The 41834-nt window shown below is 71.2% G+C and carries 38 protein-coding genes, 1 tRNA gene, 1 pseudogene and 1 riboswitch; of the genes and pseudogenes, 19 read left to right on the top strand and 21 right to left on the bottom strand.

The window, feature by feature from the left end:
* Positions 1–56 precede the first annotated feature (56 nt).
* The 4 genes from groL to thrC all read right to left on the bottom strand — a co-directional run bounded on the left by groL (position 57) and on the right by thrC (position 4367).
* Positions 57–1679, bottom strand: coding sequence for a chaperonin GroEL (gene groL / locus ACFU5F_RS34155; RefSeq protein ID WP_275457710.1), 1623 nt, complete (start codon positions 1677–1679; stop codon positions 57–59).
* Between the two features lie 357 nt (positions 1680–2036).
* A complete protein-coding gene (locus tag ACFU5F_RS34150) occupies positions 2037–2243 on the bottom strand; it encodes a cold-shock protein (protein WP_005486335.1) in 207 nt (68 codons plus the stop codon).
* A gap of 462 nt (positions 2244–2705) precedes the next feature.
* On the bottom strand, positions 2706–2981 hold the full coding sequence (locus tag ACFU5F_RS34145) for a MoaD/ThiS family protein (protein ID WP_383895890.1): 276 nt from the start codon (positions 2979–2981) through the stop codon (positions 2706–2708).
* Positions 2982–3074: 93 nt separating this feature from the next.
* Positions 3075–4367 (bottom strand): threonine synthase, encoded by a 1293-nt coding sequence (thrC, locus tag ACFU5F_RS34140; protein ID WP_383895887.1) that lies wholly within the window; start codon positions 4365–4367, stop codon positions 3075–3077.
* A 17-nt stretch (positions 4368–4384) separates the two neighbouring features.
* A riboswitch (SAM riboswitch) is annotated at positions 4385–4531 on the bottom strand.
* A 131-nt stretch (positions 4532–4662) separates the two neighbouring features.
* Between thrC and ACFU5F_RS34135 the strand changes: the two genes are divergently transcribed.
* Both ACFU5F_RS34135 and ACFU5F_RS34130 read left to right on the top strand, forming a co-directional pair.
* Positions 4663–5607 carry a glucosyl-3-phosphoglycerate synthase gene (locus tag ACFU5F_RS34135; RefSeq protein WP_383895885.1) on the top strand — a complete coding sequence of 315 codons (945 nt, stop codon included), beginning with the start codon at positions 4663–4665 and terminating at the stop codon, positions 5605–5607.
* 203 nt (positions 5608–5810) lie between these two features.
* Positions 5811–7229: a trehalose-6-phosphate synthase gene (locus ACFU5F_RS34130; RefSeq protein ID WP_383895882.1), complete on the top strand. Its 1419-nt coding sequence runs from the start codon at positions 5811–5813 to the stop codon at positions 7227–7229.
* Between the two features lie 27 nt (positions 7230–7256).
* Here the strand turns inward: ACFU5F_RS34130 and otsB are convergent, their stop codons facing one another.
* The 3 genes from otsB to ACFU5F_RS34115 all read right to left on the bottom strand — a co-directional run bounded on the left by otsB (position 7257) and on the right by ACFU5F_RS34115 (position 9754).
* Positions 7257–8117, bottom strand: a complete 861-nt coding sequence (gene otsB / locus ACFU5F_RS34125) for a trehalose-phosphatase (RefSeq protein ID WP_383895879.1) — start codon at positions 8115–8117, stop codon at positions 7257–7259.
* 17 nt (positions 8118–8134) lie between these two features.
* Positions 8135–8362: a DUF3263 domain-containing protein gene (locus ACFU5F_RS34120; protein ID WP_383895876.1), complete on the bottom strand. Its 228-nt coding sequence runs from the start codon at positions 8360–8362 to the stop codon at positions 8135–8137.
* Between the two features lie 144 nt (positions 8363–8506).
* Entirely contained in the window at positions 8507–9754 is a 1248-nt protein-coding gene (locus ACFU5F_RS34115; RefSeq protein WP_383895873.1) for an ABC transporter substrate-binding protein, read from the bottom strand.
* Positions 9755–9984: 230 nt separating this feature from the next.
* Here ACFU5F_RS34115 and ACFU5F_RS34110 point away from each other — a divergent pair, with 230 nt between their 5' ends.
* The 5 genes and pseudogenes from ACFU5F_RS34110 to ACFU5F_RS34090 form a co-directional block, all read left to right on the top strand.
* A complete protein-coding gene (locus tag ACFU5F_RS34110) occupies positions 9985–10965 on the top strand; it encodes an ROK family protein (protein ID WP_383895871.1) in 981 nt (326 codons plus the stop codon).
* Positions 10965–12227 carry an N-acetylglucosamine-6-phosphate deacetylase gene (nagA, locus tag ACFU5F_RS34105; RefSeq protein ID WP_383895868.1) on the top strand — a complete coding sequence of 421 codons (1263 nt, stop codon included), beginning with the start codon at positions 10965–10967 and terminating at the stop codon, positions 12225–12227. The genes ACFU5F_RS34110 and nagA overlap by 1 nt, the downstream gene beginning before the upstream one ends.
* A 117-nt stretch (positions 12228–12344) precedes the next feature.
* The gene (locus ACFU5F_RS34100) at positions 12345–13271 is read left to right on the top strand and encodes a 1-phosphofructokinase family hexose kinase (protein ID WP_383895865.1); all 927 of its coding nucleotides are present in this window, start codon (positions 12345–12347) and stop codon (positions 13269–13271) included.
* A gap of 120 nt (positions 13272–13391) precedes the next feature.
* Positions 13392–13796: a hypothetical protein gene (locus ACFU5F_RS34095; RefSeq protein WP_383895862.1), complete on the top strand. Its 405-nt coding sequence runs from the start codon at positions 13392–13394 to the stop codon at positions 13794–13796.
* A 495-nt stretch (positions 13797–14291) separates the two neighbouring features.
* Positions 14292–14538 (top strand): annotated as a pseudogene (locus tag ACFU5F_RS34090) (ISAzo13 family transposase); the annotation flags it as partial.
* A 178-nt stretch (positions 14539–14716) separates the two neighbouring features.
* Here the strand turns inward: ACFU5F_RS34090 and ACFU5F_RS34085 are convergent.
* Entirely contained in the window at positions 14717–15691 is a 975-nt protein-coding gene (locus ACFU5F_RS34085) for a carbohydrate-binding protein (protein ID WP_383895859.1), read from the bottom strand.
* A gap of 213 nt (positions 15692–15904) precedes the next feature.
* On the bottom strand, positions 15905–17668 hold the full coding sequence (gene cdgB, locus ACFU5F_RS34080; RefSeq protein WP_383895856.1) for a diguanylate cyclase CdgB: 1764 nt from the start codon (positions 17666–17668) through the stop codon (positions 15905–15907).
* A gap of 328 nt (positions 17669–17996) precedes the next feature.
* Between cdgB and ACFU5F_RS34075 the strand changes: the two genes are divergently transcribed.
* Positions 17997–18491 (top strand): DUF1877 family protein, encoded by a 495-nt coding sequence (locus ACFU5F_RS34075; RefSeq protein WP_383895853.1) that lies wholly within the window; start codon positions 17997–17999, stop codon positions 18489–18491.
* 264 nt (positions 18492–18755) lie between these two features.
* A complete protein-coding gene (locus tag ACFU5F_RS34070; protein WP_383895850.1) occupies positions 18756–19268 on the top strand; it encodes a flavin reductase family protein in 513 nt (170 codons plus the stop codon).
* Between the two features lie 23 nt (positions 19269–19291).
* Here the strand turns inward: ACFU5F_RS34070 and arfB are convergent, their stop codons facing one another.
* Complete coding sequence (arfB, locus tag ACFU5F_RS34065; RefSeq protein ID WP_059080336.1) at positions 19292–19720, bottom strand: alternative ribosome rescue aminoacyl-tRNA hydrolase ArfB; 429 nt, start codon at positions 19718–19720, stop codon at positions 19292–19294.
* A gap of 201 nt (positions 19721–19921) precedes the next feature.
* Here arfB and ACFU5F_RS34060 point away from each other — a divergent pair, with 201 nt between their 5' ends.
* Positions 19922–20497 (top strand): TerD family protein, encoded by a 576-nt coding sequence (locus ACFU5F_RS34060; RefSeq protein ID WP_005486352.1) that lies wholly within the window; start codon positions 19922–19924, stop codon positions 20495–20497.
* A gap of 174 nt (positions 20498–20671) precedes the next feature.
* On the opposite strand, the gene ACFU5F_RS34055 is transcribed toward ACFU5F_RS34060, so the two are convergent.
* Positions 20672–21352 carry a hypothetical protein gene (locus ACFU5F_RS34055; RefSeq protein ID WP_383895846.1) on the bottom strand — a complete coding sequence of 227 codons (681 nt, stop codon included), beginning with the start codon at positions 21350–21352 and terminating at the stop codon, positions 20672–20674.
* Positions 21353–21454: 102 nt separating this feature from the next.
* Here ACFU5F_RS34055 and ACFU5F_RS34050 point away from each other — a divergent pair, with 102 nt between their 5' ends.
* On the top strand, positions 21455–22441 hold the full coding sequence (locus tag ACFU5F_RS34050) for a GNAT family N-acetyltransferase (protein WP_383895896.1): 987 nt from the start codon (positions 21455–21457) through the stop codon (positions 22439–22441).
* A gap of 20 nt (positions 22442–22461) precedes the next feature.
* Here the strand turns inward: ACFU5F_RS34050 and ACFU5F_RS34045 are convergent, their stop codons facing one another.
* A complete protein-coding gene (locus tag ACFU5F_RS34045; RefSeq protein ID WP_383895843.1) occupies positions 22462–23985 on the bottom strand; it encodes a M1 family metallopeptidase in 1524 nt (507 codons plus the stop codon).
* A 7-nt stretch (positions 23986–23992) separates the two neighbouring features.
* Between ACFU5F_RS34045 and ACFU5F_RS34040 the strand changes: the two genes are divergently transcribed.
* The gene (locus ACFU5F_RS34040) at positions 23993–24493 is read left to right on the top strand and encodes a hypothetical protein (protein WP_383895840.1); all 501 of its coding nucleotides are present in this window, start codon (positions 23993–23995) and stop codon (positions 24491–24493) included.
* A 118-nt stretch (positions 24494–24611) separates the two neighbouring features.
* Here the strand turns inward: ACFU5F_RS34040 and ACFU5F_RS34035 are convergent, their stop codons facing one another.
* Positions 24612–25280, bottom strand: a complete 669-nt coding sequence (locus ACFU5F_RS34035) for a pentapeptide repeat-containing protein (protein WP_383895837.1) — start codon at positions 25278–25280, stop codon at positions 24612–24614.
* Between the two features lie 169 nt (positions 25281–25449).
* Between ACFU5F_RS34035 and ACFU5F_RS34030 the strand changes: the two genes are divergently transcribed.
* The gene (locus ACFU5F_RS34030; protein ID WP_383895834.1) at positions 25450–26658 is read left to right on the top strand and encodes an FAD-dependent oxidoreductase; all 1209 of its coding nucleotides are present in this window, start codon (positions 25450–25452) and stop codon (positions 26656–26658) included.
* Positions 26659–26694: 36 nt separating this feature from the next.
* On the opposite strand, the gene ACFU5F_RS34025 is transcribed toward ACFU5F_RS34030, so the two are convergent.
* Positions 26695–28107, bottom strand: a complete 1413-nt coding sequence (locus ACFU5F_RS34025) for an NAD(P)/FAD-dependent oxidoreductase (protein ID WP_383895831.1) — start codon at positions 28105–28107, stop codon at positions 26695–26697.
* Positions 28108–28225: 118 nt separating this feature from the next.
* Between ACFU5F_RS34025 and ACFU5F_RS34020 the strand changes: the two genes are divergently transcribed.
* Together ACFU5F_RS34020 and ACFU5F_RS34015 are read left to right on the top strand one after the other, a co-directional pair.
* The gene (locus ACFU5F_RS34020; RefSeq protein WP_383895828.1) at positions 28226–29113 is read left to right on the top strand and encodes an aminoglycoside phosphotransferase family protein; all 888 of its coding nucleotides are present in this window, start codon (positions 28226–28228) and stop codon (positions 29111–29113) included.
* A 103-nt stretch (positions 29114–29216) separates the two neighbouring features.
* Entirely contained in the window at positions 29217–30509 is a 1293-nt protein-coding gene (locus ACFU5F_RS34015) for a helix-turn-helix domain-containing protein (protein WP_383895825.1), read from the top strand.
* A 51-nt stretch (positions 30510–30560) separates the two neighbouring features.
* Here the strand turns inward: ACFU5F_RS34015 and ACFU5F_RS34010 are convergent.
* Positions 30561–30634, bottom strand: a tRNA-Thr gene (locus ACFU5F_RS34010).
* A 233-nt stretch (positions 30635–30867) separates the two neighbouring features.
* Between ACFU5F_RS34010 and ACFU5F_RS34005 the strand changes: the two genes are divergently transcribed.
* The 3 genes from ACFU5F_RS34005 to ACFU5F_RS33995 all read left to right on the top strand — a co-directional run bounded on the left by ACFU5F_RS34005 (position 30868) and on the right by ACFU5F_RS33995 (position 33645).
* Entirely contained in the window at positions 30868–32004 is a 1137-nt protein-coding gene (locus ACFU5F_RS34005; RefSeq protein ID WP_383895822.1) for an ABC transporter ATP-binding protein, read from the top strand.
* Between the two features lie 242 nt (positions 32005–32246).
* Positions 32247–32696, top strand: a complete 450-nt coding sequence (locus ACFU5F_RS34000) for a hypothetical protein (protein ID WP_383895819.1) — start codon at positions 32247–32249, stop codon at positions 32694–32696.
* Between the two features lie 217 nt (positions 32697–32913).
* Positions 32914–33645: an NDP-sugar synthase gene (locus ACFU5F_RS33995; RefSeq protein ID WP_383895817.1), complete on the top strand. Its 732-nt coding sequence runs from the start codon at positions 32914–32916 to the stop codon at positions 33643–33645.
* A 106-nt stretch (positions 33646–33751) separates the two neighbouring features.
* Here the strand turns inward: ACFU5F_RS33995 and ACFU5F_RS33990 are convergent, their stop codons facing one another.
* The 6 genes from ACFU5F_RS33990 to ACFU5F_RS33965 form a co-directional block, all read right to left on the bottom strand.
* A complete protein-coding gene (locus tag ACFU5F_RS33990; RefSeq protein WP_383895893.1) occupies positions 33752–35476 on the bottom strand; it encodes a DoxX family membrane protein in 1725 nt (574 codons plus the stop codon).
* 134 nt (positions 35477–35610) lie between these two features.
* On the bottom strand, positions 35611–36552 hold the full coding sequence (rlmB, locus tag ACFU5F_RS33985; RefSeq protein ID WP_383895814.1) for a 23S rRNA (guanosine(2251)-2'-O)-methyltransferase RlmB: 942 nt from the start codon (positions 36550–36552) through the stop codon (positions 35611–35613).
* Between the two features lie 124 nt (positions 36553–36676).
* Positions 36677–38080, bottom strand: coding sequence for a cysteine--tRNA ligase (gene cysS / locus ACFU5F_RS33980; protein WP_383895811.1), 1404 nt, complete (start codon positions 38078–38080; stop codon positions 36677–36679).
* A gap of 133 nt (positions 38081–38213) precedes the next feature.
* Complete coding sequence (gene ispF / locus ACFU5F_RS33975; RefSeq protein ID WP_383895809.1) at positions 38214–38741, bottom strand: 2-C-methyl-D-erythritol 2,4-cyclodiphosphate synthase; 528 nt, start codon at positions 38739–38741, stop codon at positions 38214–38216.
* Entirely contained in the window at positions 38731–39507 is a 777-nt protein-coding gene (gene ispD / locus ACFU5F_RS33970; protein ID WP_383895806.1) for a 2-C-methyl-D-erythritol 4-phosphate cytidylyltransferase, read from the bottom strand. The genes ispF and ispD overlap by 11 nt, the downstream gene beginning before the upstream one ends.
* Before the next feature lie 351 nt (positions 39508–39858).
* Positions 39859–40341: a CarD family transcriptional regulator gene (locus ACFU5F_RS33965; RefSeq protein ID WP_003953493.1), complete on the bottom strand. Its 483-nt coding sequence runs from the start codon at positions 40339–40341 to the stop codon at positions 39859–39861.
* A gap of 748 nt (positions 40342–41089) precedes the next feature.
* On the opposite strand from ACFU5F_RS33965, the gene ACFU5F_RS33960 reads away from it, so the two are divergent.
* Complete coding sequence (locus ACFU5F_RS33960) at positions 41090–41782, top strand: copper chaperone PCu(A)C (protein WP_383895804.1); 693 nt, start codon at positions 41090–41092, stop codon at positions 41780–41782.
* The last annotated feature ends 52 nt before the right edge of the window (positions 41783–41834 follow it).

Here is a 41834-nt window from a genome sequence, read left to right as displayed (position 1 = left end):
CTGTCTCCAGGGGGTGCCGCCCTCGGTACTGAAGGACGGAGATCGACCGGGGTCGATCAGAAGTCCATGTCACCGCCCGGCATGCCGCCGCCGGCGGGCGCGGCGGCCTTCTCCGGCTTGTCGGCGATGACGGCCTCGGTGGTGAGGAAGAGCGCGGCGATGGAGGCCGCGTTCTGCAGCGCGGAGCGCGTGACCTTCGCCGGGTCGATGATGCCCTCGGCGATCATGTCGACGTACTCACCGGTCGCGGCGTTCAGGCCGTGACCGACGGGCAGGTTGCGCACCTTCTCGACGATGACACCGCCCTCCAGGCCACCGTTGACGGCGATCTGCTTGAGCGGGGCCTCCAGGGCGAGCTTCACGGCGTTGGCGCCGGTCGCCTCGTCACCCGACAGCTCCAGCTTCTCGAAGACCGAGGAGGCCTGCAGCAGGGCCACGCCACCACCGGCGACGATGCCCTCCTCGACGGCCGCCTTCGCGTTGCGAACGGCGTCCTCGATGCGGTGCTTGCGCTCCTTGAGCTCGACCTCGGTCGCGGCACCGGCCTTGATGACGGCCACGCCGCCCGCGAGCTTCGCCAGGCGCTCCTGGAGCTTCTCGCGGTCGTAGTCCGAGTCGCTGTTCTCGATCTCGGCACGGATCTGGTTGACCCGGCCCTGGACCTGCTCCGAGGAGCCGGACCCGTCGACGATCGTGGTCTCGTCCTTGGTGATGACGACCTTGCGGGCACGGCCCAGGAGGTCGATCGTGGTGTTCTCCAGCTTGAGGCCGACCTCCTCGGAGATCACCTCGCCGCCGGTGAGGATGGCGATGTCGTTCAGCATCGCCTTGCGGCGGTCACCGAAGCCCGGGGCCTTGACGGCGACGGACTTGAAGGTGCCACGGATCTTGTTGACGACCAGGGTCGACAGGGCCTCGCCCTCGACGTCCTCGGCGATGATCAGCAGCGGCTTGCCCGACTGCATGACCTTCTCCAGGAGCGGGAGCAGGTCCTTGACGTTCGCGATCTTGGAGTTCGCGATCAGGATGTACGGGTCGTCGAGGACGGCCTCCATACGCTCCATGTCGGTGGCGAAGTACGCCGAGATGTAGCCCTTGTCGAAGCGCATACCCTCGGTGAGCTCCAGCTCCAGACCGAAGGTCTGGGACTCCTCGACGGTGATGACGCCTTCCTTGCCGACCTTGTCCATCGCCTCGGCGATGAGCTCGCCGATCTGGGTGTCGGCGGCGGAGATGGAGGCCGTGGAAGCGATCTGCTCCTTGGTCTCGACATCCTTCGCCTGCTCCAGCAGGGCGCCGGAGACGGCCTCGACGGCCTTCTCGATGCCGCGCTTCAGAGCCATCGGGTTGGCGCCGGCGGCCACGTTGCGCAGACCCTCGCGCACCAGGGCCTGGGCCAGGACGGTCGCGGTCGTCGTGCCGTCACCGGCTACGTCGTCCGTCTTCTTCGCGACTTCCTTGACCAGCTCGGCGCCGATCTTCTCGTACGGGTCCTCGAGCTCGATCTCCTTGGCGATGGAGACACCATCGTTGGTGATCGTGGGGGCGCCCCACTTCTTCTCGAGGACGACGTTGCGGCCCTTGGGGCCGAGCGTCACCTTGACGGCGTCCGCGAGCTGGTTCATGCCGCGCTCGAGGCCGCGCCGTGCCTCCTCGTCGAACGCGATGATCTTGGCCATGTGAAGTGGTCCTCCCGGACAGGGGGTGGATTGCTCCGGACCGCGCTGGCGCCCGCGACGGACGGCCTGCCTGCCTCGTGGTTCCTTGCCCCACCCGGCCTGCGGGCCTCGCCGACCCGGTCCTCGTTGTCACTCTCACCTTCAGAGTGCTAACGCCAATGATTAGCACTCGCCCCCTGCGAGTGCAAGCGCCTCTCGATGATCCGCAGGTGAACGCGCCCCTCGCGCCCCGGGCGCGCACCCCTCCGGGGCCGGTTCGAGGGACTGCGCACACGAGAGGGCCCGCACCCCGAAACGGGGTGCGAGCCCTCCCATGAAGAACGAAGAACGTCGCTGCGTTGAAACCCGGCGCGTACTTCAGCCGGCCGCGAGCCGGACCATGTCCGCCTGCGGCCCCTTCTGACCCTGCGAGATCTCGAACTCGACCCGCTGGCCCTCTTCCAGGGTGCGGTAACCGTCCATCTGAATCGCGCTGTAGTGGACGAATACATCCGCACCACCGTCGACCGCGATGAAGCCGTACCCCTTCTCCGCGTTGAACCACTTGACGGTGCCCTGAGCCATGCCTAACTCCCCTATTACTGGCCCTTGCACAGATCCACACTTCGCGGATCCGGGTCAGACCTCACCCCCCAACGGTTGGGGGTGTGCGCCGGAACGCGTCGACCGCGGCCGAATGTATCTGTCCAACTGCCCTCTGCAACAGGTCAATCGGACGAGAAATCTGGACACGACCGGTCGGGAATGTACGAACAATTCGCCCGAATTCAGGGCAAGTCGGGCCCCACAAAAGGAGCGAAATACACAAAAGGCCTGCACACTTTGGCTACTTCATATAGGGCGTGCGGCGGGATCACATATGCATCCGGCATGGAATCACTACGGTGATCGGACCGGGTTCCCCAACTCTACAGTGCTCAACCATAGAGAATTGCCCCCTCCGCTTCTCTCGCGGTGGGGGCAATTCGATGAACGCTCGGTAATCAATATTACCGACGGTTACTACCGGCCGGTACGGACCGGCGGTCAGCCACCCGCGACGGCGGGAATGATCGACACGCCGGCGCCGTCCGGCGTCGCCGTCTCCAGCCCCTGCTCGAACCGGACGTCGTCGTCGTTCACGTACACGTTCACGAACCGCCGCAGCTTGCCCTGGTCGTCCAGCACCCGGGCGGCGATCCCGTTGTGGTTCTTCTCCAGATCGGCGATGACCTCGGCAAGGGTGCCGCCCTCGGCACTGACCTCGGCCTGACCGCCGGTGTAGGTGCGAAGGATGGTGGGGATGCGGACGGAAACGCTCACGATGGGACCTCCGGTCAGATGTGTTTTCAGGGGCGTGGGGAACTGCGCGACCAGCCCCCACCGGCCCGCAGACGAACGACTGGCCAACGGGCCCTACGCGAGACCGGCCTCACGGAACGAATCCAGGCTGGGCCGGATGGTCGCGGTCAGGCCGGTCCCGGCCACCGCGTCCAGCGTCTTGAGGCCGTCACCGGTGTTGAGGACGACCGTGGTCAGCGTCGGGTCCAGCAGCCCGTCCTCGATCAGCTTCTTCGTGACGCCGACGGTCACCCCGCCGGCGGTCTCCGCGAAGATCCCCTCGGTCCGCGCGAGCAGCTTGATCGCCTCGACGACCTGCTCGTCCGTCACGTCCTCCACGGCCCCGCCGGTCCGCCGCGCGATGTCGAGCACGTACGGCCCGTCCGCCGGGTTGCCGATCGCGAGCGACTTCGCGATGGTGTTCGGCTTCTGCGGCCGCACCACGTCGTGCCCGGCCTTGAAGGCCACCGACACCGGCGAGCACCCCTCCGCCTGCGCACCGAAGATCTTGTACGGCTTGTCCTCGACGAGCCCGAGCTTGATCAGCTCCTGCAGCCCCTTGTCGATCTTCGTGAGCTGCGACCCGGAGGCGATCGGCACGACGAGCTGGTCCGGGAGCTGCCAGCCGAGCTGCTCACAGATCTCGTACGCGAGCGTCTTGGAGCCCTCCGCGTAGTACGGCCGCAGGTTGACGTTCACGAAGCCCCAGCCCTCACCGGCCGGGTCGCCGATCAGCTCGGAGCAGAAGCGGTTCACATCGTCGTAGTTGCCCTCGATGCCGACCAGCTCGCCGCCGTAGACCGCGGCCATGACGACCTTGCCCTGCTCCAGGTCGTGCGGGATGAACACGCAGGACCGGAAGCCGGCGCGGGCGGCGGCGGCGCCGACGGCACCGGCCAGGTTGCCCGTGGAGGAGCAGGACAGGGTGGTGAAGCCGAAGGCGCGGGCCGCCTCCAGCGCCTGGGCGACGACGCGGTCCTTGAAGGAGTGCGTCGGGTTGCCGGAGTCGTCCTTGACGAACAGCTTGCCTGCGTCGACGCCGAGCGCGGCGGCCAGGTTGTCGGCCTTCACGAGCTGGGTCCAGCCGGGGTTGATGTTCGGCTTGGTGGCCACGTCCGCCGGGACGGGCAGCAGGGGGGCGTACCGCCAGATGTTCGCGGGTCCGGACTCGATCCGCTTGCGCAGCTCCTCCGTGGAGTAGGCGGAGTAGTCGTACGCGATCTCCAGCGGCCCGAAACACTCCTCACAGGCGAAGACCGGCCCCAGGGGGACGCGGTGACCGCACTCACGACAGCTCAGTGCGGCGGCGGGGCCGAGGTCTACGGTGGAGAGGGAGTCGGTGGTGCTTGCAACAGTCTGCGCAGCCATGGAGGCGAGGCCCTTTCTCCTCATCTTCCTCACGGCGCACTTCGCCGCGAGACGGATTTGGCACCTTCCCGAGCCGGGAGCCTCACCACGACGACGTGGTCAGACCGGCTGGAGGGTTGCCGGGGCTTCATCGGGCCGTATCCCTCTGCCCCTCTGGATGAGCGGTATTTGGTTGTATACGCCGACGGGCACCGACATGCGATGGTCACCAGCGTTGTCCAAGACTGTAACCGAAGGCCAGGACAGTTGAGAGAGCCGTCCGAACCGCGAGATGAACGCAGAGGAGCCGCGCACTGTGCTGAAGGAAGTCGAGCACTGGCTGAGTACCCGCTCCTGGTCCATGACCGACCGCCCGCTCCACCGGATCATGGCCGCGAAACGGGCCACGGGGCAGACCGTCAGCGTCGTCCTGCCCGCGCTGAACGAGGAGGAGACCGTCGGCGACATCGTCGCGATCATCCGCCACGACCTGATGCGGCAGGTCCCGCTCGTCGACGAGATCGTGGTCGTCGACTCCGGCTCCACCGACCGGACGTCCCAGGTCGCGGCGGCGGCCGGCGCGCGGGTCGTCCACCGCGACGACATCCTGCCCCGCGTCCCGGCCGTGCCCGGCAAGGGTGAGGTCCTGTGGCGCTCCCTGCTCGTCACCCGGGGCGACATCGTCTGCTTCATCGACGCGGACCTCAGAGAGTTCTCCTCCGACTTCGTCTCCGGCATCGTGGGCCCGCTGCTCACGGACCCCGGCGTCGACCTCGTCAAGGCGATGTACGACCGCCCCCTCGGCTCCGCCGCCGGCCAGGGCGGCCGTGTGACGGAACTCATGGCCCGCCCCCTGCTGAACATGCACTGGCCCCAGCTGGCCGGCTTCGTCCAGCCGCTCGGCGGCGAGTACGCGGCGCGACGCTCGCTGCTTGAGCGGCTGCCGTTCCCGGTGGGCTACGGCATCGAGCTGGGCATGCTCGTCGACGCGCTGCACCTGGCCGGCCTCGACGCCCTCGCCCAGGTCGACGTGGGCGTCCGCAAGCACCGGCACCAGGACGGGGCGGCGCTGGGCCGCATGTCCGCGGCGATCTACCGCACGGCCCAGCTCCGGCTGGCCCGCGGCCACCTGATCCGTCCCGTCCTGACGCAGTTCGAACGGGGCCGGGAGGGGTTCGAGCCGCGGACGTATGCCGTGGATCTGGACGAGCGGCCGCCGATGGTGGAGATCACGGAGTACGCGGAGCGGAAGGCGGCGTAGGGGTGCGTTGTCGGGCGCGGGTGCGTGGGGGCGGTCGCGCAGTTCCCTGCGGACCTGGGTTTTCAGGGGCGCGGGGAGCTGCGCGAGAAGCCCCACCGGGCCCGCACCCGCCGACGCACCCGCACCCGCCACCCCCACAGGCACTCCTGTATACGGCCGAACCGCACGTTTGACCGCCGAACCCCCGGGCTAGGTTGAGCCGTATGGCATCAACGCACGGCGCGGCCCACGTACTCGTCGCGTCCAACCGGGGACCCGTCACCTACACGCTGGACGAGGAGACCGACACGCTGAGCGCGAAGCGCGGGGGCGGCGGTCTCGTCTCGGGCCTCTCCGCGATCGATCCGTCCTCCGGGGCCGTCTGGGTGTGCTCCGCCCTGGGCGACGGCGACCGTGAGGCCGTACGCCGCGGTGTCGCCGAACCGGGCGTGCGCATGCTCGACATCCCCGCCGACGTGCACCACGACGCGTACAACGGCGTGGCCAACTCCACGCTGTGGTTCGTGCACCACATGCTCTACCAGACCCCCCTGGAACCCGCCTTCGACGCGGAGTTCCGGCGGCAGTGGGCGGCGTACGAGACGTACAACCGCGCCTTCGCCGAGGCGCTCGCCCAGGAGGCGGCGGACGGCGCGGCCGTGCTGGTCCAGGACTACCACCTGGTCCTGGTCCCCCGGATGCTGCGCGAACTCCGCCCGGACCTGCGGATCGGCCACTTCTCGCACACCCCGTGGGCGCCCGTCGACTACTTCCGGATGCTTCCCGACGACATCGCCGCGCAGCTGCTCGACGGCATCCTCGGCGCCGACCGGGCCGCGTTCCTCACCCAGCGGTGGGCGGACGCGTTCACCGCGTGCTGCCGGGCCGTCCTGGGCCCGGACAGCCTGTCCGGCACCCGGATCGGCGTGCACGGCCTGGGCGCCGACGCGGACTTCCTGCGCTCCCGCGCCCACCAGGCGGACGTCGACGACCGCATCGCCCTGCTGCGGGAGCAGATCGGTACGGCACCGGAGGGCACCCCGCGCCGCACGATCGTCCGCGTCGACCGCACGGAGCTGTCGAAGAACATCGTGCGCGGCCTGCACGCCTACCGACAGCTCCTCGACGACCGGCCGACGTGGCGCGAACGCGTCGTGCACGTCGCCTTCGCGTACCCGTCGCGGCAGGACCTCGCGGTGTACCGGGACTACATGACCGAGGTCGAGCGGGTCGCGGACGACATCAACGAGCGGTACGGGACACCGGACTGGACCCCGGTCGTCCTCCACCTCAAGGACGACTTCGCCCGGTCCCTGGCGGCGTACCGCCTCGCGGACGTGGCCCTGGTGAACCCCATCCGCGACGGCATGAACCTCGTCGCCAAGGAGGTCCCGGTCGTCTCCGACGAGGGGTGCGTGCTGGTGCTGTCCCGGGAGGCCGGCGCCTTCGAGGAACTGGGCGACGACTCGGTGGTGGTGAACCCGTACGACGTGGTGGGTACGGCGGCCGCGCTGCACGAGGCGTTGAGCCTGCCGGCGGCCGAGCGGGCCGAGCGGGGGAAGCGGCTGGTCGCGGCGGCCACCGCGTTGCCGCCGACCCAGTGGTTCCTGGACCAGTTGAGGGCGTTGGAGGACGGCCGGTAGCCCGGGGCGCTGCTCAGGACCCCCTCGTCAGACGTGTGCGGCGATGGCGGCCAGCAGGGCGACGACTCCCTGCGGGCCGTCCACGACCAGGTCCGCCCGCTCCGACAGTTCGGTGACCTCCGTGCTGCCGCTGCAGACCAGGAGGCCGGGCGTGCCCTCGGTGCGGAGTTTCTCGACGGCGGCGAAGGCGGGGAGGTCGCCGAGGTCGTCGCCGGCGTAGAGGACGGATGCGGCGGCGGTTTCCGCCAGGTACTCGCGGAGGGCGACGCCCTTGTCCATGCCCGGGGGCCGCAGTTCGAGGACCATGCGGCCGGGTTCGACGATGAGGCCGTGGCGGGCGGCGAGGTCGGTGAGCGGGGCGCGCAGCGCGTCGAAGGCGGCCTGGGGGTCGGTGGCGCGGCGGGTGTGCACGGCGACCGCCCGGCCCTTCTCCTCGATCCAGGTGCCCTGCCAGGCGCCGACGCTGTCCAGGAGGCCGGGCAGTTCCGCGCGGACCGCCGCGACTCCGGGGTGCGGGGCGGGGGCGCTGACCGTGCCGGTGACGGCGTCCCAGCGTTCGGCGCCGTAGTGGCCGAGGACGACGAGGTGGTCGAGGCCGGGGACACCGGCGAAGCCGCCGTGGCGGACGGCGACACCCGCCGGGCGGCCGGTCACCACGGCGACGGAGGCGACCTTCGGGGCCAGGGTGGCGAGGGCGGCGACCGCGTCGGGGTGGGCGCGGGCCTGCTCGGGGTCGGGGACGATCGGGGCGAGCGTGCCGTCGAAGTCGAGCGCGATCACCGTTTCGCCCGGGCGGTGGAGGATCGCGTCCAGCGCGTCCCGCCCGGCCTGGGTCACGGGTGTCGGCAAGGTGGCCTTGGGGTTCTCTGCGTCCTTGTGGCTGCCCATGCCGTCGACCCTATCCGTCATCGCTCGGCCCGGCGTCCCTCCCGGACTCTTCGCAGCCGGTTGACGGTGACCGGATCGTGGGCGAGGGCGCGGGGGTCGTCGAGCAGGGCGTTGAGCAGCTGGTAGTACCGCACGGGCGCGAGGCCGAGCCGCTCCCGCACGGCCCGCTCCTTGGCGCCGGGACCGGCCCAGCCCTGCCGCTCCACGGCGAGGATCGCCTGCTCCCGCGCGTCCAGCTCATCCATGGAACGACGGTAACGGAGGGGTGTGACAGCGCGAGGGGGGTGGGGCCGGGGGGTGCGGGGGCGGGTACGGGCCCGGTGGGGCTTCTCGCGCAGTTCCCCGCGCCCGCACCCGACCACGCACCCACCCCCCGGCCAAGAGCCCCCTCACTCCCCCCGATCAGCAACAATCGCCGTCTGCTGCAGCTCAGCAAGCACCGCCCCCGGCCTCGCATCGGGCCGCACCGCCCGCCCCACCTGCTCCTTGACCGCCGCGCTCACATCCGACCAGGACGTCTTGCCCACGGGGTACAGCTCCGCGCTGGGCAGCGCGTCGAGGAACGGCCCGAGAGCGGCCTCGCCCTTGTCCCCGGCCATCTCCTCCGACGCGGACGCGGTCACCGGCAGCAGGTCGTACTCCCGGGAGAAATCGAGCACGTTCTTGTCGCTGTAGACGAAGTCGAGGAAGTCACCGGCCTGCTCCCCGTGGCCGTTCTGCTTGAAGGCCATCATCCAGTCGGCGACCCCCATGGTCGCGTGCTCCTGCTCGTCGCGCCCCGGCATCGCGGCCGTGCCGTACTCGACCCCCTGGTCGGCGGCCATCCGCATCAGGCTGGGGTGTCCGTTGAGCATGCCGACCTCGCCCCGCGCGAACGCCGCGAACGCGTCGGCGCGGTTGAGTTCCGCGGGGGCGGTGGGCCCGGTGAGGCCCCGGTCGACGAGCTTGTCCTTGAGCCAGGTGAAGGTCCGGACGTTGTCGTCGGAGTCGATGCGGTAGGTGCCGACGTTGTCGGTGTAGCCGCCCCCGCCGCTGAGCAGCCACTGCATGGTCTCGGCCTGCGCCTCCTCCGACCCGAGCGGCAGCGCGTAGGGGGTGGTGACTCCGGCGCTGTCGAGGGCCTCGGCGTCGGCGGCCAGTTCGTTCCAGTCGCGCGGGGCGCGGTCGAGGCCCGCCTCGGCGAAGAGTTTCTTGTTGTAGAAGAGGACGCGGGTGGAGGCGGCGAACGGCATCCCGTACGCGACCCGCCGTACCTTGCCCGCGTCGGCGAGCTGGGGGAGGAAGCCGGCCTGGACGGGGATGGAGAGCAGGTCGTCGACCTCGTAGAGGCGGCCCGCCGAGGCGTAGTCGGCGTAGGTGCCGGCCTGGGCGAGATCGGGGGCCTCACCGGCGGCGACCATCTCCTTGATCCTGCGGTCGACGTCGTTCCAGGAGTAGACGCTGACGTCGACCTTCACGCCCGGCGTCTTCTTCTCGTACGCCTTCACGACCGCGTCCCAGTACTTCTGGGAGCTGTTGGCCTTGGAGTCGCCGTAATCGGCGGCGACCAGTCTCAGCGTGACGCCGGGGCCGTCGCCCTCCGAGGCGCCGCAGCCCGCGAGCGTCGCCATCAGTCCCAGCACGGTGAGCGCCGCCATGCCGCTGTTCCCGACTCCGGTGTTCGTCCGCCTCTGCCGCTGTCGCACTCCCACTGCCCCAAACCTGTCGCATGAGCCCCGCGCCCAACAGCCTGAATCACAGGCACCGCACGCAAGGCCGTTGATCGCTCAACTTCCCAAACCTTCCATAAGGTCTACACCACAAGGTCTACACCACAACTCGGTAAGTGGACTAGACCTCTCGCGGGTCAAAGGGCCACACTGTCCCCGTGAGACATGTCATCGCCCTCGATGTGGGCGGCACCGGGATGAAGGCCGCGCTGGTCGGGGCCGGCCCCGTGCCCGGCGGACCACCGGTGCTGCTGCACCAGGCGCGGCGCGCCACCGGACGCGAGCGCGGGGCGGAGGCGGTCGTCGGCTCGATCCTCGACTTCGCCGCCGAGCTGCGCGCGTACGGTGAGCGGCACTTCGGCGAGCCCGCGGCCGCCGCCGGGGTCGCCGTGCCCGGCATCGTCGACTCCGGCCGGGGCATCGCCGTCTATGCCGCCAACCTCGGCTGGCGGGACGTCCCGTTGCGCGCGCTCCTCGCCGAGCGCCTCGGCGGTGTCCCGGTCGCCCTCGGCCACGACGTGCGCACCGGCGGGCTCGCGGAGGGGCGCGTGGGCGCGGGCCGGGGCGCGGACCGCTTTCTCTTCGTGGCGCTCGGCACCGGGATCGCCGGCGCGATCGGCGTCGAGGGCCGGGTGGAGGCGGGCGCCCACGGCTTCGCGGGCGAGATCGGCCACATCGTCGTACGGCCCGGGGGCACCCCGTGCCCCTGCGGCCAGCGCGGCTGTCTGGAACGGTTCGCCTCCGCGGCGGCCGTCAGCGAGGCCTGGGCGGACGCCTGCGGCGACCCCGGGGCCGACGCGGCGGACTGCGCCAAGGCCGTCGAGTCGGGTGACCCGCGCGCCGTCGCCGTCTGGCGGCACGCGGTCGACGCCCTCGCCGACGGTCTCGTCACCGCCCTCACCCTGCTCGACCCCCGCACGCTCATCATCGGCGGCGGTCTGGCGGAGGCCGGTGACACCCTGTTCGACCCTCTTCGCACCGCGGTGGAGAACCGGGTGACCTTCCAGAAGGTCCCCAGCATCGTCCCCGCGGCCCTGGGCGACACCGCGGGCAGCCTGGGCGCGGGCCTGATGGCCTGGGACCTGATCGCCCCCGCGCCCCCCGCCACCCCCACGGACCTCCCGGAGGTAACCCCCTGATGGCCCCCGCACTCACCGACCAAGGGTCCGACGACAGCGCCCCGTCCGGGACGCGGGGAACTGCGCGATCAGCCCCCACCCACCCGCAGTCGCGGAACAGAGCGCGTCCCTACGTCCTGGAGGGCGCCCACGTCGTCCTCCCCACCGGCACCGTGGACAACGGCCGTCTCACCATCCAGGGCACCAGGATCGCCGCCACCACCCCGGAGAACGCCCACACCATCGACGTCCGCGGCCACTGGCTGGTCCCCGGCTTCGTCGACCTCCACAACCACGGCGGCGGCGGGGCCTCCTTCACCTCCGGCACCGTCGAGGACGTCCTCCACGGCATCCGCACCCACCACCGGCACGGCACCACCACCCTCGTCGCCTCCACGGTCACCGGCGACATGGACGGCCTCGCCCACCGCGCCGGCCTGCTGTCCGAACTCGCCGAGCAGGGCGACCTCGCCGGCATCCACTTCGAGGGCCCGTTCATCTCCCCCTGCCGCAAGGGCGCGCACGCGGAGGAACTCCTGCGCGACCCCGACCCCGCCGAGGTCCGCAAACTGATCGACGCGGCCCGCGGCAGGGCCGCGATGGTCACCCTGGCCACCGAACTCCCGGGCGGCCTCGACTCCGTACGCCTCCTCGCCGAACACGGCGTCATCGCGGCGATCGGGCACACGGACGCGACGTACGAGCAGACGGTGCAGGCCATCGAAGCGGGCGCGACCGTGGCGACCCACCTGTTCAACGCGATGCCCCCGCTCGGCCACCGCGAGCCCGGCCCGATCGCCGCGCTCCTGGAGGACGACCGGATCACGGTCGAGCTGATCAACGACGGTACGCATCTGCACCCGGCCTCCCTGCAACTGGCGTTCCGTCACGCGGGCGCCGACCGGGTCGCGTTCATCACCGACGCCATGGACGCCGCCGGCTTCGGCGACGGCCGCTACATGCTCGGCCCGCTGGAGGTCGAGGTCGCGGGCGGGGTGGCTCGCCTGGTGGAGGGCGGCTCGATCGCGGGCTCCACCCTCACCCAGGACCGCGCCCTCCGACGCGCCGTCACCGTCGACCGCCTCCCGGTCGAGGACGCCGTCGCCGCCCTCTCCGCCAACCCGGCCCGCCTCCTCGGCCTCTACGACCGCATCGGCTCCCTCGACCCGGGCAAGGACGCCGACCTCGTCCTCCTCGACGCGGACTTCCACCTCAAGGGCGTGCTGCGCAAGGGCGAGTGGGTGGTGGATCCCTTCGGCGACCGGCCCGGGCAACCGGCCTGATCCGTGGACCCGTTGCCATGCGGTGCGCGGCGGCGGACGGCCAGGGGGCTGGGCCCGCCACCGCGCGTTTGGCATGATCGGGCCTCCGCGCAGTCGAGACCCAGGGGGTGAGCCCAGGTGATCCTCACGGTCACTCTGAACACCGCTCTCGACATCACCTACCGCGTACGGGAACTCCGACCTCACGCCACGCACCGGGTGACGGACGTGACCGAACGCCCCGGCGGCAAGGGCCTGAACGTGGCCCGCGTCCTGGCGGCGCTCGGCCACGAGGTGACGGTCACCGGCTTCGCCGGCGGCGCGACCGGCCGGGACCTGCGGGACCGGCTCACGCACACACCGGGTGTGGTGGACGCCCTGCTCCCGGTGGAGGGCGCGACCCGCCGTACGGTCGCCGTGGCCGACGCGAGCGGCGACACGACCCAGCTCAACGAACCGGGCCCGCTCATCGCCCCCGCCGAGTGGTCCGCCTTCCAGGAGGCGTACGTCGAACTGCTGCGCTCCGCCTCGGTGGTGGCCCTGTGCGGCAGCCTGCCGCCGGGGGTGCCGGTGGGCGCGTACGCGGGTCTGATCCGCACGGCCAGGACCCTCTCCGTGCCCGTCCTGCTGGACACCAGCGGCGAACCCCTGCGCCGGGGGGTGGCGGCCCGCCCCGACCTGCTGAAGCCGAACGCCGAGGAACTGGCCGAACTCACCGGCTCCCACGAGCCGTCCCGCGCGACCCGGGACGCACGCCGCCGGGGCGCCCAGGCGGTCGTCGCCTCCCTCGGCCCCGAGGGCATCCTCGCCCACACCCCCGAGGGCAGCTGGCGCGCGGTCCCCCCGCGCCGCTTCAGCGGCAACCCGACCGGGGCGGGCGACTCGGCGGTGGCGGGCCTGCTCTCCGGCCTGACCGACCACCTCCCCTGGCCCGACCGCCTGGCCCGGGCCGTGGCCCTGTCGGCGGCGACCGTACTGACCCCGGTGGCAGGCGAGTTCGACCGTCAGGCGTACGAGGAACTGGTGGGGCGGGTAACGGTGACCCGGGAGGTCACGGCGGCGTAGCTATAGGACAAAATCGGCCAGCCTCCGCCTTGGAAGTAGCCACCTCCCTGACACAAAGTCAAAAACGCGTCCCAAGTCCAGTATAATGACATGGACACTCTAAAAAAATAGGACATTCTCGTGAAGAAGCGATTTGCTGTAACTGGCGTCACCAGCGCCGCCCTCATTATGACCCTGGCAACTTCAGGACCCGCACAGGCACTAGATGCCCGCGCCGTCTGCGCCACCGCCGGAGCTCTCGGCGATGTAATTGTTTTTAACTACGACGGCGCTACGGACAGTATAGTTCTCGAGCTCGGCGTGACCGACACCGACAGAGACGGCCATCACGCGAGAGTTCGCCTGATCACCAAGAATGTCTCAGGCACGGTAAAGCGGTGGACTTGGCGCGCGAACACAGAAGCAATGACCTCCCTGCGTTGGAGGACAGTGGCTCACGAAGACAGCGGCATCTTCGAGGTAGGGGTTCAGGTCGCTCGATTCGAAAAGGATAAGCTGCTCAACAGCTGCATCGATTGGGCATGATCACGCTGGCCGTATGACGCTGATATAGATCACTCCCTGCCTAGCCGGGTAAAAAAAGCGAGGCAGGGACTCAGCTTGATGCGATGCGTAATGGTCGACTTGCGGACCCGGAATATAGCGAGGCGTCGTCCGCCGATCATTGATGATGGAAGTTACGCCATTGCATCATCAGAATTGCGCAGGGCTGAATCGTCCCCGTAGACCGCAAGAACGGCTGACAGCTGGCGGAGTTCGCGAGGCATGGCACGCTCGACCGGCTCCAGCGACTGCTGAACGGAGCGAGTTGGGTGCCGGCAACGCCGCGACGGCCTTCAGTCATACGCCGCCAAGCTCCTCGTCGATGACGGCGAGGAGTTCGTCATCGACAACCCGGCTTCCTCAAGAAGGGCCGCCTCGGCTGAGATGCGGTGGCACCGCCAGGCGCCATATATGGACAACTGCTCGGCGGGCAGGCCCTGGTGGAAAGCTGGAATATGACCGGTCTTCAGTTCACCAGTGCTTCCACTGCTGACCTTTGAGTCAAAGTTCCATCTCATCCTGCCGCACTTGGATGAATGTCGCCGCCGACTCCACCTGGCCAACGAGGCCATTACCATCGGCCACGCCGGGATCACCCTGTGGCCAGCGCTAGGAACCAGCGCTGCCGCCGTCACTCGCGGTGTCGCTGAGCTGACTGGTCATCCCGCGCCAACCTGGCGGGTCCGGGCTCCTGAGGGCCGGGCGCAAGCCGCTGACAGTCAACTGACCCGGTCTACTTCCCGCATTCACGCCGGCAGCCGCTCGGGCACCGCCGGAAGCATCTCGCCGTGTGCCTGAAGGGCGAGCAGAACCCGTCGTCGTGGCCAGGCACCCGGGCCGTGTCGGCTGCCTCGCGAGCCCACCAGACACCCGTGATCAGAATTCACGCGGCGCGTCGAGCCTCAAGACTTCCAGCCCTTCACCAACCACAATTGGTCGAGGTTGACATCACACTGGTTGCCTTCTTGACACGAGATTTTGATCTCGTTGGTTCCCTCATTGAGCTGGATGAAGTTGTAAGTCTGCGTCCAGCCCTTCTCGTAGTCGCCTTCCTTGGCCTTCGCCCAGTTTTTCAGGTCGACGGGGTTCGTGGACGGAGTCCCATTCACCGAGAGGGTAGCGGTGGCGTCCTTACCTGGCACCCCGTAGCCCGTGTAGAGCGTGTACTTGCCGCTCTTCGGGATGTCCTTTACCTGCCATGTCACCGAAGAACCGACCGAGTTGAAGTTCCCCACATAGAAGCCGCCCTCCGACTTCGCGCCCGGCACGTCGGAGGCGATGGCCGCGTTGCCGCCGAGAAGGAGGGTCTTGGCCTCGGCCTTGGGGAGTTCGCCGGCTTCCGCCTTCTTCGACTTGCTGGGCGACGGGCTGGGGTCCTTGCTCTCCCCGGTGGTGGGGGTGGTGCCGGTGCCGGTGTTTTTGTCGGACGCGTCGTCGCCCTCGTCACCGCCGAGCATGACGACGCCGATACCGATCACCACCGCGGCCACGACCGCGATCGCGCCGATCAGCAGGCCCTTGGTGTTGGGGCCACGGCCGCGGCCGCCCCCGCCGTTGCCGTACGCCTGCTGCCGGGTCGTCGGGGCGCCGCCGGAGAAGCTCTCGGCGGTCTGGTGGTGCGCGTTCGGCCGGGCGGGCGACTGCTGGCCGTACCCCTGCTGCGGGACCTGCCCGTACTGCGCGGTGGCGGCCTGCGGAGCCTGCTGGGTCTGCTGCCCGTACTGGCGTTCACCGACCGGCCGCGTCCGGTTGACCGCGTTCGGGTAGCCGTAGCTCGCGCTGGGCGGCTGGGCTCCTCGGGCCTGCCCGTCCTCGTAGAGGTAGCCGAACGGGTCGTCGTCCTCGGGCGTGCTCGCGCCGTTGTTGCCGGGCGTCATCCCTAGGTCTCCTCAGCGGTGCGGTACTTACACGTACGGGTGGCGGGTCATTGCTTCGGGGTGTAGGAGAGCGAGCCTACCCGCTCGTGATGACCCAGACGGGTGACTCGGACCTCATCCCCGGGCCCGACCGCCGCCCACCGGCCGACTTCCCGCGACAGCACGCCTCTGACCTGCGCTGATGCGGGCATGTATGCAGCGTCACTCCGGACGCTATCCGGCCCGCCTGTGCTGCCTGGGACGAGATCGTTTCTCGACGTACATCCGCTCGTCAGCTGATTTCAACACCTCGTCCGCCGTCATTCCGCAATGCGCCCATCCGATACCGAAACTGGCACCTACGCGCATTGCGCGGCCGTCGACCCGGATCGGCTGAATGATCTCGTTGCGCAGGCGTACGGCGAGGTCCTGGGCGTCCGCGCGGCCGAGGCCGTCGGCGAGGACGACGAACTCGTCGCCGCCGAGCCGGGCCACCGTGTCGCCGTCGCGCACCCCCCGGCTGAGCCGCCGGGCGACCTCGATGAGGACGGCGTCCCCCGCGTTGTGCCCGAACCGGTCGTTGATCGACTTGAACCCGTCGAGGTCGCAGAAAAGCACCGCGAGCCCCTTGGTCCCGTCGTCCCGCTCGTCCTCGGGCGCGACCGTGTGCACATGGTGGTCGAAGGTGTCGAACGGTCCGCCGACCCGGTGGAAGTCGAAGGCGTGCCCGCGGTGGCCCGCGGCCTCGTAGTCGTCGAACGACGGGTGCGGCAGCCGCGCCGCGTGCTCGGCGCCGCCGTGCTCCCCGAACTCCCCGTGGCCGCCGCCGAAGTCACCCTGCTCCCCGAACTGCCCGAAGGCCGCGTTCATGGAGTCGGCCGCCGCACCGGCCGGGAGCGACTGGGGGCGCTGGCAGAGACGGGAGGACAGGCGCGAGCGCAGCTCCGCGGAGTTCGGCAGCCCGGTCAGCGCGTCGTGCGAGGCCCGGTGCGCGAGCTGCAGCTCACGCCGCTTGCGCTCCTCTATGTCCTCGACGTGGGTGAGCAGGAACCGGGGCCCGTCGGCGGCGTCCGCGACCACGCTGTTGCGCAGCGACACCCATACGTACGTCCCGTCGCGCCGCCCGAGCCGCAGCTCCGCGCGCCCGCCCTCGGCGGAGGTCCGCAGGAGCGTGCCGATGTCCTCGGGGTGCACGAGGTCGGAGAAGGAGTAGCGCCGCATCGCGGAGGCGGGCCGCCCGAGCAGCCGGCAGAGCGCGTCGTTGGTCCGCAGGATCCGGCCGTGCTGGTCGCCGCCCATCTCGGCGATGGCCATACCGGAGGGGGCGTACTCGAAGGCCTGCCGGAAGGACTCCTCGCTGGCGCGCAGCGCCTGCTGCTCCCTTTCGAGCCTGACCAGTGCACGCTGCATGTTGGCGCGCAGACGGGCGTTGTTGATCGCGATGGCGGCCTGGAAGGCGTACATCTGGAGTGCTTCGCGTCCCCATGCGCCCGGTCGCCGACCGTTTCGCGGCCGGTCCACCGACACGACACCGAGCAGTTCGCCGCAGGAGGCGCCACTGGCGCCCGGGGTGTACATCGGGGCGAAGAGACGGTCGGACGGATGCCATTCGTCCTCGAACCGGGGAGCGGGGCCGTCGGTGTACCACTGCGGTACGTCGTCCTCGTCGAGCACCCAGCCCTCGGTGTGGGGTATGAACCGCAGGTCGCCCCACGCCTCGCCCATGCTCAGCCGGCGGTCCCAGGCGTCGCGGGAGCCGACGCGGCCGGTGATCAGGGCCTCGGCGGCGCTGTTCCCGGCGAGGGCGGCGACGACCAGGTCGCCGTCGGGGCGGACGAGGTTCACGCAGGCCAGTTCGTAGCCCAGGCCGTTGACCACGCCGTCGGCGACGGTCTGCAGCGTGTCGGCCAGGCTGCGCGCGGTGTTCATGTCCGCCATCACCTGGTGCAACTGCCGCAGCGTCGTCAGCCGGACGTAGGGCTCCGAGTCGGTTTCCATTCGCCCTCCCCCCGAGATCTCGTGGCAGCTCCAGGCTCCAGGTAACCTGCTTAACTCGCGGGCTTACTACCGCTTACGGTTCCCGCTTACAGCTTGCAGCGTCCCCGCCACTGAATCACAGCGCGAAGCCCACTCGGTACACAGGGTCAACAAAATATGGCTCCTGTGACTCAAGTCACAACAGAACATGAGCAATTGAGTGGAGTTTATGCGTTTCTCTCGTGCGCTTCCTGAACAGAATCCAGAACTCTGTGTAGGCGCTGTGCGCGGGGGCCGACCGGCGCCGATCGCGACCGGCCGGGCCGACCAGGGCACCTAGCATGAGCCCGTGGGCAACAGCGTGGAGTACCTCCGCCTGACGGCAGACGAGTTGGAGCGGATCAAAAGCGATCCCGACTGGGCGTGGAACCACATGGAGGACGTCCGCGAGGGCGAGGAGGCGTTCGAGCCCCCGCCCCGCGACGCGCGTTACTACGCCATCGGCTCCCGCGCCGTCCAGGAGCTGCTGCTCGAGCGTGCCGGATTCCCGGTGGACGTGATCAATGGCGAGCAGCCGATCCGCTACCCGGACCCGCGGGACGGCGACTACCACTACCTGACCGCCGACCAGGTCGCCACGGCGGCCGGCGCGCTGGCCGCGCTGCCGTCCGACCGGCTCCTCGCGCACACCGACCCGGGGGAACTCGTCGAGACCGGGCGCTACCCGGACGCCCCCACCGCGACGCTGTACCTCGACGCGGCACGGCACGAGTACGACGGGCTGGCGGAGTTTCTGGGCGCGGCCGCCCACGAGGGCCGGGCCGTCCTGGTCTGGCAGCTCTGACGACCAGGCCGCCGCGTGCGCTCGGCGCGCGGCGGTGCGAAGCCGCGGAGATCCGTCAGGAGGCCGTAGGGCGCGTGCAAGGCGTCACCAGGCGGGCGGGAACTGTTCGGACAAGCCTAGGTCGCAGGTCCAGGGGGTGGATCGGGCGGGGGCCCGATGTGGTGGGTGCGGGCCGGGAGCTAGCGTGCGAGCGTGCCGAACGACTCGCTGTCAGCCCCTCCCCCGCTTTCGCCCGCCCCTCCCCCCTCGGTACATGCTGAGGGGGTGAGTGAAGAAGAATTCCGTGCCGCGATGTCCCGGCTGGCGGCCGGTGTGGTCCTGGTGACCGCGCACGAGGCCGCGCTGGACCCGGAGGGGCCGCGCGGCGAGGACGTCGGGATGACGGCCACCTCCTTCATGTCCGTGTCCCTCGACCCGCCCCTCGTCATGGTCAGCCTCCGCGAGGGTTCCCGGATGGACGACCTCCTCGCCGAGCAGCCGCTGTGGGCGGTCTCCGTCCTCTCCGAGCACCAGCGCACCGCGGCGGCCCGCTTCGCCATGAAGAACCGAGTGAGCGACCGCCTCCTCTTCGCGGACCTCGCGCACACCAGGGGCGAGACCAGCGGCGCCCTCCTGATCGACGGCGCGCTGGCCACCCTGGAGTGCCGCACCGAGCAACGGGTGACCGCCGGCGACCACACCCTGGTCATCGGCCGGGTCCTCGCCGCGACAGCGGCGGGCACGACCACGGGCCCCCTCAGCTACTTCCGCGGCCGCTACCGGCAGCTGGCGCCGTAGGACGCGACGCGCCGGGGACGGCCTCAGCCCCAGTCCCGCCCCGACCGCCCCCGCTTGGTGTCGGACCGCTGCTTCTTCTCCCGCAGCCGCCGTTCGTTGATCCCCCTGGGGATACGGGTCGCCCGCCGCGGCTTGGGCGGCGGCGCGGTCGCCTCCGCGAGCAGTGCGGCCAGACGTACGGCGGCGGTCTCCCGGTTGCGCCACTGGGAGCGGTGCTCCGAGGCCCGGACGCTGACGACCCCGTCGACGAGCCGGCCCGCGAGACGCTCCAGCGCACGCGCCTTCCACACCTCGGGCAGTGCCTCGGTGTTCGCCAGGTCGAAGCGCAGCTCGACCTGGGAGTCGCTGGTGTTGACGTGCTGCCCGCCGGGGCCGGAGGAGCGGGAGAAACGCCACTGGAGCTCGGCCTCGGGAAGCGAGACGGAGCCACGGATGACGTGGGGACCGGACATGCCCCCATGGTCGCGCGGATGTCCGGTCCACGTCACGCCCTTTTCACCACGCCCAGGAACCATGGGCCGGGACATGGGTAAAGAAAGTAAAAACCGCTGGAACCTCTGGCGCCCCTCCCGACGTTCATAGGGGTACAGGTAGCTTCGTCCCCGGCACGAAGCCCGTAAGGCACGTACGCAACGAGGGAAGGACTCCCAACCATGGCTGTAAGCCTGTCCAAGGGTGGCAACGTCTCGCTCACCAAGGAGGCTCCGGGCCTGACGGCCGTCACCGTGGGCCTCGGCTGGGACGTCCGCACCACCACCGGCACGGACTTCGACCTCGACGCCTCGGCGATCGCGGTCAACCCGCAGGGCAAGGTCTATTCGGACGGTCACTTCGTCTTCTTCAACAACAAGCAGACCCCGGACCAGACCATCGTCCACACCGGTGACAACCGCACGGGCGAGGGCGCGGGCGACGACGAGGCGATCAACGTCAACCTGGCGGGCCTCCCCGCCGACGTCGACAAGATCGTCTTCCCGGTCTCCATCTACGACGCCGAGAACCGCTCGCAGAACTTCGGCCAGGTCCGCAACGCCTACATCCGCATCGTGAACCAGGCCGGCGGCGCCGAGATCGCCCGCTACGACCTCTCCGAGGACGCCGCCACCGAGACCGCCATGGTCTTCGGCGAGCTGTACCGCAACGGCGCCGAGTGGAAGTTCCGCGCGGTCGGCCAGGGTTACGCCTCGGGCCTCGTCGGCATCGCCCAGGACTTCGGCGTCAACGTCTGACATCGATCTGACTCCCGGGGCGCAGCGGCTCCCGGCACACCGCACCACCGCACCACCGCACCACGACGCAGAAGGCCCCGCCCACGACATCCACTGTCGCGGCGGGGCCTTCGGCCGTCGCGCCCGCCCTCGCCCCCTGCCCAAGTCCCTCGCCCCGCCCCCGCTCGGCCCGTGTCACAGCCGCCAGTCGGCCGCGTACTGGATGTGCAGCGAGGCCGGTACGCCCCGTCGGTTCCGCGGCCGCGACCAGGACCCCGCGCCCAGTTCGACACAGAAGTGCCGGGCGTTCGGGTGCGTGTACGGGAACGACGGGGCCTCGTCGACGAGGTCCCGCAGGAGAGCGCCGCGCTCGCGGAACGCGGTGGGGCTGCCCACGACGAAGAGCGTGTGCGCGGCGATGTCGAAGGCGAGGTGGTCCCGGTAGGACCGGTGGTGCCACCGCTCGTACCGGACGGCGTCCCTGTCCGGGAAGTCGCCGTCCGGGGTGCCCGTCGTCTGCGGCCTGCCCGCGTCGAGCCGGGCGCGCACCTGCTTCCACGAGGCCGTCGGGAACCGCAGGCTGTGGTGGAGCAGGACCAGGTCCAGCGAGACGGGTTCCCCCTCGCCGCCCCCGCCGCCGTCGACGCCGTCGGGAGCGGGGTTGGCGCGGATCGGCAGATGGACCAGCGACCGGGCGGACCGGGCGGCCAGCGACCACAGCGCGACCAGCTGCTCCGCACCGGCCCGGTCGGCGTACATCGACAGCCGGTGCCGGTCCTCGCGCAACACCAGGCGGGCCGGGGACGGGGCCGCCCGGATCACCCGCACCTCGTCGCCGCCCAGCCGGGCCCTGTGCACCCGAACCCTCTGCTCCACGCGCTCCCCCTCGCTCGTGGGAAGAAACCGTAGGCGGGTTCGCTGAGATGCCGCCCAGAGCCGATGCCGGCTGTCGGACCCGGTCGATAGCGTGCGGCCATGCTGCTGCTCGCGCCCCTCCGCACCGCCGAGGACGGAACCGTCCCCGGCCCCCTCCTCGACGAACTCACCGCCCTGTACTCCTCCCAGCGCGCCTTCTACTCCCTGAGCGGTGACTTCCCGGACGCGAACGACATCCGTCCCGAACAGGTGGCCGCGGCCCTGTCGCTGGAGCTGGCCGACCCGGAGACGGAGATCCTGCTCGCCCGCGCCGCCGGGGAGGGGCGGCTCGTCGGGGTCGTCATCACCCTCGCCCGCCATCCCGATCCGGCCGACCCGGACCCGTGGATCGGCCTGCTGCTCGTCGACGCCACCGCTCAACGGCAGGGGTACGGACGCCGGTTGGCGCATCTCGTCGAGGAACGGTTCCGGCGGGCCGGGCGCACCGCCGTACGACTGGCGGTACTGGACAACAACCCCGGCGGTCTGGCGTTCTGGACATCCCTCGGCTACGAGGTGATCGAGCAGCGCCGGGACCGTCAACTGGGGCGTCCCTGCAGCGTGTTGCGCAAGACGCTGCGTACGCCGCGCCAGGCCGCGCGGGTCGCCGTACTCGATCCGGACGGCGCGGTCCTCCTGTTCGAGTACCACAACGAGGAGGTGGGCGCGCACTGGGCCCTTCCCGGGGGCGGTCTGGAGGCCGGTGAGACACCGCGCGAGGGTGCCCTGCGCGAACTGCGCGAGGAAACGGGCTGGACGGACGTGGAGCCGGGCGCCTTCCTGCACACCTGGACCCATGACTTCACCCGCGCCGGCGTCCCCGTCCGCCAGCACGACCACCTGTACGTGGCCCGGGGCCCGCGCCGCGAGCCGGTGGGCGGTCTCCTCGCCACGGCGCGCGCGGCGGAGGGCATCCTGGCCTGGCGCTGGTGGACCCGCCAGGAACTCTCCGAGGCGACGGCGTCCGTGTGGCCGCCCGAACTGCCCCGGCTGCTGACGGAGTTCGAGGAGTCGGAGGCTCCCCCGGGGGGCGGGACCGGCCGTCCCTGACTCCTCGTCTCCTCGTCTCCTCAGGGCTTCGGCGGCCTGCCCTCCCCGTACAGCCAGTCCTCCCAGACCGGGGTCAGGTCCGCGTCCGGAGCCGCCTTCGCCGCGAACTTCTCCGCGTACGCCGTGAAGTCGGCCGTGTCCGCGTTGCCGTGGCGGTGGGCGGCCGCCCAGCCCCGGATCAGCTCGAAGAAGGCGGCGTCGCCGACAGCCTGACGGATCTTGTGCAGGACCATGGCGCCGCGCTCGTACACCGGACTGTCGGAGATACGCGCGGCGCTCGGCGGCTTCGCGGGCGGGAAGTCCCAGACGGCCTCGTTCGCCTCGGCGTCCCGGAAGTGGTCGCCGTCGTACAGCGCGTCGAAGGTCTCCTGGGCGCTGTCACCGCCGTGGTCCTCCTCCCACAGCCACTCGGCATAGGTGGCGAACCCCTCGTTCAGCCACATGTCCCGCCAGCTTTTCGGGGTGACGGAGTCGCCGTACCACTGGTGGGCCAGCTCGTGGACGAGGAGCGGGAGGCCGGGGGCGCCGGGGAAGACGGGCCGGTTCTGCGTCTCCAGCGCGTACGCCACGTCCTGCGGCCGTTCGACGATCGCGCCGGTGGAGGAGAAGGGGTACGGGCCGAACTTCCCCTCCGCCCATGCGACGACCTCGGGGATCCGGCCCAGGACCGCACGGCTGTCCTCGGCCTGCGTGGGATCGACGGCCACGTACACCGGCAGCCGGCCCTTCCCCTCGCCTCTGCCCACCGTCGAGCGCCCGATCTCGTAGCGGCCGATCTCGTAGCGGCCGACCGCGATCGTGGCCAGATAGCTCGCCATCGGCTCGACGACGCGCCACGAGTACGTCGCACGGCCGCCGTCGACGGTCTCGCTCGTCAACTCCCCGTTGGAGACGGCCCGCAGGCCCTCGGGGACCGTGACCGTGATGTCGTAGGCCGCCTTGTCGGAGGGGTGGTGGTTGCCGGGGAACCAGGTCATCGAGCCGGTCGGTTCACCGAGCGCCAGGACGCCGTCGGCGGTCGGAAGCCAGCCCTCCTGCGAGCCGTCCGGATCGGTGATCGTCTCCGGGGTGCCCGAGTACCGCACCGTCGTACGGAACGTCTCCCCCTCGTCGAGTCCGCCCCCGGGGGTGACCGTCAGCTCCTGCCCCGCCCGCTTCCACCGCGCCGCCGCGCCCTCGACGGCGACCGACGCCACGTCCATCCCCCGGAGATCGAGGTTGAACGCGCCGAGGTCCCGCGTGGCCCGGGCGGTGATGACGGCGGTGCCGCGCAGGTGGGCGGCGGTCGCGGTGCCGGACGGGGGTGTGTAGCCGAGCGTGAGGGTGTAGTGGGTGACGTCGTAGCCCCCGTTGCCGAGCTTCGGGAAGTACGGGTCCCGCAGACCGGCGGCGCCCTTGCGCGTCCCTTCCCCGTCACCGCCTCCGCCACCCCCACCTCCGGCGCACGAGGTGAGCGTGAGTGCCAGGGCCGCGGCGAGCAGGGCGGGCGGGACAACCGGTACGGATCGGGACACGTCGGGGATCCTATGAGGACATGACACCATCGCCTACGTGCTCGACATCGGCTACGCCCTCTCCAACCGCTTCCCCGATCCTCCGCAGACGGACTATCGCCGCGCCGACGTGTACACGCTGCGGCACGACCTGTTCTGCGGTGACGTCTACCTCGCCGACACCAAGGCGGACCGGGAGCTGTCCACAGCCTGGGGATGGGTGCCGGTACTGGACTTCGCGTGGGCACTGTGCGACATCGTGGAGCGGCTCGACCAGGACCCCGCCGGTTCCCGCGCCTCCCGTCCCCAGCACGCGGAACTCGACTTCACCGAGTCCACCGACCGCATGCTCTTCGAGCGGCGCTTCGGGTGGGTGGACATCGAGGCGGACTGGATGCCGGCGGAGGACCCCCCGCTCACCTTCTCCCACACCGAACTCCGCCGCGAGGCCCGCGACTTCCTGCACGACGTGATCGCCGACCTCTGCGACCTCCACGAGGCCCTCGCGGAGAACCCCGCGATCTGGACCCTTCAGTCCCGCTTCCCGAGAACGCGGTAAGGGAGGCAGGGCTTTCCGTCCGCGGCCCGGTGGGGGCTGGGGGTCGAAGGGGCGCAGCCCCTGTGAAGGATGGGACGGGTAGGGGCCGCGGGGGCGAAAACACACCCGCCCCCGGACGTCACCCCTCCACCCGAATCCCCATCGCCCCCGCCAACACCGGCGCCAGATCCATCAACTGCGCCGCACTGATCACCGCCCCCGACAACCGCTCCACCCCCCGCACGATCTCCACCGACGCAGCCCCCCGCAGATCCACGTCCACAAGGCTCACCCCGGTCAGATCAACCCCCTTCAACGCACACCCCACGAACGCCACCCGCTCCAACCGCGCACCCCCGAAATCCGGCTCGACCAGCACACAGTCCTCGAAGACCACGTCCCTGAGCCGAGCCTCCCGCAGATTCAGGTAGTCGATCTTCCCCCCACGCACCAGCACCCGCTCCAGCGCGGCCCCGTGCAACCGCACCCCACCGAGCCGCGCGTCCACCAGCTCCACATCACGCAACGTCGCCTCGGCCAGATCCGTACCGACACCCCGTATCCCGGTGAGGACGGAGTCGAGCACCCGGGCCCGCCGCAGCCGCGTCTCGTCCAGCGCGCACCCCGTCAGCGCGCAGTCCATGAACCGGGCGCCCCCGCCGTCCTGCCCCGCGAGGTCCCGCTCCCGGAACTCCAGCCCGTCATAGTCCCCGTCGGGCTCCAGCTCCCCGCCCGCGAACGCCTCCAGCACCGGCAGCCGCACCTCCGGCCGCCGTGCCGCCTTCACCACCGACGTCGCCCTCACCATGCCCCCATCGTGCACCCCACCACTGACAATCCGCGTGACCTGCGCGAACGCCCCACCGCAGCCCGGCCATGTCACATTCCGGCGCCCTCGATCCGTCGTACGCACCGACAGCCCCGTACCGGCCGACCGGCAGGGCGGCCGAAGACACCGACCCGAGGGAGCCCCAGCCATGCCCACCAGCCGACCCCGCACCCCCCTCACCGTCATCGGCGGCGGCTTCGCCGGACTCACCGCGGCGATCACCGCCGCCGAGGCGGGCGCGCGGGTCACCATGTACGAGGCGCACCACACGCTCGGCGGCCGGGCCCGGACCGCGGAGGGGCCGTACCGGACCAACGAGGGACCGCACGCCCTCTACAGCGGCGGCCCGCACTGGACATGGCTCACGCAACGGGACCTGATCGGCCCGCTCGCCCCGATCCCGCCCCTGGAGGCCGCCCGGCTGCGCCTGCACCACAAGGGCGTCCTGCGCCGGACACCGCCGTTCGCGATGCTCAAGCTCCTGCGCCCCCGCCGCACGGGCCCGCACGCGCCCGTCGACGTCGACTTCCTGACCTGGGCGACCGGGCAGGCGGGCGAGGAGGCCGCGCACGCCGCCGCCCACTACGCGGCGGTCGCGCTGTTCCACCACGACCCGGGCTCCCTGTCCGCCGCGTTCGTGCAGGAACGGCTGCGCCGGGCCACGAAGCTGCCCCCGGAGGCGCACTACCCGCGCGGCGGCTGGGCGAGCGTCATCGACCGGATGGCGGCCCGCGCCTGGAACCTGGGCGTCCGCATGGAGACCCTCAGCCGCGTCGACAGCCTCGACGACCTCGGCGGCGGGGGCACCGGCCCGATCGTCGTGGCCACCTCCCTGCACGCGGCCCGCCCCCTGCTCGGGGACGACTCGCTGACGTGGCCGAGCGGCCGTACCGCCCTCCTCGACCTCGCCGTACGCACCCGCCGCGGCGACGCGTTCGCCGTCTCCGACCTGGACGCGCCCGGCTGGATCGAGCGGTTCACCGCGCAGGACCGCACGCTGGCCCCCGCGGGCGAGCAGCTGCTCCAGGGGCAGTTCCCGATCGGCCCGCACGCGGCACGGGCCGACGGCGTCGCCCGCGCCGAACACCTGCTCGACCTGGGCTTCCCCGGCTGGCGGGACCGGGTGACCTGGCGCCGCGAGGCCACGTCGAACGGCCGTACGGGCGCGGTCGACCTGCCCGGCACCACCTGGCGCGACCGCCCGGCCGTGGACCGCGGCGACGACGTGTACCTCGCGGGCGACCAGGTGGCGGCGCCGGGCGTCCTCTCCGAGGTGTCGTTCAACAGCGCCCTGGCGGCGGTCTCCCTGGCCCTGGGCCGCAGGTCACGAACCTCCCAGCACCTGAAGCGCGCGTGAGCCCCCGCCACCGGCCCCGCGCGGCACCCCGCACCCTCAGTGCCGCCCCGCCACCCGGTCCGCCACCCGCGCCAGCCTCGACGACTGCCCCTTGTTCGACGCCGCCTCCCGCCGGTCCGCGGCGCGGTAGGTGGCGTACATGCCCTGCACCCCCGCCCACCGCAGCGGCTCCGGTTCCCACTTGCGCACCCGGTGGTTCACCCACGGCAGCGAGGTCAGCGCGGTGTCCCCGGCCTGCCCGGAGTCCCGCCGGACGAGGTCGCGGAGGGTACGGGCGGCCAGATTGGCGGTGGCCACCCCGGAGCCGACGTAGCCGCCGGCCCAGCCGAGCCCCGTCGACGGGTCGAGGGTGACCGTGGCACACCAGTCGCGCGGGACCCCCAGCACGCCCGACCAGGCGTGGTCGACCCGCACCCCCGCCAGCGAGGGGAAGAACCGCACCAGGATCTCGTACAACGCCTCGATGGTCGCCGCCTGCGTACGCCCGTCGTTGTCCGTCCGCGACCCGAAGCGGTACGGCACCCCGCGGCCGCCGAGCGCGATCCGGTCGTCGGCGGTGCGCTGCGCGTACATGTACCCGTGCGCCATGTCGCCGAGCGTCTCGCGGCCCTCCCAGCCGAGCGTCGCCCACTGTCCGACCGTCAGCGGCGCGGTGGCGATCATCGAGGAGTTCATCGGCAGCCAGGTCCGCCGCTGGCCCCTGAGGTTCGCCGTGAACCCCTCCGTGCAGCGCAGCACATAGGGCGCCCGGACCGTGCCGTACGGCGTGACCGCGTGCCCGGGCCGGATCTCGGTCACCGGCGTCAGCTCGTGCACGGTCACCCCGAGCCCCTCGACGACCGCCGCCAGCCCCGTCACCAGCTTCACCGGATTCAGCCGTGCCCCGTGCGGCGTCCACGTCGACCCCACGGCGCCCGCGACCCTGATCCGCTCGGCCGTCTCCCGGGCACCGTACAGCTCGCGGTCGTCCTCCCCGTACGCCCTCTCGTGCTCGTGGAAAGCCCTGAGGCGACTCAACTGGGCCGGGGTGTGGGCGACTTCGAGCACCCCGCCCCGGTGGATGTCCGCCTCGACACCCTCCTCGCCCGCTACCCGCACGACCTCGTCGACGGTCTCGTTCATCGCCCGCTGCAACCGCACGGCGGCCTCCCGCCCGTGCAGCCGCGCGTACCGGTCCCGCCCCGCGACCCCGTTGTAGAGCCAGCCGCCGTTGCGCCCCGAGGCCCCGTACCCGCAGAACTTCTGCTCCAGGACGACGATCCGCAGACCGGGCGCGGCCTTCTTCAGGTAGTAGGCCGTCCACAGCCCGGTGTACCCGCCCCCGACGATCGCCACATCGGCGGACGCGTCCCCGGCCAGCGGCTCCCGCGGAACGGGGATGCCGGCCTGCGCGTACCAGAAGGAGATCCCACCGTTGACGGTGCCGGCCATCGCGTCCGAGCTGCTCATGGCGGGACGCTAACCCCTGCCGAGGGGCCCTGTCTCCTACGGATTTCGTGGCGTACGCGCCGCCGCCGGGCCGTAAATCGAAGGCGTTCCCGGCAGGCGCGCACGTAGGGTCGCCCGCATGACCGATGCCATCCCGGTACCTGAGGAACTGGCCGCCACGCTGGAGATGTTCTTCGAGGAGGAGGGCCGGTCCTTCGCCGCCGCCCTGCCGGGGCTGGTCTCCCGGTTCCTGGACCACTGGGGGCTGTGCCCCGACGGACCGGCCATGCACGGCATGTGCGCCCTGGTCCTGCCCGTGGTCCGCACGGCCGACGGCACCCCGGCCGTGCTCAAGCTGCAGATCCTCGACGGCGAGAGCGAGGGCGAGCCGGTCGCCCTGCGCGTCTGGAACGGCGACGGGGCGGTACGGCTGCTGGACCACGACCCCGCGACGGGCACCATGCTGCTCGAACGCCTCGACCCGGCCCGCATGCTGTCCCACGAGCCCGACACCCGCGCGGCCGTCCTGGTCATCGCCCGCCTCCTGGCCCATCTGACCGCCACGCAGGCCCCGCCGGGCCTGCGCCGTCTGTCCGACATCGCCGCCGACATGCTGGACCGCACGCCCCCGGTGCTGGCCCGGATCCCGGACGCGTCCGACCGACGCCTGATCGCCGACTGCGCGGCGGCGCTCCGCGAGGTCATGGCCGAACCGGGCGACCGCCTCCTCCACTGGGACCTGCACTTCGACAACGTCCTGGGCGCCGACCGCGCCCCCTGGCTCGCCTTCGACCCCAAACCCCTCGCCGGGGACCCCGGCTTCGACCTCTGGCCGGCCCTGAACAACCGCTTCGACCCGGACGACGTCGTCTGGCGCTTCGACGCGATGACCGACGTCCTCTCCCTGGACCGCGACCGCGCCCTCGCCTGGACCCGCGCCCGCCTCCTCCAGAACGCCGTCTGGGAGATCGAGGAGGGGCGGCCCCTGGACCCGGAGGACCTGGAACTCGCCCGCCGCCTCCGCTGACCCGCCGCCTCCGCCGACGGTGGAACCGCCCCGGCCCCCGCCTCCTCTCTCCTCATGCGGAGAGCCCGGGACGCCGTCCCGGGACGCGAGGCAGGGGGATCCGGTGTCGTCCGAGGACGAGGTGGAGGAATTCGCGGCGCTGCTGCGGCGCCTGAAGGCCCGTACGGACCGCAGTTACGCGGCCCTCGCACGCCCCCTGCACATCAACGCCTCGACACTGCACCGGTACTGCGCGGGCGAGGCCGTCCCGCTCGGCTTCGCGGCCGTGGAACGCTTCGCCGCGATCTGCGGGGCCGACCCGGCCGAACGGATCGAGCTGCACCGGCGGTGGGTCCTGGCCGCCGCCGCACGACAGCGCTCCCGGACGGCGACCGTATCCGCCCCGCACGCCCCCGAGACCACCGGGCTCGCGACCTCCGGCGCGGCCTCCGCCCCCGCGCCCCCGGCAACGCCCGCCCCTGCCCCCGGCCTCCCGCCCGCCTCCTCGCCCGCCCCGCGAACACCCTGGTACGGACGCCGCGCCGCGCTCGCCGCGGCTGCCGTGACCGCGCTGGCGGCGACCCTCGGCGGCCTGTCCACGCTGACGACGACCGCGAAGACGGCGGGCCGCCCCGGGCACACCTCCCCGACACCGTCGGCGCCCGCCTCCCCCGCACACGACCTGCCACCCGGCACGCTCACCCCGAAGACGACCCCGGCGGGCGGCCGCTCACCCGCCCCGACCTCGAGCCCGTCCGCCTCCACCACCTCGGCCTCCGCCGGGGAAGCCGACCCCGAATCGCCCGCCCCGCCCTTCACCTGGACGGTGAACTCCCACCTCTGGGCGACCGGTTGCGACCACGACTACGTCATCGACAAGGCACCCCGGCAGGTACCGCCGCCCCCGCTCCCACAGGACGCCGCCCCCTGGGCGCGCTCGCAGGGCGCGGTGCACGGCGGCCAGACCCTCGTGGACATCGCCGTGCAGGGGCGGACGGACACGGCCGTCGTCCTGAAGGCGCTACGGGTCCGCGTCGTGGGACGGGCCGCCCCGCTGAAGGGCACCGTCTACTTCACGGGCCAGGGCTGCGGCGCCGACCTGGACCCCCGCGTGTTCACGGTGGACCTGGACCTGGAGCGTCCGGTACCCCGCCCTGTCCAGGGCGGCGAGGGCGGCACGGGCACCCCGGCCAGACGCATGCCGTACCAGGTGGCGGCGAAGGCTCCCGAGGTCCTGATGATCGACGCCCGGACCGTCGACTGCGACTGCCGCTGGTACCTGGAACTCGACTGGTCCTCCCAGGGCCGCACGGGCACCGCACGCATCGACGACCACGGCACCCCGTTCCGCACCAGCGGCACCAAGGGCCTGCCGCAGTACTGGTACGCGAACGACGGCTGGACCCCCGCGAACTGAGCCCGACGAAAAACCCCAGGCCAGAAGAAATCCGACCTGGGGTTCCAGCTGAGCCCCCTGTCGGATTCGAACCGACGACCTACGCATTACAAGTGCGTTGCTCTGGCCAGCTGAGCTAAGGAGGCGTGGCCCCTCGCGGGGGCGCCCGTGCAGTGTACCCACGTCACAGGGTGTGCTCGTCGAAAATTTCCGCGAAGTTCACAGGGGTCCGGGTACTGACAGACCAGGTGAACGACGGGTACCGTCCTGACCCAGTCCACTCCCGTGGACTACACCACCGTGGAACCGTCCGCGGTGGATCACCACCTTTACTCGGATCGTCCGGCACGTTCCTGCCGGTGAAGGGGGCCTACGACCCATGGCCACAGTTACGTTCGACAAGGCGACCCGGATCTACCCGGGTTCCACCAAGCCCGCCGTCGACGGTCTCGACATCGAGATCGAGGACGGCGAGTTCCTCGTCCTGGTCGGCCCGTCCGGTTGTGGCAAGTCCACCTCGCTCCGCATGCTCGCGGGGCTCGAGGACGTCAACGGCGGTGCCATCCGCATCGGTGACCGCGACGTCACGCACCTGCCGCCGAAGGACCGGGACATCGCCATGGTGTTCCAGAACTACGCGCTCTACCCGCACATGACCGTCGCCGACAACATGGGCTTCGCCCTGAAGATCGCCGGCGTCAACAAGGCGGAGATCCGGCAGAAGGTCGAGGAGGCCGCGAAGATCCTCGACCTCACCGAGTACCTGGACCGCAAGCCGAAGGCCCTCTCCGGCGGTCAGCGCCAGCGTGTCGCCATGGGCCGCGCCATCGTGCGTGAGCCCCAGGTCTTCCTCATGGACGAGCCGCTGTCGAACCTCGACGCCAAGCTCCGCGTCTCGACCCGTACGCAGATCGCGTCCCTGCAGCGCCGCCTCGGCATCACCACCGTCTACGTCACCCACGACCAGGTCGAGGCCATGACGATGGGCGACCGCGTGGCGGTCCTGAAGGACGGTCTGCTCCAGCAGGTCGACACCCCGCGCAACATGTACGACCGCCCGGCCAACCTCTTCGTCGCCGGCTTCATCGGCTCCCCGGCCATGAACCTGGTCGAGGTCCCGATCACCGACGGCGGCGTGAAGTTCGGCAACAGCGTCGTCCCGGTCAACCGCGAGGCCCTCAAGGCCGCCTCCGACAAGGGTGACACCACCGTCACCGTCGGTGTCCGCCCCGAGCACTTCGACGTCGTGGAGCACGACGGCAGCGTCGCCTCCGCCCTGTCCAAGGACACCGCCGACGCCCCGGCCGGCCTCGCCGTCACCGTCAACGTCGTCGAGGAACTCGGCGCCGACGGCTACGTCTACGGCACCGCCGAGGTCGGCGGCGAGACCAAGGACCTCGTGGTCCGCGTCAACGGCCGCCAGGTCCCCGAGAAGGGCGCGACGCTGCACGTGGTGCCGCGTCCGGGCGAGAACCACGTGTTCTCGACCTCCACGGGCGAGCGTCTCTCCGACTGAGTCCGGACACGGCGCGTCCGTGACCGTGCGCGAAACCTCCACCCCGGGATAAATCACCCAGGTTGACGAAGAAGGCCCCGCAAACATCCGCAGGGCCTTTTTCGTTGCCATCAACTACCCCGGCAAACCGGTTGATTTCGACCCGTGTGCGTCAACCCGCCACCTGCGGGACGGCGCTTCGACATCCCCCGTATCGGTGACCTAATGTCGCCATATCACTACCCCGCGCTACCCTCACTCGCGTGAAGCACACCCACACCCACACGCAACGGACGCGCCACGGCCGCGGTCCCGCCCGCCGGATCGGCCGCTCCCTGGCCCTGGTCCTGCCCGTCGTCATGGTCCTCTCCGGCACCCTCGCGGTCACCCGGGTCAACTGGACGGGCACCGAACCCGCGGAGTCGATGCTCGCCGCCTCGGAGGTCACCCAGCGCACCAAGACCCGCGCCCCGCACGAGGTGCTGCGCGACAAGCTCCTCGTGGAACTCCAGGAGGAGAGCCCCGGCGTCGCGCTCACCCACCTCCAGCAGGCGGTGAACGGCCGCCCGGCGTTGGCGAAGCACTGCACCTCCATCGCCCGCGCCCTCGGCCGCGCCGCGGTCCGCGCCTACGGCCCCACCCGGGCCCAGTCCTTCGCCCGCCCGGTCTGCGACACCTCCTTCGCGACGGGAGTGGCCGCCCAGTACCGCTGAGGACAGCGCAGCACAGCGCCGATGACCGCGCGACGCACCGCTGAGGGCCCCGCAGCGCCGTAGAGACGCATCCAGCGGCTCCCGAGGGGCTCTCAGAGGCTGCCAGAGGCTTCCAGAAGGCCCCGAAGGATCCCCGGGCGCTCCAGGCGCCCGGCATCCCCGTACACCGATCCCAGGGCCGTGCTCCCGCGAACGGGGCGCCACGTACAGTTCGGTCATGACCGATCCGAACGCAGCGTCGCGCCCCGTTCAAGCCGTGGTCCTCGCCGGTGGCCAGGGCTCCCGGCTGCGTCCGTACACCGACGACCGACCCAAGCCCATGGTCGAGATCCCCGGTACGGGCACCCCGATCATCGGCCATCAGCTCACCTGGCTCGCCGAGGAGGGCGTGACCGACGTGGTCGTCTCCTGCGGCCACCTCGCCGACGTCCTGCAGAAGTGGCTGGACTCGGCCGACCTGCCGGTCCGCGTCACCACGGTCGTCGAGACGGAGCCCCTGGGCCGCGGCGGCGGCCTCAAGTACGCCGCCTCCCACCTGCCCCACCCGGACCAGCCCTGGTACGCCACCAACGGCGACATCTGGACCCGCTTCTCGCTCCGCGACATGGCGGACTTCCACGCCGAACGCGACGCCCTCGCCACCCTCGCGCTCGCCCGCCCCCGCATCCCCTGGGGCGCCGTGAAGACGGACGGCTTCGGCCGTGTGACGGACTTCATCGAGGCCCCGCCCACGACGTACGAGATCAACGCGGGCGTCTACGTCTTCTCCCCCGAGTTCACCGACCTGCTCCCCGCGCGCGGCGACCACGAGCGCACCACGTTCCCGCGCCTGGCCCGGGAGCGCCGGCTGGCCGGCTTCCCCATCCCCCAGGGCGCCTACTGGCGGGCCATCGACACGGCCAAGGACCTCACGGAGGCGGCCAAGGAGCTGGCGGCCCTGAGCCGCTGAACGGCCGCCGCCTTCCCCTCCCTCTTCCCCTTCCTCCGGACACGACAGTGGGCCCCGCGCGAACAACACGCGGGGCCCACTCGCACATCGCCGGAAGCGGCGAAACCTACCCGAGCAGTCCCCCCACCAGTCCGGGCTGCCCACCCGAGGAACTTCCGCCGGTGGACCCGCCGGTGGACCCGGTGGCCCCCCCGGTCGCCCCGCTGGAGGCCCCTCCGCTGGAGCTGGGCCCGGCGGTGGTACTGGGCGCCTGCTGGGCCGGAGCGGTCTGCTGCGGCGGCGCCTGCCCCGCCGTCCCCTGCGTCTGACTCGGCTGTCCCCCGGTGACCGCCCCCGTGGACGGCGCGGCCCCCGGAGTCGTGGCCGCCTGGGAAGGCGTCGCCGATGTCGCGCCCGCGCTGGGCGAGTTGGAGGCGGACGGGCTGTTCTCACGCCGCGCGGTCGGCTCACCCGGCAGCGGCGACCCCGGCAGCTCGTTGCGCGGAGCCTCCCCGGGCCCGGGAACGACGATCCGGTCGGCGTCACGCACGGCACCGCCGAGCAGGGACCCCACGAGCAGCGTCAGCCCGACGACGATCGCGGCGGCGATCGCACCCCGCCGCAGCACATGGCGCCGCAGTTCCCAGATGTCGGCGCGCGGCCCGAGCGTGCGCCAGGCACCGCCCGCGAGCCGCCCGTCGACCGAGTACACCGGCGCGCCCGCGATGATCAGCGGGGACCAGGCGGCGAGGTAGATGATGTCCGGCGTCTCGTAGACGGGAACGGTCTTCCAGCTGACGGTGACCAGCAGCGCGGCCGACAGCAGCGCCCCGACACCGGCGGCGACCCGCTGCCAGAGCCCGAAGACGGTCAGTACGCCCACGATGACCTGGGCGAAGGCGATGACGAGGCCCGAGCCCACCGGGTGTTCGAGGGCGAACTGCCGCAGCGGCTCGGCGACTTCCCACGGGTGCAGCGTGTTCAGCCACTTCACCATGGAGCCGCGCTTGCCGCCGTCGAAGTAGTGCGGATCGCAGAGCTTGCCCATGCCGGCGTAGACGGAGATGAAGCCGAGGAAGACGCGCAACGGCAGCAGCACCACGCCGAGGTTCATCCGGCGGCCGGGGTAATAGGCGTGCCGGACGGCCTCGTTGCCGGCCCGGCGCCCGCCGCGCTCGTCCTCGCCGCCGTCGTAGGAGTCCGCGAACTCCCCGTCGGCATGGGCGTCCTGGCCGTACCCCGGTTCGTCGTACATGCTGTCGACGGTCCGCATGGCGGGGAGGAGCCGGGTGCCGTCGGCGGCGTGGTCGCCGTGCGTGCGCTGGCTGCCCACGATGGGCGTCTCGACGGTCTCGACGGTCAGGTCGGCGCCGTAGCGCCCGCCTTCGTCGCCGTAGCGCCCGCCGCCGGTGGCGTAGCCGCCGCGCGGGCCGTCGACGCGGGGGATGACCTGGGTCGAGCCGGTGTCGCTCAGGGGGTCGGGGGCCCCGCGGCCGACGCCCGCGCCGCGCACCGCCTGGAGGAGCCGGTGGGCCCCGGTGTCGTCCGGCGCGGACTTCCCGCTCCAGACGACGGGCGCGCGCCGACGCCCGGCGGCGGGCGCCCCGGAGCGCCCGGCCGCGCCCACGGCCGGGATACGCGCGGTGTCCGCGCCGGCGCTCAAGTGCCGTGCGATGCGCGGGGACGCCCGCGTGGAGGCGCTCAACTGCACGCGGAAACTCGCGTGGTTGACGATGACCTGCGCCGGATCGCTCGGCACCTTCACCATGCTCAGCGCGGGAGCGTCGTCGAATCCCGATTCGAATCCCGACGAACGGTCCCCCGTGGGTGTGCGGGGTGTTCTGGTGTCCACACTCATCTAACCGAGTGACGTGTCGTTAGGACACTGCTTTGACCGCCCCGATCTGTCCGGACCCCGTCAAGGTGGTCCGGCACTCCCCGAAACCCCAGTTGGGGCCCGGTTCCCCACCCGTCACACCGACCGGACTACGCCCGACGACGGGCCGCCTCGTACAGCACAACTCCCGCCGCGACACCGGCGTTCAACGACTCGGCCCCACCCGGCATGGGGATCCGCACCCGGTAGTCGCACGTCTCGCCCACGAGGCGGGACAGGCCCTTGCCCTCGCTGCCGACGACGATGACGACCGGGCCACCGAGGGCCTCCAGCTCACCGATCTCGGACTCCCCGTCGGCGGCGAGTCCGACCACCACGACACCGGCCTTCTTGTAGGCCTCCAGCGCCCGCGTCAGGTTGGTGCAGCGGGCGACGGGCGTACGGGCGGCCGTGCCGGCGGACGTCTTCCACGCGCCGGCGGTCATCCCGGCCGCACGCCGCTCGGGCACGACGACGCCGTGGCCGCCGAACGCGGAGACGGACCGGACGACGGCACCGAGGTTGCGCGGGTCGGTCACCCCGTCGAGGGCGACGATCAGCGGGTCCTCGCCCTCGTCGTACGCGGCGGCCACCAGGTCCTCGGGGTGCGCGTACTCGTACGGCGGGACCTGGAGGACGAGGCCCTGGTGGTTGAGCCCGTTGGTCATGCGGTCCAGCTCGGGCCGCGGCGCTTCCATGAGGTTGATGCCGCCGCGCTCGGCCGCGAGCTGCAGCGCCTCGCGCACCCGCTCGTCGTTGTCGATGAACTGCTGGACGTACAGCGTCGAGGCGGGCACTCCCTCGCGCAGCGCCTCGACGACGGGGTTGCGTCCGACGACCATCTCGGACGTGCCCTTGCCGCCCCGGCCACGCGGCGTGGGACGGCGCGCGGCCTGCTTCGCCTTGGCGTTGGCGATGCGGTTCGCCTTGTGCTTCTTGCGCATCTCGGCGGGCGGGGTGGGGCCCCTGCCCTCAAGACCCTTGCGCCGCTGGCCGCCACTGCCGACCTGCGCGCCCTTCTTGCCGGACATGCGGCGGTTGTTAGCGGCCATGACCTACCCGTCTCTGAAGCGTGTGTGCGTACGCGTCGGGCGTACGTCGTCGTGTGTACGTCATGCAGTGTGCCGCCCGGAGGCCCGGGCGGCACAATCGATCAAGGTGACCGGACGTTCCGGCTCAGCGCGGGCCGAGCGTCCAGCGCGGGCCGTCGGGGCCGTCCTCGATGACCAGACCCGATTGGTTGAGCTGGTCGCGGATGGCGTCCGCGGTCGCCCAGTCCTTGCGGCCGCGGGCCGCCTCGCGCTGCTGGAGCACGAGTCCGACGAGTGTGTCGACGACACCGTGGAGGTCCTCGCCGCGGTCGCCGGCGGCACCGGCCCAGTGGGCGTCGAGCGGGTCGAGGCCGAGCACGCCGAGCATGGCCCGCACCTCGGCGAGCCGTGCCACGGCCTCTTCCTTGTCGTCGGCGGCCAGCGCGCTGTTGCCCTGCCGGACCGTGGTGTGCACGACGGCGAGCGCCTGCGGCACCCCCAGGTCGTCGTCCATCGCCTCGGCGAACGCCGGCGGCACCTCGACCGCGGGCTCCACGACCCCGCCGGCCTTCTCGATGACCCTCTGGACGAACCCCTCGATCCGGGCGAAAGCCGACTCCGCCTCGCGCAGGGCGTCCTCGCTGTACTCGATCATCGAGCGGTAGTGCGGGGTGCCCAGGTAGTACCGGAGCACGATGGGCCGCCAGTGCTTGACCATCTCGGAGACGAGGACGCTGTTCCCCAGCGACTTGGACATCTTCTCGCCGCTCATGGTGACCCAGGCGTTGTGCACCCAGTACGCCGCGAAGTCGTCGCCGAAGGCCTTGGCCTGCGCGATCTCGTTCTCGTGGTGCGGGAAGATCAGGTCGAGGCCGCCGCCGTGGATGTCGAACGCGGTGCCCAGGTACTTGTGCGCCATGGCCGAGCACTCCAGGTGCCAGCCCGGCCGCCCCCGCCCCCAGGGCGTCTCCCAGGTGGGCTCCCCGGGCTTCGCCGACTTCCACATGGCGAAGTCACGGGGATCACGCTTGCCGGTCTCGCCCTCGCCCGAGGGCTGGAGGAGGTTGTCGAGCTCCTGGTTGGACAGCTGCAGATACCCGGGGAACGACCGCACGTCGAAGTAGACGTTCCCGTCGGCCTCGTAGGCGTGACCGCGCTCGATCAGCCCGCGCATCATCTCGACCATCTCGGTCACGTGCCCGGTGGCCCGCGGCTCGTAGGTGGGCGGCAGGCAACCGAGCACGCCGTACCCGTCGTTGAACGCGCGCTCGTTCTCGTACCCGATCGACCACCACGGGCGGCCCTGGTCGGCCGCCTTCGCGATGATCTTGTCGTCGATGTCCGTGACGTTCCGGACGAACGTCACGGCGTACCCGCGGTACTCGAACCACCGGCGCATGATGTCGAAGTTGAGCCCCGACCGGATGTGCCCGATGTGCGGGGCCGCCTGCACCGTGGCGCCACACAGGTAGATCGAGACGCAACCCGGCGTGAGCGGGGCGAAGTCACGAATCTGCCGGGCGCTGGTGTCGTACAGGCGAATAGTCACGCCCTTAAGCGTAGTGGCCCACCAGCCGTGCCCCGAGCCCTTCACCCCAAGGACGGCAGATTCGTGACGTATGCCCACCGGGCCGAGAGTGGGGGAGGGACGGCTAGGGGCGGCGGGGGCGAGAACCCGGGGATCACCCCACCCGCACGACCAACGCCGTAGCCACCGCCATCAGCCCTTCCCCCCGCCCGGGAAACCCCAGCCCGTCCGTCGTGGCCCCCGACACCGACACGGGCGCCCCCACGACCTCCGACAACACCCGCTGCGCCTCGTCCCGCCGCTTCCCGATCTTCGGCCGGTCCCCGACCACCTGCACGGCCACGTTCCCGATGACGAACCCCCCGGCCCGCACGATCCGCGCCGCCTCCGCCAGCAGCGTCACCCCGGACGCCCCCGACCACTCCGGCCGGCCCGTCCCGAAGTGCTGCCCGAGATCCCCCATGCCGGCCGCGGAGAACAACGCGTTGCACGCGGCGTGCGCCACCACGTCGGCGTCGGAGTGCCCGGCGAGCCCCGGCCCCTCCCCCTCCCACTTGAGCCCGGCGCACCACAGCTCCCGCCCGTCCTCGAAGGCGTGGATGTCGGTACCGATCCCGACCTGCGGCAACACCACGGAACCCAGCGGCGACACCGGCTCCGTACCAGAACCCTCAGAAGCCATCGTTGAGCCTCCTGCGCGCCAGAACCGCCTCCGCGAGCACCAGGTCCAGAGGCCGCGTCACCTTGAACGCCTCCTCGTGCCCGGGCACGACCACGACGCCGAGCCCGAGCCGCTCCACCATGCTCGCGTCGTCGGTCACCTCCCCGGTGACCGTCTCGTGCGCCCGGAGCAGCGTCTCCCGGTCGAACCCCTGGGGCGTCTGCACGGCCCGCAGCCGCGCACGCTCGGGCGTGGCGACGACCGGCTCCGGCGTCCCCGGCGTGTCCGCCGGCTCGACCTCCTTGACGGTGTCGGCGAGCGGCAGCGCGGGCACCACGGCCACCGCCCCGTCCCGTACGGCCTCGATGACCGCGTCGACCGTGTCGACCGGCACGAGCGGACGGGCCGCGTCGTGGACCAGGACGACGTCGTAGCCGGGCGGCAGCGCGTCGAGCCCGAGTTTCACCGACTCCTGCCGCGACTCTCCGCCGGGGACCACGAGGAAGTCGGTCCGCTCGGGCAGGGCGTGCGCGTCGAGCAGGGTCTTGACCTCGGGTGCGCCGTCGGGCGGCGCCACGACGATCACCAGGGAGACCGCACGGGAGGCGGCCATGGCCCGTACCGCGTGGATCAGCATCGGGGTGCCGTTCAGCGCGCGCAGCGCCTTGGGGGCGCCCGGGCCGAGGCGTACGCCCCGGCCGGCGGCCGGGATCACGGCCGCCGTGCGGGGTGCCGTACGGGGTGCCGCTCCGGCTGCGGAAGGCGAAGGGCGCGAATCGTCAGACATCGGTTCCTGTCAGGTTTGTGTGCTCGGCCTACGTGGGTATGGCCACAGCGTGCCGGGCGCGACACCTTGACCGGACCCTTCCGTGACATCTGGTCGAGCCAGCTGCCCGGGCCCGGCACGCCAAGTACGAGTCAGGAGCATGCGTACGAGAGGTGCGCGCACTCCGTACTCGCAGGAGCACCGGGGCACGCCAAGTATCGCCGAGTATCGGGGTCCCCATCGAGGCGTTCGGCATCCGGGTACGAACATGCCGCAGCGCCCGGCGACATTACGTACGTCATCGGGCACCGCGGCATGTGATGTGCTGCGCTGAACGGCTGAGCGGGCTGGCTGCCTGCCACAGGAGTCAGTTCAGGACGCGAGAACCTCGTCGAGCAGGGCCTCGGCCTTGTCCTCGTTCGTGTTCTCCGCGAGGGCGAGCTCGCTCACCAGGATCTGGCGGGCCTTGGCGAGCATGCGCTTCTCACCGGCGGACAGTCCGCGCTCGCGCTCACGACGCCACAGGTCACGCACGACTTCCGCGACCTTGATGACATCGCCGGAGGCGAGCTTCTCGAGATTTGCCTTGTAGCGACGCGACCAGTTCGTGGGCTCCTCGGCATACGGCGCGCGCAGCACCTCGAAGACCCGGTCCAGGCCGTCCTGACCGACCACATCACGTACGCCGACGAACTCCGCATTGTCCGCTGGCACACGCACCGTCAGGTCGCCCTGGGCGACCTTGAGCACCAAGTAGGTCTTGTCCACGCCTTTGATCTGGCGAGTTTCGATGGCCTCAATCAGCGCGGCCCCGTGATGGGGATAGACCACGGTGTCGCCAACCTTGAACGTCATGTGACAGGTACCCCTTCCGTGGCTATCCAGGGTAACACGGAAACGGCGTGTTCTGAATGGCGTTTTCGCAGGTCAGGGCGCATCTCGGGGCTTGACAACTGCAACAGGAACGTGCTGCGAGGGCCGAACGGGAGAGGGTATCCGCAGGTCGGAGCGGCTCTCCGGGCGGAGTGAAACGCGTACGTTACACGCATCCGGAGGACCGCACGAGCGCCCGAACGTCCTGCTTTGTCCGCCGCCATGTGTGCGACTTGCGCTACTCCGTTCGATGAGCGGAGTCGGGTACGAGACGAATCCGGAATTGATCAAGGAGTTCGATCTACCGGTGCTGTTCCGTCGTTACCGGATCGTGTTCTGAAGCCCTTCCGGTGACGTTCCGCGGACGGTTCCCGCGCGTGTTCTGCCCGGTGTTCGGCCGCCGTTCCGACGGGTCTTCCGGCGCGTGTTCTGATCGGCGTTCCGGTCCACCTTCCCGCCGGTGTTCCGGTGGGCGTCCGGCCGCTGTTCCGACGGCTGATCGATTTTCCGTACCGGTCGGCATTCCCCGGCGGAAATCCGGCGCACGACGGCGGCGAAGTCCGAGGGTGTTCTGTGAATGCCGGACAGGCGTGTCCGCGCCGACCGCCAATTGCTTCCGGTGACTTGTCGGGCACTTGGGGAGGGTCGGGTGCGGCGGCGGAGGGACGGCTCGGTAACCTAAGGCCGCTACAGACCACGTACCGCCCACGTTCTAGGAGTTGCCGCCGCCGTGAGCAGCAGCCTTCGACGCGGCGCCCTCGCCGCCGCCGCCATCGCGTTCTCGATCGCCTCACTCGCCGCGTGCGCCGCCGGCAACAACGCCCAGACGCTGGAAGTCAAGCCGGACAACGCGGCCACCAGCGTCGGCGACATCAAGATCCAGAACGCGATCGTGGTCACCCAGCCCGGTACCGAGACCAAGGGCCCTGCCGTGGTCTCCGCGACCGTCTTCAACGGCGCCACGACCGACCAGACCCTGGACTCCGTCACCGTGGAGGGCGCCGGCACCGCCGAGCTGACCGCCGCCAAGGGTGAGGGCAAGGGCGGCAAGATCGTCGTCCCGGCCGGCGGCTCCGTGATCCTGGGCGGCGAGAACAACGCCTCCGCGGTCCTGACGGACCTCACCGACGAGGTCAAGGACGGCAACGCCCAGAAGGTCACCTTCGCCTTCAGCGAGACCGGCGAGGTCAGCCTGCGCGCCTTCGTGATCCCCGCCGAGCACTACTTCGAGAAGTGGGGCCCGAGCGACATCCCCGAGGCCCCGGCCACCAGCGCGTCCCCGTCCGAGGAGACGTCCGGTTCCCCGTCCGCGACCGCCTCCGGCTCCCCCGCCACCGGCGAGTCCGCCGCCGAGGAGGGCACCGCCGCCGGCTCCACGGCCTCCCCGTCCACCTCGTCCTCCGAGGAGACCAGCGGCCACTGAGCGCCGCACGCGCCAAGCCGAAGGGCGGCACCCCTCGCAGGGGGTGCCGCCC

Origin of the sequence: Streptomyces sp. NPDC057438 (assembly GCF_042802995.1) — a bacterium.
Taxonomy (GTDB): domain Bacteria; phylum Actinomycetota; class Actinomycetes; order Streptomycetales; family Streptomycetaceae; genus Streptomyces.
This window is presented reverse-complemented; position numbering and strand designations above follow the sequence as displayed.

Coding starts and splice junctions, on each gene's coding strand:
- rlmB (WP_383895814.1), bottom strand. CDS start 36,552: ATGGCCGCTAACAACCGCCGCATGTCCGGCAAGAAGGGCGCGCAGGTC.
- ispD (WP_383895806.1), bottom strand. CDS start 39,507: ATGTCTGACGATTCGCGCCCTTCGCCTTCCGCAGCCGGAGCGGCACCC.
- ACFU5F_RS33965 (WP_003953493.1), bottom strand. CDS start 40,341: ATGACGTTCAAGGTTGGCGACACCGTGGTCTATCCCCATCACGGGGCC.
- groL (WP_275457710.1), bottom strand. CDS start 1,679: ATGGCCAAGATCATCGCGTTCGACGAGGAGGCACGGCGCGGCCTCGAG.
- otsB (WP_383895879.1), bottom strand. CDS start 8,117: ATGGGCAGCCACAAGGACGCAGAGAACCCCAAGGCCACCTTGCCGACA.
- ACFU5F_RS34025 (WP_383895831.1), bottom strand. CDS start 28,107: ATGAGCAGCTCGGACGCGATGGCCGGCACCGTCAACGGTGGGATCTCC.
- ACFU5F_RS34035 (WP_383895837.1), bottom strand. CDS start 25,280: ATGGTGAGGGCGACGTCGGTGGTGAAGGCGGCACGGCGGCCGGAGGTG.
- ACFU5F_RS34020 (WP_383895828.1), top strand. CDS start 28,226: ATGACCGATGCCATCCCGGTACCTGAGGAACTGGCCGCCACGCTGGAG.
- ACFU5F_RS34115 (WP_383895873.1), bottom strand. CDS start 9,754: ATGGCGGCGCTCACCGTGCTGGGACTGATGGCGACGCTCGCGGGCTGC.
- nagA (WP_383895868.1), top strand. CDS start 10,965: ATGGCCCCCGCACTCACCGACCAAGGGTCCGACGACAGCGCCCCGTCC.
- ACFU5F_RS34045 (WP_383895843.1), bottom strand. CDS start 23,985: ATGGTGTCATGTCCTCATAGGATCCCCGACGTGTCCCGATCCGTACCG.
- ACFU5F_RS34030 (WP_383895834.1), top strand. CDS start 25,450: ATGCCCACCAGCCGACCCCGCACCCCCCTCACCGTCATCGGCGGCGGC.
- ACFU5F_RS34120 (WP_383895876.1), bottom strand. CDS start 8,362: ATGGATGAGCTGGACGCGCGGGAGCAGGCGATCCTCGCCGTGGAGCGG.
- ACFU5F_RS34005 (WP_383895822.1), top strand. CDS start 30,868: ATGGCCACAGTTACGTTCGACAAGGCGACCCGGATCTACCCGGGTTCC.
- ACFU5F_RS34060 (WP_005486352.1), top strand. CDS start 19,922: ATGGCTGTAAGCCTGTCCAAGGGTGGCAACGTCTCGCTCACCAAGGAG.
- arfB (WP_059080336.1), bottom strand. CDS start 19,720: ATGTCCGGTCCCCACGTCATCCGTGGCTCCGTCTCGCTTCCCGAGGCC.
- ACFU5F_RS34085 (WP_383895859.1), bottom strand. CDS start 15,691: ATGACGCCCGGCAACAACGGCGCGAGCACGCCCGAGGACGACGACCCG.
- ACFU5F_RS34150 (WP_005486335.1), bottom strand. CDS start 2,243: ATGGCTCAGGGCACCGTCAAGTGGTTCAACGCGGAGAAGGGGTACGGC.
- ispF (WP_383895809.1), bottom strand. CDS start 38,741: ATGGCTTCTGAGGGTTCTGGTACGGAGCCGGTGTCGCCGCTGGGTTCC.
- ACFU5F_RS34130 (WP_383895882.1), top strand. CDS start 5,811: ATGGCATCAACGCACGGCGCGGCCCACGTACTCGTCGCGTCCAACCGG.
- cdgB (WP_383895856.1), bottom strand. CDS start 17,668: ATGGAAACCGACTCGGAGCCCTACGTCCGGCTGACGACGCTGCGGCAG.
- thrC (WP_383895887.1), bottom strand. CDS start 4,367: ATGGCTGCGCAGACTGTTGCAAGCACCACCGACTCCCTCTCCACCGTA.
- ACFU5F_RS33995 (WP_383895817.1), top strand. CDS start 32,914: ATGACCGATCCGAACGCAGCGTCGCGCCCCGTTCAAGCCGTGGTCCTC.